A 57,671-nucleotide genomic window follows, 5' to 3' on the forward strand; every position below is an offset into this window, starting at 1 on the left:
GCGTTCGGGCCGACGGTTCGGGTCAACACCCTGATGGCTGGGCCTTTCCTCACCGACGTCAGCAAGGCATGGAACCTCGATCAGGCCAACCGAAACCCGTTCGAACAGCTCTCACTCAAGCGCGCCGGCGATCCATCCGAAATCGTCGGCGCCGCACTGTTTCTGGCGTCCGACGCATCCAGTTTCACCACCGGCTCCATCCTGCGGGCCGACGGCGGCATCCTCTGACCGGCCCTCAGCAGAAGGAGATTCGTTATGGCGTGGGACTTTTCCACCGAACCAGAGTTCGAGAAGAAGCTGGAATGGGTGCGCCAATTCGTCCGCGACGAGGTGGAGCCGCTGGAGGTGCTGTTCCCCGGTTGCGAGTTCCTGCCGCTGGACGATGAACGCCGCCGCATCGTCGACCCGCTCAAGCAGCAGGTCCGCGACCGGGGCCTGTGGGCACCGCATCTAGGACCCGAACTGGGCGGGCAGGGCTTCGGCGCGGTGAAACTGACGCTTATCAACGAGATCCTGGGCCGTAGCCCTTGGGCGCCAATCGTATTCGGAACCCAAGCCCCCGACACCGGCAATGCCGAGATCATCGCCCGGTTCGGCACCCAGCAACAGAAGGACCGCTACCTGGACGGGCTGCTGTCCGGTGAGATCTTCTCCTGCTTCTCGATGACCGAGCCGCAGGGTGGAGCCGATCCGCGGGTCTTCACCACCCGGGCCGTGCGCGACGGTGACGACTGGGTGATCAGCGGTCGGAAGTTCTTCTCCTCCAACGCCGCCGTCGCATCGTTCTTCATCGTCGTGGCGATCACCGATCCTGACGTGCCGGTGCACCACGGCGCTTCGACCTTCCTGGTCCCGGCCGGGACACCCGGCCTGACGATCGAAGCCAACCACCACCTGGTTGGGGCGGATCCCCACGAGCCGGGACACTCGCTGGTGCGCTACGACGACGTGCGGGTGGGTCCCGACGCACTGCTGGGCGACGCCGGCCAGGGGTTCTTGATCCTGCAGACGCGGTTGGCGGGCGGCAGGCTGCACCACGCGATGCGCTCGCTCGGGGTGGCGCAGCGGGCAGTCGAGATGATGTCGCGGCGCGTGAAAAGCCGCTTCACTCAAGGCGGTTTGCTGGCCGAGAAGCAGATGGTGCAGGAGTTCATCGCCGACTCCTACACCGAGTTGACACCATTTCGGCTGACCGTACTGCACGCCGCGTGGCTGATCGACAACGGTAACGAACGCGCCGCTCGTGCCGAGATAGCAACCTGCAAGATCTTGGCATCTCAGGTACTCAAATCCATTGGCATGCGCGCGATCCAGGTCCACGGGGCGCTCGGGCTCAGCGACCAGCTACCACTGGTCAACACGCTGCTGGGGGGTATCGCGCTGGGACTGGCCGACGGACCGACCGAGGCTCACAAGGTGAACCTGGCCCGGATGCTGCTCAAGGGCTACCAGGCCGAGGAAGGTGAGTGGCCCAGCGAGATGCTGGACGTTCGCCGCGAGGCGGCCCGCGAGAAGTATGCCGGATTGATCGATCGCGTTCCGGCGCTTCCCGATTCGCCATGAACAGCAGGGTCGCCGCGGCCGTCGAGCGGGCCCTCGATGACCGGCAGCGCGGTGCGACCGAGGAGGTGGAGCGCATCCTGGCCGCCGCGGTGCGGGTGATGGAGCGGGTAGCCCCCGAGCCGCCGCGGGTCAGCGACATCGTGGTCGAGGCCGGCTCGTCGAACAAGGCGTTCTACCGATACTTCGCCGGCAAGGACGATCTGATCCTGGCCGTGATGGAGCGCGGGGTCGGGATTGTGGTGTCTTACCTCGAACATCAGATGGCCAAGGAAACCCGGCCGCGGGACAAGATCGCCCGCTGGGTCGAGGGTGCGCTCGCTCAGGTCGCTGACCCTCATCTGATCAGCATGAGTCGCGCGGCGGCCGGACAGTTGTCGAATTGGCATGCCGCCGAACAGGAAATGATGCGGCCGCTGCGGGGACTGCTGGTCGACCCGGTGACCGCGCTGGGCAGCGCCGACGTCGAGCGCGACGTCGAGGCCGTCTACGGTTGCACGGTGGCAATGATGCGACGTTACGTGGGGTCGGGTGACCGGCCGGGGCCGGACGACATCGGGCATCTAGTCCGGTTCTGTCTGCTCGGTCTGGGAGTCAGCTGATGCGCGCGATCGTCTGCAATGCCTACGGGCCCCCCGAGGATCTCGCGCTCACCGAGGTGGCCGACCCGGTGCCGACGCCTGGACAGGTGCTGGTGCGGGTGCACGCCGCGGCCGTCAACTTTCCCGATGTGTTGTTCGTCGCCGGCAAGTACCAGGTGAAGATCCCGCCGCCGTTCATACCCGGCAACGAGATCGCCGGAGAGGTGGTAGCGGTCGCCCAAGGCGCGGCGTTCGACGTGGGCCAGCGGGTGTTTGGCACCACGTTCGGCGCGTTTGCCGAGCTCGCACTGCTCGACGCGTCCGTCGGCGAGCTGATCCCCGACGGCGTCGACTTCGGTTCTGCGGCAGCATTCGGCGTGACCTACCGGACGGCCTATCACGCGCTGCGCTCGGTGGCCGAAGTAAAGGCCGGTGACTGGGTTGTGGTGCTCGGAGCGGCTGGCGGGGTGGGCCTGGCCGCGGTAGACCTGGCCGTCGCAATGGGTGCGAAGGTACTGGCGGCGGCGTCCAGTCCAGAGAAGCTGCAACTGTGCCGGGAGCGTGGCGCGCACGCCACCGTCGACTACGACCGCGAGGACCTGAAGCTGCGCATCCGGGAACTCACCGGCGACAGCGCCCGGGTGGTCCTGGACCCCGTCGGCGGCGGCTACGCCGAACCGGCGCTGCGCGGGCTGGCCCGCGGCGGCATGTTCGTCACCCTCGGCTACGCGGCCGGGTCCATCCCGGCTATCCCGCTGAACCTGGTCATGCTCAAAGACGTCACCATCCGCGGCATGGAGATCCGCACCTTCATGAGCGATTACCCCGACGAATGCGCACGCGACCTCGCCGAGCTGTCGCAGATGTTCGCCGCGGGCAAGATCCGGCCGTATATCGGCGCCCGCTTCCCGCTAGCCGAAACGCCTGCGGCACTGCGCTATGTAGCCGACCGCAAAGTCCTCGGCAAGGTCATCATCGACGTCCCGTAGTTGCGCGAGCAGACGCAAAAGCACCGTGGAGCGCACGCTCCCACGTGCTTTTGCGTCTGCTCGCGCTCAGGGGGTGACGATGTTGAAGCTGGGGTTGGGTGCGTCGAGCACACCCAACAGTGCTTGCAATGCGCTCTGGTCGCCGGACAGCTCGAGCCCCGGTGAGTTGAAGTCACCGAGCGCCACGAGCAAGAGCCGAAACTTGTTGGCCAGCTTGACCGTAACGGTGGCGGTGGCCGGATCGGCTGGGACACGGCGGTGTATCAGCACACCGTTGCGCAAGGCCAGGCGGTAGTTGGCGTCCATATCCTCGAACGTGACGTCGACGCTGATGTCAAGATCCCAGCTGCGCGGCCCGTTCACCCGGATGGCCAGGCCATCGAAAACCTGCTCGGGCGTCAACTGCGCCAGCAATGTCGGCGACGTGACCTGCGTGGCCGTCCCGAAGTTTCCCGACCGCAATTCGGTGGCCCCGCCGAGGAAGAAGTTGCGCCAAGTCGCGTTCTCGGCGCCGTAGCCCAGCTGTTCCAACGTGTCGGCGTACAGCTCGCGCGCCCCCGCGTGGTGCTCGTCGGTAAATATCGCGTGATCGAGTAGCGTTGCTGCCCAACGGTAATCACCTTCATCGAAGGCGGCCCGGGCGAGTTCGACCACCCGGTCGACGCCGCCGATGGCAGCAACATAGCGTGGCCCCAGCACTTCAGGGGGGTGCGGCCACAACCGGCCTGGATTGCCGTCGAACCAGCCCATGTAGCGCTGATAGACCGCCTTGACGTTGTGGCTGACCGAGCCGTAGTAGCCGCGGGCGTGCCAGGCCTGCTCTAAAGCCGTTGGCATCTGGAACATTTCGGCGATCTCGACGCCGGTGTAGCCCTGGTTCAGCAGCCGCAACGTCTGGTCGTGTAGATACGCGTAGAGATCTCGCTGCAGCGACAAGAATTCCACGATGCGCTCGCGTCCCCACGTTGGCCAGTGATGAGACGTGAACACCACATCGGAGCGGTCGACGAACGTGTCGATCGCCTCGGTCAGGTAACCGGCCCAGGCATGCGGATCCCGCACCAGCGCACCGCGCAGCGTCAGCAGATTGTGCAGGTTGTGGGTGGCGTTCTCGGCCATGCACAGCGCACGGAATTGCGGGAAATAGAAATGCATTTCGGCGGGCGCCTCGGTGCCCGGCGCCATCTGGAACTCGATCTGCACACCGTCGATCACGTGCGTCTCCCCCGTCGCCCGGATGTCGACCGTGGGGACGATCAGGGCCACCTCGCCGGTCGAGGCGACCTGACCGAGACCGCACCCCACCTGTCCTTGCGGGCCGCGGTCCAGCAGCGCACCGTACATGTAGCTGGCGCGGCGTGTCATCGCCGGGCCCGCGTAGACATTCTCCTGCACGGCGTGCGCTGTGAATCCCTCCGGAGCCAGGATGGCGACCTTGCCGGCGTCGACGTCGGCCTGCGAAGTGACACCGAGAACGCCGCCGAAGTGATCGACGTGGCTGTGGGTGTAGATCACCGCGACCACCGGACGTTCACCGCCGCGGTGGGTCCGGTACAACTGCAGCGCCGCGGCGGCGGTCTCGGTGGACACCAGTGGGTCGATGACGATTACCCCAGTGTCGCCCTCTACGAAGCTGATGTTGGAGATGTCGAATCCGCGGACCTGGTAGATACCCGGCACCACCTCATAGAGGCCCTGCTTGGCCGCCAGCGTGGACTGTCGCCACAGGCTGGGGTGTACCGACGTGGGCGCCGGCCCGGTGAGAAATGAGTAGGCGTCGTTGTCCCACACCACCCGGCCGTCGGCCGCCTTGATCACGCATGGGGACAGGGCGGCAATGAAGCCGCGGTCGGCGTCGTCGAAATCCCGGGTGTCGTGCACCGGCAGCGAATAATTTGCGTGTGCTGACTCGATGGCGGCGGAAGGTGATTTGTGGTCCACCGCCAATACCTTGCCACCATCGCGGTCCGTCGAGTTAAGGAACTATCGAGGAATTTTGCGCGGTCTCTAGACCCCGGGTCCGGTTCAACCGCATACTGCCGGGGCGGTCCTCAATGGTGACGGATCGTTACCTCGGGCAAAGGAGCACAGGTGAAGCGTGGACTGACGGTTGCGGCGGCCGCGGCGGCCATTCTGGCGGCAAGTCTTTCGGGCTGTTCGAGCAACAACAAGCCGGCAAGCAGCGGCTCCTCCAGCGCCGCCCCGGGCGGAGGCGGCAACGCCTCGTCGAAGGTTCTCATCGAAGGCCAGGATCAGCACGTCAGCGGAACGACCGTGTGCACCACCGTCGGCGGCACCGTCAACATCGCGATCGGCGGGCAGGCGACCGGGATTGGCGCCGTGCTGTCCGACGGCAGTCCGCCCGAGGTGAAGTCCGTTGCGCTCGGCAACGTCAACGGTGTCACCCTCGCCTACGCCCCGGGAACTCCCGACGCCAAGGCCGAGGCGACCAAGAACGGCAGCAGCTACAAGATCAGCGGAACAGCCACCGGTGCGGACATGGCCAACCCGACGGCGATCGTCAAGAAGTCGTTCGAGATCGACGTCTCCTGCCCCTGAGCTAGTTCGGCGACGGTGCGGTTGCCGAGCCGTTAACGGGCAACCGCACCGCAAACTCGGTACTACCGGGTGAGCTGTGCACTGTGATCTTCCCGTTGTGGGCGCGGACGACAGCGGACACAATCGCCAGGCCCAGCCCGGTACTGCCGCCTTTGCGAGACCGCGAGGTGTCGCCGCGCACGAACCGCTCGAACACCTCTGACTGCTGAGCCTGCGGAATGCCGGGACCGTTGTCGACGACCTGCAGCAGCGCGTGCGTCGGCTCAGCGGTCAACCGGGTGGTGACCACGGTGCCTGCGCCGGTGTGCACCCGGGCGTTGGCCAGCAGGTTGGCCATCACCTGGCGCAGTCGGGCCTCGTCTCCGACGACCACCACCGGCTCGGGTGGCAGATCGAGCTCCCACTCGTGGTCGGGTCCCGCGATATGCGCGTCGCTGACCGCGTCGACGGCGAGCCGGGACAGATCCACCGGTTCCCGCTCCAGCGGACGCCCGGAGTCCAGTCGGGCCAGCAGCAACAAGTCCTCCACGAGCCGGGTGATGCGCTCGGTCTCCGAGGCCACCCGGCTCATGGCATGCGCCACCGCCTCTCGATCGTCGCCGTCCTTGCCCATGCGCTGGGCGAGTTCGGTGTAGCCGCGGATCGCGGCCAGCGGGGTCCGCAGTTCGTGACTGGCGTCTGCGACGAACTGGCGGACCCGGGTCTCGCTGGCCTGACGCGTCGACAGCGCCGCGGCGATGTGGTCGAGCATCCGGTTGAGGGCCGAACCCAGCTGCCCCACTTCGGTATTGGGGTTGGCGTCGGATTCGGAGACGCGCACCGGCAGTTCCACCTCACCGCGGTCCAGCGGCAGCTCGACGACCTTCGTCGCGGTCTGCGCAACTCGGCCCAGTGGGGCCAGCGCACGCCGGATGATCACCACGCCGGCGGTGGTCGCGGCGGCCAGTGCGATCAGGGTGACGATGCCGAAGATGACCAGCATGCGCAGCATGGTGGCGTCGATGTTCGACATCGACAGGCCGGTGACAATCAGATCTTCGCGGTTGCGGCTCGGGGCGGCCATCACCCGGTAGCGCCCCAGCCCGTCGAGGTCCAAGGTCACCGGCGACCGGCTACCCGCGATCCGCTCCAGCTGCTGCTGGGCGGTCGGGGTCAGTGCGGCCCGGGATCCGCTGCCGGTCAGGTAACCGGCGTCGACGGTCTTGCCGTCAGTGACCACAGCCGCGACCATGCCGGCCGGCTGGCCCGGCGCGTCCAGAAACCTCGGACCCGGTCCGCTCTTCACCGTGCGCGATTCGTGACGACGAGGCGGGTCGGGATACATCAGCGACGAGCGGTACGACGTTCCGCTCAGTTGGCTGTCGAGTTGCGCCAGCAGGTGGTGGCGCAGCGACAATTCGGTTGCCCCGGTGATCCCGACGCAGACGATCGCCAGCACAGCAACCTGCCCAACCAGGAGCCGCAGGCGCAGCGACCAGACTCCCGGCCTCCTAGCGCGCCGGCTTGAGGACATAGCCTGCGCCGCGCAGCGTGTGGATCATGGGTTCGCGTCCATTGTCGATTTTCTTGCGCAGGTAGGAGATGTAGAGCTCGACGATGTTGGAGCGGCCACCGAAGTCGTAACTCCACACGCGGTCCAGGATCTGCGCCTTGCTCAGCACCCTCTTGGCGTTGCGCATCATGAATCGCAACAACTCGAACTCGGTCGACGTCAACGAGATTGGTTCGCCGGCACGGGTCACCTCGTGGCTGTCCTCGTCCAGGACGAGGTCGCCGACGACGAGCTGGGCACCGCTGTCGACGGTTGTCACCCCGGTGCGCCGCAGCAATGCGCGCAGCCGCAGCACCACCTCTTCGATGCTGAAGGGTTTGGTGACGTAATCATCTCCGCCGGCGGTCAATCCGGCGATGCGGTCTTCCACCGCATCCTTGGCCGTCAACAGCAACACCGGCAGGCGCGGATTCTCCTGCCGGAGCTTGTGCAGTACATCCAGACCGCTCATGTCGGGCAACATCACATCGAGAACAACGACGTCGGGTCGTTCGGCGCGCGCGGTGGCAATCGCCGACGAGCCGTCACCTGCGGTGGCGATATTCCAGCCCTCGTAACGCAGGGCCATCGACACCATTTCCGCGAGGACAGGTTCATCATCGACCACCAGCACGGTGACCGGCTGGCCATCCGCGCGGCACATCACTACCCGCTCGACCGAGGTTTTGGGAGACGCCACTCGTCCAGTATCCGGGTATTCCCTTAGGCCGAGGCTATGGCGTTGCTGTGTGGCTGCTATGAAACGGTCGCGTGACCGCTCTGCGATCACGCGACCTTTCCCCCGCGAGTCGAGGCGGGTCGATTAGTACCAGTAGCGCCGGCCGGCGACCGGGCGACCGATGGATCCCATTGCCCACATCACCGCGCCGACGACGAGGAGCACTACTCCGAGCACCGTCAACAAGTGGACGCCGAAAACAAATCCGAGGATTAGCAGGACGGCACCAACGAGAATCATTGTAGTTTCCTTTACCTAGCAGGGATGAGATCGATTGAATGCATTGCGCTGGGTTGCGGCAGACGTGGTGCGTGGCAGTCCTTAACTTTCGGGTTCACGCCCATGTAATTAAGCGGTCCGGCGATAACCGTCACCGCAACGGTTCCCAGTGAGGCACAACTGGTTTCCTCACCTTTGAAATAGTCGCGCTGCCAGGCTGCGAGGATCCCTATGAGCAGCCACACCAGCACAATTGTGCCCAGAATTCCGCGACCGCGAACCATAGTTGCCTCCGATGTCCCGATGCAATTCCCGTGCCGAGAGCTTTGCCCGTTGCACTCGTGCCTAAACCTGAAATGCGCGTAGAATCTGCGATGCCAACCGCAACAGTCGGTCCGTGGCACGCGCTTTCGACTTGCCTACGGTTGTCACTGATCGGGGCCGGTTCCCTTCCGTTTCGCCCCCTCCGCCGCTGCTGAAGCCGATCAGGCTCGATAGCATGGTGCGACAACCATTGCGGCAAAGGAGGATAACGGCACCGTGACCGACACGCTGTTCGCGGATATCTCGGAATATCAAGTGCCGGTGGATGACTCGTATCCGTATCAGGTGCTATCCATTCGCGTGAGCGACGGGTCCTATGTCGACCACAACTTCGCACGCAACTACGCCTGGATGCGCATCGCCTTGGATACCGGCCAGCTGACCTTCGGAGTCGTGTACACCTACGTGCGGCCGAATTGGCAGGCGAACGTCGATACCGTGCGTTCGACGATCGACGCACAGGGTGGATTGCATCCACGGATAGCGTTGATGCTCGACGTCGAATCCGGTGGCAACCCCCCGGGCGACGGCTCCAGCTGGATCAACCAGGTGTACTGGAACCTGGCGGACTACGCCGGGTCGCCGGGGCGAATCATCGGTTACGCCAACGCCTATGACTTTCTCAACATGTGGCGGCTGCGGCCGGCTGGGCTGCGGGTGGTGGCAGCCGGCTACGGTTCCAACCCCAACCTGCCCGGCCAGGTGGCCCACCAGTACACCGACGGTTCGGGCTACAGCCCCAACCTGCCGCAGGGTGCGCCGCCGTTCGGCCGGTGCGACATGAATTCCGCCGACGGGCTCACACCGCAACAATTCGCCGCCGCCTGCGGCATCACCATGAACGGAGGACCGCTGATGGCACTCAGCGACGAGGAACAGGCCGAGTTGTTGACCAAGGTGCGAGACATCTGGGATCAACTGCGCGGCCCCGACGGAGCGGGCTGGCCACAGCTCGGCCAGAACAGTCAGGGTCAGAACCTGACGCCGGTCGACGCGATCGCGGCCATCAAGAAGGACGTCGAGCAGTCGAAGTCCAGCTGAGCGCGCAGCTACGCGGGTCCGTCAGGGCTTGGGCCGCTGCGCGGAAACGAAAAGCGTTGGTGGCAAGGAGTTTTTCCGTTCACCACCCGACTCGCGACCATACCGGCTCAGCAGTTCTGCGAACGTCTGCGCCGACACCTGCCAGCCCCGATCACGCAACCAGTCGTCGACCGGAGTGCGCTCCTCGGCGTACCAGAGATCGTCGGGGTCCTCGACCTCGACATTGGCGAGCCGAGCGGCGACCGCGCGCATCCGTCGCATGTCCTCGCGCTGCCGTCGTACCAGGTCGGGATCTAGGAAGCCCTCACCGGGAACGTTCGTGGCCAGCCAGCTGCCCGGCGGGCTGAGCGCGTCGATACGTTCGAACAACAAATCCTGGCCCTGTGCGGGCAGGTAGCGCACTAAGCCCTCGGCTGACCAGGCAGTCGGTTGTGAAGCATCAAAACCCGCTTCCTGCAGCACTTTTGGCCAGTCTTTCCGTAGGTCAACGGGAATGCTCACTAGCCGCGACGTCGGCTCTGCGCCGTGACGGCGCAAGGTGGTGGTCTTGAAGTCCAGGACGCGGGGCTGGTCCAGTTCGTAGACGACGGTGCCGTCGGGCCAGGGTAGCCGCCAGGCCCGAGAGTCCAGCCCCGATGCCAGGATCACTACCTGCCGAACGCCCGCGTCGGCCGCGCCGAGGAAGAACTCGTCGAAGAACGCGGTCCGCGTCGCCATGAAGTCGACCATCAACCGCACCCGCGCAACCACTTCCGGATCCACGTCGACGGCGCCGGACAGCAATGCGGGGTTGGCGTAGATGCTCCACACGCCCTCCCCCGCCGCATCCAGGAACACCCGCGCGAACGGGTCTTTGATCAGTGGGTCGTCGCTCTCGGTCTCCACAGCGCGCGCGGCAGCCACACCCAAAGCGGTGGCGCCGACACTTTCGGTGATGTCCCAGGAATCGTTGTCGGTACGCGGCATGCCGCCATTCTTCCAGCCGACCTGTGCGGCAAACGCCCTTCAAGAGTCCCCTACGCTTTTTGCCAGACGGTAGACAGGTTGCAAAGGAGCAGCATGACTCGCAGGCCGCAGAAAGTGTTCGCCGAGCTACCCGATGCCGACTGGGATCCGCAGAACCTGATCATTCGGGCCAAATCATGACCTCGGTTGATCTCGATGCGGTGGCGCGCTGGATGTCCACGCGGGGCCTTGGCGAGGGCCCGTTGCAGGATGTCACCTCGATCACCGGCGGCACGCAGAACATCATGCTGCGCTTTACCCGGTCCGGCCGGTCCTACGTGCTGCGGCGCGGACCGCGGCATCTGCGCACCCGCAGCAACAGCGTGATCCTGCGCGAGACCAGGGCGCTGGCCGCGCTGGCCGACTCCGATGTGCCACATCCACATCTGATCGCAACCTGTGACGACACCAGCGTGCTGGGCGACGCGGTGTTCTACCTGATGGAGCCGATCGACGGCTTCAACGCCGGCGAAGGTCTGCCACCATTGCATGCCGGGAATCCCGAGGTGCGGCACGGGATGGGTCTGTCGATGGCCGACGCGCTGGCCAAACTGGGCGCGGTCGACCACGCCGCGGTCGGGCTCGCCGACTACGGCAAACCCGAGGGGTTTCTGGAACGCCAAGTCCCACGCTGGCTTTCGGAGCTGGCGTCCTACCAAGAGTACGACGGCTACCCGGGACCGGACATCCCCGGCATCGACGAGGTCGCGGGCTGGCTGGAGCGCAACCGGCCGAGCAGCTGGAAGCCCGGAATCATGCACGGCGACTACCACGCAGCCAACGTGATGTTCTCCCGTACCGGCCCGGAAGTGGTCGCTATCTGTGACTGGGAGATGTCCACCATCGGCGACCCGCTGCTGGACCTGGGCTGGCTGCTGGCGACTTGGCGCCAGGACGACGGATCCTCGGTCTTCAGCCACGCCCTGGGCGGCACCGATGGGCTGGCCAGCACCGACGAACTGCTGGCGCGCTATGCGCGGAACACCACCCGGGACCTGTCTCAGATCGACTGGTACACCGTGCTGGCCTGCTTCAAGCTCGGTATCGTGATCGAGGGCACGCTGGCGAGGGCCTGCGCGGGAAAGGCCGAGCGGGAAGTCGGCGACCAGCTACACGCTGCCACAGTGCACCTGTTCGAGCGGGCGCTGCGACTGATCGAGACGCATTAACCGTAGGTCGCTGGGTGCTGCAACAATCGGCTGATGCGCTCCGAACGTTCACCCCACGAGCCGAAACCCGGTGTCACGCGCGAAGACCTGGCACGCTACGCCGACGAGGACCTGATGCGCGAGGTGCAGGACGAAGCGCGACTGCGTGACGAGGCACCACCGCATCATCGGTGATTGCCGAGTGCGGCTGGAAGCTGCCGAGCGCGCCCGAAGGGATTCGAACCCCTAACCTTCTGATCCGTAGTCAGATGCTCTATCCGTTGAGCTACGGGCGCCGGTCTTAAGTTGTCCTGCTGGTGTTGCGTGGCGGAGGCGAGAGGATTTGAACCTCCGGTCCCCTTTGAGGGGGACAACTCATTAGCAGTGAGCCCCATTCGGCCGCTCTGGCACGCCTCCTTGGCCTCCCTGAGGGTACCCGACCGCGGAACCCGGAACCGCCGGAGGCATAGCGTACACAGCCGCGACATATGCTGTCGAAGTGACCGCCCGCCTGCGGCCCGCGCTGGCCGGGCTTCCCGTGTACGTGCCGGGCAAGACGGTGCCCGGCGCCATCAAACTGGCCAGCAACGAAACGGTGTTCGGCCCGCTGCCCAGCGTCCGAGCGGCCATCGAGAACGCCACCGAGCTGATCAACCGCTACCCGGACAACGGGTGCGTACAACTCAAGGCGGCGCTGGCCCGCCACCTCGGTCCCGACTTCGCACCCGAGCACGTCGCGGTGGGTTGCGGATCGGTCAGCCTCTGCCAGCAGCTGGTGCAGATCACCGCGGCGGCCGGCGACGAGGTGATCTTCGGGTGGCGCAGCTTCGAGCTGTACCCGCCGCAGGTCCTGGTTGCCGGCGCCACCCCAATCCAGATCCCGCTGACTGACCACACCTTCGATCTCGACGCGATGTTGGCCGCGGTCACCGACCGCACCCGGCTGATCTTCGTCTGCAATCCCAACAACCCGACGTCGACCGTGGTCGATCCGGACGCCCTGGCCCGCTTCGTCCAGGCCGTCCCGCCGCACATTCTGATCGTCATCGACGAGGCGTACGTCGAGTACATCCGCGACGGCATGGCACCCGCCAGCCTCGGGCTGGTCCGCGTGCACGACAACGTTGTCGTGCTACGCACCTTCTCCAAGGCCTACGGACTGGCGGGACTGCGGGTCGGCTACGCCGTCGGTCATCCCGCCGTTATCACCGCCCTGGACCAGGTCTACGTGCCGTTCACCGCGACGAGCGTCTCCCAGGCCGCGGCCATCGCCTCACTTGAGGCCGCGGACGAACTTCTAGCCCGCACCGACGTCGTGGTGGCCGAGCGCGCCCGCGTCAGTGCGGCATTGCGCGACGCCGGGTTCACTCTGCCGTCGTCGCAGGCAAACTTCGTCTGGTTGCCGCTCGGCGCCCGCACCCAGGACTTCGTCGAGCAGGCGGCCAACGCGCTGATCATCGTGCGTCCCTACGGCACCGACGGTGTGCGTGTCACCGTGACTGCCGCCGCCGAGGAAAATGACGCCCTGCTGCGGTTTGCTCGCGGCTGGATTCGAGGAGGATGCAGATGAGTGCGGCGCGAAAGCAGTTCGAGGCCTTCAAGGAGCGCACCGACACGATCCCGGACGCCGAGCTTGACGACTTCTGGGCGACGCTGGAACCCGCAACCGTCGACGGCATGCTCGGCGAGTGGAAGGGCGGCGAGTTTGTCACCGGTCACAAGATGAACGGCCAGCTGGAGAAGTCGCGCTGGTACGGCAAGACGTCCAAGTCAGCCTCCGACGTACAACCACTGGTGTGCCTGGACGATGCCGGCAACAAGTTCTCCAACGTCGCGATGGGCAAGGGCGAAGCGAGTCTGTGGCTGGAGGAATTCCGCGGCGAGGTCACCGCCACCATGGTCTACGACGGTCAGCCGGTGCACGACCACTTCAAGAAGGTCGACGACGCCGCGGTCATGGGCATCATGAACGGCAAGGGCGTTGTGCATGACGGCAAGTACTTCTACTTCTATCTCGAGCGCGCCTAGGGGCTGAGCGGGTCGCGTTACCGGGCCGGGTTGCGGCCAGTGAAGGCGACCAACCGAGCCAGGGCGCTCGCATCGTCGGGGACGTCGACGGGATCGTCGAAACCGGCCGCGCCGCGTTGTTCGGGCTTGATCACCCGCTGCGAAAGCTCCAGCACGTACTCCGACAGCGAATCGGGGGCATCGACGCCGTGGCCCACCGCGGTCGCGTAATCCCAGGCGTGGACCAAAAACTCGATCGAGAAGACCGACGCCGCAACCCTGGCTGGCATCGAGTTGGGGCCCAGCGCAACCTCGCCCTCCAATCCGTGCTTATGCCATGCATCCAAAGCCGGCCGCGCGGCGCCAATCACCAGGTGCTCCACCGAATCGGTGTCCTGGGGCACCGCGATCTGCGCGCCGACCATGCCCCCCAACGTGGTGATCGAGTTGAGCAGATGCGTGGTCAGCGCCTTGACGTCGTACTCCGCGCACGGCGTCTGCTTGGACTTGTCGTCGCGGCCGATGGGATGCAGTACCTGCCGCAGCACAGCGAGGGTGGCTTCGGCGCTGGCCAGCTCGTCGGTGGGCGGAGAATCCGGTCCGGGTCGCAAGTCTGAGGGCATACTCGCCACGCTACGGTCTGACCTATGGGCGCAACATACGAATCCGTCACGGTCGAGATCAAGGACCGCGTCGCGCAAGTGACGCTGATCGGCCCGGGTAAGGGCAACGCGATGGGGCCCGCGTTCTGGGCGGAGATGCCGGACGTGTTCGCCACGCTGGACGCCGACCGTGAGGTGCGCGCCATCGTCATCGCCGGATCGGGCAGGAACTTCAGCTACGGCCTGGACCTGCCCGCCATGGGCGGCACCTTCGCGCCGCTGATGGCCGACGGAGCGCTGGCCCGCCCGCGCACCGACTTCCACACCGAGCTGCGACGAATGCAGGGGGCGATCAGCGCGGTCGCGGACTGCCGCACCCCAACTATCGCCGCTGTGCAGGGCTGGTGCATCGGCGGCGGTGTCGACCTGATCTCCGCGGTCGACATCCGCTACGCCAGCGCCGACGCGAAGTTCTCCGTCCGTGAGGTCCGCCTGGCGATCGTCGCCGACGTCGGCAGCCTGGCCCGGCTACCGTTGATCCTCAACGACGGGCACCTGCGCGAACTCGCCCTGACCGGCAAGGACATTGACGCCGCCCGCGCCGAGAAGATTGGCCTGGTCAACGACGTGTACGACGATGCGGAGGCCACCCTGGCCGCCGCTCACGCCACCGCGGCCGAGATCGCAGCCAACCCACCGTTGGCCGTCTACGGCGTCAAGGACGTTCTCGACCAGCAACGCATCGCGGCGGTATCGGAAAGCCTGCGCTACGTCGCCGCGTGGAACTCGGCGTTCCTGCCGTCCAAGGACCTGTCCGAAGGCATCGCGGCCACCTTCGAGAAGCGCCCACCGCGCTTCACTGGCGAGTAGCACTCACCCACAGGGCCGCCGCGAGCCAACACGTCGAGATCGCCAGGGCCGCGAACTCGAGCCATCCGACCGTCGCGCCGGCATGGTGACGCGTGTCGATGAGGTGGCTGACCGTATGCAGCGCCCAGTGCACCGTCGCGAAGGCCAGCGCCGGTACCCGCCAGGACGGCCAGCGCAGGGCGGCCAGCAGCAGTAATCCCAACGGCAACTCGAACGAGGCGTTGTCGAGGATGTAGTGAGTGTTGCGAACGCCGAACGCGCCGAGGGTATCGAAGAACGTCCCCGGTGCCAGGATCATGAACAGCCCGAGACCTACCGAGTAAAAGCCGAAAACCAGCAGGATCAACTCGATATAGCGTGTTCGCATTACCCCACGCTAGAACGTTGCCGGACCGTCTCGCGGTCGCGCCACGTACCCTCGCCTTGATGACTCCCGACGGCAAAATCCGCGTTCCCGACGACCTGAACGCCGTGACGGCGACCGGCGAAGAAGACCACTCCGACGTCGACCGCGCCGCCATCGAGCGGATCTGGCAGGCCGCCCGGCACTGGTATCGCGGCGGCATGCACCCCGCCATCCAGCTGTGCATCCGCCGCAACGGCAAGGTCGTACTCAACCGCGCGATCGGGCACGGCTGGGGCAACGCGCCGACCGATGAACCCGATGCAGAGAAGGTCCCGGTCACTACCGACACACCGTTCTGCGTGTACTCGGCGGCTAAGGGAATTACCGCAACCGTGGTGCACATGCTCGTCGAACGCGGTGTTTTCGCCCTCGACGACCGAGTCTGCGAATACATCCCCAGCTACACCAGCCATGGCAAGGACCGGACCACCATCCGGCACGTGCTCACCCACAGCGCGGGCGTCCCGTTCCCCACCGGACCCAAGCCCGACCTGCGCCGAGCCGACGACCACGAGTACGCGCAGGAACAGCTAGGCAAACTGCGGCCGCTGTATCGGCCGGGCCTGGTGCACATCTATCACGCGCTGACCTGGGGCCCGCTCATGCGCGAGATTGTCTACGCGGCCGCCGGCAAAGACATTCGTGAAATCCTGGCGACCGAGATCCTGGATCCGCTGAACTTCCGCTGGACCAATTTCGGCGTGGCCCCGCAGGACATCCCGTTGGTCGCGCCCAGCCATCCGACCGGCCGGCCGTTGCCGCCGGTGATCGCGGCGATCTTCCGCAAAGCAATCGGCGGCACCGTGCACGAGATCATCCCGTACACCAACACCCCCGCGTTCCTGTCGACGGTGGTGCCGTCGTCCAACACCATCTCCACCGCCGACGAGTTATCGCGCTTTGCCGAAATCTGGCGCCGGGGCGGCGAACTCGACGGCGTGCGCGTCATGAGCCCGGAACGCATGTACGGCGCGGTGCAGGAATCTCGACGGCTGCGGCCGGACTTCGCGGTGGGGCTGCAACCGGCCCGTTGGGGCACCGGTTACATGTTGGGCACCAAACGGTTCGGTCCGTTCGGGCGCAACGCGCCCGCCGCGTTCGGCAACCTGGGCCTGGCCAACATCGCGATCTGGGCGGACCCGCAGCGGGGTCTGGCCGCGGGTTTGATCAGTAGCGGCAAACCCGGCCGGGACCCGGAACTCAAGCGCTACACCGCCTTGATGGACACCATCGCCGCCGAGATGCCGATGTAGCGAACGTGCCCGGGGTACCGAAAGGGCTTCCCTCACGCACCGAGCAGCGCAGAATTGGCGAACCAGCCTGTCGATAGCTCGGTTGTCAGGTCAGCGGTGAACATTGGGGGCGGGCCACCCGCCCCGGGATGAATTGCCCGAACTGGGTATTGGCGTGTTCGTCACCCTTTGAGGTGCCGACAGCGCCCACGGTATGCCCCGGGGTGGCGAGCTGACCCGCTCGTCTCCGTCGTGATGACATCACCTCCTTCTGCGCAACGCCATCTGCTGAATGCCATCCGCTGAATGCGGCCACCCGTTAGTTCCGGCGAGCTGCCGCAGGCCCGGAGGGCTGCGCTGCACGGCATCGATTCGATGTGCCGGTCCCCGCCGCGGTCTGACCGCTAAGCGGCAAGACCGACCAGCACGCCGGGACGCATCCAGGGTGCATCCGGTCGCTCGTGGTACCGGTGGCCGGCAGAGCAGGCTTCGCTCCGCTGCGCACAGGATGGCATCGACCTCGGCGATCAGCGCGATCACGGCCGGGTCATTCGCGATCGGCACAGGCTGCTGCGCTGGCGCCGCGACGGTTGCGCACAGTGTTCCCGGCGCCGTCCATGCTGAGCACTGCGGCATCACTGACCCACCTTCTGTCAGGATTCGGACTGGCTACTCAGGCGCTAAGCGCGTGCTGTTTCTGGTTGCGGCTGACCGTGATCTTGCGGGGCTTGGCCTTCTCCGCAACAGGGATGCGCAACCGCAGCACACCTGCGTCGTATGAGGCCTCGATGCGCTCGGTGTCGAGATTGTCGCCGAGCACTAACTGCCGGGAGAACACCCCTCGCGGCCGTTCGGTGGCCAGCATCTCCTGGCTGGAATCCACGTCTGGCCGTTCAGCCCGAACGGTCACCACGTTGCGCTCAATATCCAGATCCAGCGAGTCGGGGTTGATACCCGGCAAGTCGAACTCGACGACGAACCGCTCACCCTCGCGCCAAGCGTCCATCGGCATCACCGCCGGCCGCGCCGCGGTGCCCGGAACCTGCTGAGTGAAGCGATCGAGATCGCGGAACGGATCGCTACGCACCAACATGGTCGCCACCTCCAACACTCCAATCAAATTCGTCGCGGATAGGAAATCTGTGCCAAGTGACACACTTTTTATATAGCGCGACAGTGAGCATCTGGCAAGTGATTGGAGGGAGATTTTTGGCAATCTCAGGCAATGCGGGCAGGCACTCATAAGACCCGCGGCTGCGGTGGCGGAGGGATTTGAACCCCCGGACGGTTTTAGCCGTCTCTCGCTTTCAAGGCGAGTGCATTAGGCCGCTCTGCCACGCCACCGCCGATAAGGGTAGCGGGCGAGGCCAGACTCCAAGGCGCGCAGACCGGGTAGCGTGGCCTTCATGCGCGCCATCGTCGCCGAATCCGCCGAACGACTGGTCTGGCAGAACGTGCCCGACGCATCACCAGGCCCCGGCGAGGTACTTATCAAAGTGGCTGCCGCCGGCGTCAACCGCGCCGACGTGCTGCAGGCGGCGGGCAAGTACCCACCCCCGCCGGGAGCCAGCGAGATTATCGGCATGGAGGTCAGCGGCACCATCACCGAAGTCGGCGCCGATGTCACCAAATGGACTGTCGGACAAGAGGTTTGCGCACTCCTAGCCGGAGGCGGCTACGCGGAGTACGTCGCCGTTCCAGCCGGACAGGTGCTGCCAATTCCCTCACCCATCGGCCTCGTCGACGCCGCCGGGATCCCCGAGGTGGCCTGCACAGTGTGGTCGAACCTGGTGATGACCGCCCACCTCAGCCCAGGCCAGCTGGTGCTACTGCAAGGCGGTGGCAGCGGGATCGGCACCCATGGCATCCAGGTGGCCCGCGCCCTCGGCGCGCGCGTGGCCGTCACCGCCGGCTCGGCGGAGAAGCTGGACTTCTGCAGAGAGCTCGGCGCCCAGATCACGATCAACTACAAAGACGAGGACTTCGTAGCGCGCCTCGCCAAGGAGACTGAAGGCGCCGGCGCCAATGTGATTCTCGACATCATGGGGGCGGCCTACCTGGACCGCAATATCGATGCGCTGGCTATCGACGGACAGTTGATCGTTATTGGCATGCAGGGCGGCGTCAAGGCCGAACTCAACCTGGGCAAGCTGCTAGCCAAGCGGGCGCGGGTGATTGGCACCACGCTACGCGGCCGGCCGGTGGACGGGCCGAACAGCAAGAGTGCGGTCGCCGACGCGGTGACCACATCGGTTTGGCCGATGTTTGCCAGCGGGGCCGTCCGACCGATCGTCGGCGCCCGACTGCCCATCCAACAGGTCGCGGAGGCTCATCAGCTGCTGGTTTCGGGTGGGGTCACCGGAAAGATCGTGCTGACCGTCTGAGCTTCTCGGCGAATGTGGCGCCGCGGCGAGATCGAGCCGTCGCAAATCGCTGCCCAGTTAGGTTCGAAAGACCAATTCAGCCCAGCGAGGCCAGCGCTCGCACCAACTGGTCGACCTCGGCCATCGTCGAGTAGTGCGCCAACCCGACCGTCACCGCGCCCCCGATGTCGTTGACGCCCAGCACGTCGAGCACCCGCGAACCGGCGTTGGCAATCGCTAGAATCCCGTTGTCCGCCAACCGCTGCACCACCCGGTCGGCCGGCACTTCGTTGACCGCGAAGCTGATTACCGGAATCCGCGCCTCCGGGCGGCCGAGCAGGATCACCAACGGTAGCGACCGCAGCGAGGACATCAGGTAGTCGTAGATCCGGTTCAGGTACGCCGACGCCGAATGCATCGACACCGACAAGCGTTCCCGCCGGCTGCCACGTGCGGACTCGTCCAGCGACGCCAAGTACTCCACGCTGGCCACCACGCCGCCCAGCAGACCGAATTGGTGTACACCCAACTCCAGGCGGGCCGGACCCGTCGCGTAAGGATTGGTCGACACCGAGCCGAAGGTGTTCATCAGCGCCGGGTCGCGGAACACCATCGCGCCGATCGGCGGGCCGCCCCACGCCACCGCGTTCATCGTCACCACGTCGGCGTCGGTCTCCTTGAGATCGAACAACCGGTACGGCGCCGCGGCGGAATGGTCGACCACCACCAAGCCGCCGACGTCGTGCACAAGTTTGGTCATCGCGCGCAGGTCGGTGACGGCACCCAACGTTCCCGACGCCGACGTCACCGCGACCAGCCGGGTGGACTTGCCGATCAGACTCTCCCACTGCCAGGTCGGCAGCTCCCCGGTCTCAATGTCGACCTCGGCCCACTTGACCTTCGCGCCGTACAGGTGCGCCGCGCGCAGCCACGGCGCGATGTTGGCCTCGTCGTCCAGCCGGCTGACTACCACCTCGTAGCCCAGGCCGGCACGCGCGGACGAAGCCTCGGCCAGTGACGACAGCAGCACCGCCCGGTCAGAGCCCAGCACCACGCCGCTGGGGTCGGCATTGACCAGGTCAGCCACCGCCTCGCGAGCCGCCTCCAGCACCGCGGCGCTGCGCCGAGCCGACGGGTGCGCGCCGACCATGCTGGCCCCGGACCGGCGGAACGCCGTCGACACGGTGGTCGCCACGGAATCGGGGATCAGCATGCCGGCCGGTGCATCGAAGTGCACCCATCCGTCACCAAGCGATGGGTGCAGTCCACGCACCCGGGCGACGTCGTAGGCCATGCCAGCCACCTTAAAACTCTCGAGAGCACTCGCCGTTTTGTAGACGGGTAGACGGTAGCGGGTGCGCCAGAGACGTTCTAGCCGTTACGGCCTCCCGAGCGAGGGGCACCCGGGCAGCCATACTAGTCGAGTGAGCTTGTGCTTCGGAACGCTGATCGCATTGGTCCTGCTGATCGCACCGGGTGCCATCGTCGCACGTATCGCGCAGTTGAGGTGGCCGATCGCGATCGCGGTCGGCCCGCCGCTGACGTACGGCGTCGTGGCCCTGGCGATCATCCCCTACGGCGCGCTCGGCATCCCCTGGAACGGCTGGACGGCGCTGGCCGCACTGGCTGTGGTGTGCGTGTTGGCGACGGGCTTGACCCTGCTGCTCGCCAGGTTCCGCGATCCGCAGGCCGAGGCACTCGGTGTGAGCCCGGGCCCCGGGCTGCTGGTGGCCGCCGGTGTGTTGTTGGGTGCCGTGCTGATCGGTTGGGCCGCGTTCGCGGGCCTGCAGCACTGGCAGACCATCCCGAGCACCTGGGATGCGGTCTGGCACGCCAACGAGGTGCGCTGGATTCTGGACACCGGGCAAGCGTCGTCCACCCACATGGGTGAGCTGCGCAACGTCGAAACCCACGCACTGCTCTACTACCCGTCGGTGTTTCACGCGCTGATTGCCGTTTTCTGCCAGCTCACCGGTGCAGCGGCCACCACCGGCTACACGCTTTCCTCCGTCGCGGTCGCGGTCTGGCTGTTCCCGGTCAGCGCGGCTGTGCTGGCCTGGCGCGCGCTGCGCACCCACACCAGCGAGTGGCGCACCGCGGCAGTTTCGGCCACCGCCGCGGCGCTGTCGGCGTCGTTCACCGCGGTGCCATACGTGGAGTTCGACACCGCCGCGATGCCCAACCTGGCCGCGTACGGGGTCGCCATACCCACCATGGCGCTGATCACGTCCACGGTGCGCCATCGGGATCGCATCCCGGTCGCGGTGCTGGCACTGATCGGCGTGTTCTCCGTACACATCACCGGCGGCATCATCGCGGTGGTGCTGGTGTCGGCCTGGTGGCTGTTCGAGGCGCTCTGGCACCCCGCACGCGGACGACTGGCCGACTTCGTGACGTTGTTCAGCGTGGCCCTAACGTCCGGGCTGATCCTGCTACCCCAGTTCCTGTGCGTCACCCAACAGGAAGACATCATCGCCGGGCATTCCTTCTTGACCTACCTCAGCAAGAAACGCGGCCTGTTCGACGCTGTCTTCCAGCATTCCAGACATCTCAACGACTTCCCGGTGCAGTACGGTCTGATCTTCCTGGCCGCCGTCGGCGGATTCATCATGCTGATCAAAAAGGTCTGGTGGCCGTTGGCGGTGTGGCTGCTGTTCGTGGTGGTCAACGTCGACGCGGGGACGCCGTTTGGCGGCCCGATCGGCGCGGTCGCCGGCCTCTTCGGCGAGTTCTTCTACAAGGATCCGCGCCGGATCGCCGCGGCCACCACACCGCTGCTGAACCTGATGGCGGCGGTAGCCCTGGTGGTAATCGTCGGCGCGGTGGTAGGGCTGGCGAAGCGGCTGACCCAGCAGCGCCGCCCCATGCCGACGCGCTTCTGGGCAGCCGCCAGCGCGGCGCTGCTGGTCGCAGTCGTCCTGGGCAGCGCGTGGCACTACTTCCCCCGACACCGGTTCCTGTTCGGCGATAAGTACGACCAGGTGATGGTCAACCAGCAGGACCTGGACGCCATGGCGTACCTGGCTAAGCTGCCCGGTGCCCGCGACACGTTGATCGGCGACTCCAACGTCGACGGCACGGCCTGGATGTATGCGGTGGCCGGGTTGCACCCACTGTGGACGCACTACGACTACCCGGTGCAAATGGGTCCGGGCTACCACCGCTACATCTTCTGGGCGTTCGCTCGCAGGGGCGACAGCGATCCGCGGGTTCCCGCGGCGATCAAAGCGCTGAACATCCGCTACGTGCTGGCCAGCGGCCCGACGGTGCGCGGGTTCAAGATCCCCGACGGGCTAGTCTCACTGGACAAGTCGCCGTACTGGACGATGATCTACGACAATGGCGGCGCTCAGATTTACGAGTGGCACGGCTACGCGCCGGCGCGCTCGTAGGAAATGTGCACAAGGACGGTGATGGGGTTGAGTGACCGACATGACGAGCCCGATGTTGACGATGTCGAGGTTATCGGCGGCGTCGATCCGCGCCTCATGGCGATCCGGCAAGCCGAGGACGACGACTCCGACGAACAGTCGCTGACCGATCTGGTCGAGCAGCCGGCCAAGGTCATGCGAATCGGCACCATGATCAAACAGCTGCTCGAAGAGGTCCGCGCCGCGCCACTCGACGACGCCAGCCGCACCCGGCTGCGGGACATCCACGCCAAGAGCATCAGCGAACTCGAAGACGGTCTGGCACCAGAGCTGCGCGAAGAACTGGAGCGGTTGACGCTGCCGTTCAACGAGGAAACACCCCCGTCGGACGCCGAGCTGCGTATTGCGCAGGCCCAATTGGTCGGTTGGCTGGAAGGGCTATTCCACGGCATTCAGACGGCGCTGTTCGCCCAGCAGATGGCTGCGCGCGCGCAGCTTGAGCAGATGCGTCAGGGCGCCCTGCCGCCCGGGATGGGCAAACCCGGCCACGGCGGCCACAGCACCGGACAGTATCTGTAAGCCGTGTCCAGCGGTCCGCATATCGAAACACGCGACGCGTGGGTGGAGTTTCCTATCTTCGACGCCAAGTCACGGTCGTTGAAGAAGGCCTTCCTGGGTAAGGCGGGCGGCTCTATCGGCCGCAACGCCTCCAATGTCGTGGTCATCGAGGCGCTGCGCGACATCACTATGTCGCTGGAACTCGGTGACCGGGTCGGCCTGGTCGGGCACAACGGCGCCGGGAAATCGACACTGCTGCGGCTGCTTTCGGGCATCTACGAGCCGACCCGCGGCTGGGCGAAGGTGACCGGGCGGGTGGCGCCGGTCTTCGATCTGGGGATCGGGATGGACCCGGAGATCTCTGGCTACGAGAACATCATCATCCGTGGACTGTTCCTCGGGCAGACCCGCAAGCAGATGCTGGCCAAGGTCGACGAGATCGCCGAATTCACCGAATTGGGCGATTACCTGTCGATGCCGCTGCGCACCTATTCGACCGGCATGCGGGTGCGGCTGGCGATGGGAGTGGTGACCAGCATCGACCCGGAGATCCTGCTGCTCGACGAGGGTATCGGCGCGGTGGACGCCGAGTTCCTCAAGAAAGCTCAGTCCAGACTGCAGAGTCTGGTGGAGCGATCCGGAATCCTGGTATTCGCAAGTCATTCCAACGAATTCCTGGCCCGGCTGTGCAAGACCGCGATGTGGATCGACCACGGCGTCATCAAGCAACGCGGTGAAATCGAGGAGGTGGTGCGCGCCTACGAAGGCGAGGACGCCGCCCGGCACGTGCGCGAGGTACTGGCCGAGACACGCCGCGATGATCTGACTCAAAGAGCTTCTGGCGGTGAGTGATTCCGTTTTCGCCGTCGTGGTAACGCACCGGCGCCCCGAGGAACTCGCACGCTCTCTGGAGGTCTTGTGCAGTCAGACCCGCCAGCCGGACAAGCTGATCGTCATCGACAACGACGACTCCGGCGACAGCCGGGTGCACTACCTGGTGGCCGGGCAGGAAATCCCGCAGATCTACCTCAACTCACGCCGGAACCTCGGCGGTGCAGGCGGTTTCGCGTTGGGAATGCTGTTGGCGCTGGCCCATGGTGCCGACTGGATATGGCTGGCCGACGACGACGGACACGCGCAAGGCACCGACGTGCTCAAGACGCTGATGGCTTGCGCCGACAAGTACGATCTGGCCGAAGTGTCGCCGATGGTATGCAACATCGACGAGCCTGACCTGCTGGCGTTTCCGCTTCGTCGCGGCCTGGTATGGCGCAGGCGCGCAAGCGAATTGCGCACCGAACCCGGGCAGGACCTACTGCCTGGTATCGCATCGCTGTTCAACGGTGCCTTGTTCCGGGCGTCGACGCTGGAAGCGATCGGTGTGCCGGATCTTCGGTTGTTCATTCGCGGCGACGAGGTGGAGCTGCACCGCCGACTGGTGCGGTCCGGGCTGCCGTTCGGCACCTGCCTGGACGCGGTCTACCTACACCCTTGTGGCAGCTCGGAATTCAAGCCGATTCTCGGCGGTCACATGCACACCCAGTATCCCGACGATCCGAAAAAGCGGTTCTACACCTACCGTAACCGCGGCTACGTGCTGTCCCAGCCCGGGCTGCGCAAGCTATTGCCGCAGGAGTGGGTGCGGTTCGCCTGGTTCTTCCTGGTGACCCGCCGCGACCCTAAGGGCCTGATGGAGTGGGTGCGGCTTCGCCGGCTGGGACGACGGGAGCAGTTCGGACAGCCGGGAGGTTCGGCATGACATTCTTCGACGCCGCTGCACAATCCAAGACCTTCGGCCGCGCCCGCAGCGACCTGGTTGACGGCTTCCACCGCCGCGAATTGTGGCTGCATCTGGGTTGGCAGGACATCAAACAGCGGTACCGGCGTTCGGTGCTGGGCCCGTTCTGGATCACCATCGCCACCGGTACCACCGCGGTGGCCATGGGCGGGCTGTACTCCAAGCTGTTCCACCTCGACCTGTCGGTGCACCTGCCCTACGTCACGCTCGGGTTGATCATCTGGAACCTGATCAACGCCGCAATCCTGGAGGGTGCCGACGTCTTCGTCGCCAACGAGGGTCTGATCAAGCAACTACCTACGCCGCTCAGCGTGCACGTGTACCGACTGGTGTGGCGGCAGATGATCCTGTTCGCGCACAACATCGTGATCTATATCGTCGTCGCGATTATCTTTCCCAAGCCCTGGTCGTGGGCGGACCTATCGGTGTTTCCGGCGCTGGCGTTGATCATGCTCAACTGCGTGTGGGTGTCGCTGTGCTTCGGCATCCTGGCGACCCGGTACCGCGACATCGGCCCACTGCTGAATTCGGTTGTGCAACTGCTGTTCTTCATGACACCGATCATCTGGAACGACAGCACACTGCGGCAGCAGGGCGCGGGCGGCTGGTCGAAGATCGTCGAACTCAACCCGCTGCTGCATTACCTCGACATCGTGCGGGCGCCGCTGCTGGGCGCGCATCAGGAGTTGCGGCACTGGGCGGTGGTGCTGGTGCTGACCGTCATCGGCTGGGCACTGGCGGCGTTGGCGATGCGGCAATACCGGGCCCGGGTGCCGTACTGGGTCTAACCGTCACCAGGCCAGGATCAGGCTCCGCCCCACCGTGGCTGGGTCGGGTTCGGTGTCGGTGCATGCCGCGCGGCTACGTGGACCGCATGCACACCCGGTTTGCCGGATAACTGCGCCAACAGGCTTTCCAGGTTCGCCTTGTCGGTATGCCAGTGCTGCACAGACTCCGGTTCCGCCGACAGCTCAGCGAGCACGCGGGTGAGTTTCTCCGAAGTCTTGTCCCCTTTCTCCTTGTCTTCCTCCTGGTCGCCGCGCTGGCCGTCTTCGTCGTCGGCTGAATCGGGGCATTTCGGTGCCGCATCCTTTTTCATCGAGTTTCGGGTGGCGGCCGCACCCACTGCGCCACCGGCCGCGGCAGCCAGCCCCATCCGCCCCAGCAGGCCGCCGTAGTCCGCTACCGCCAGCGGAGCACTACCCGCACTGGTTCCCTGCAGGACGGCAGCGGCTAGCCTGACCTCCGGAGTCGCCGCCGCCCAACTCGGCGGCACCGATAGCGCCCCGGCGGTACCCGCACGCCCCAGCTCCGCCGACACCGTCGACACTGCGACAGGCGCCGACGCCACCGGCGGGTAGGGCACACCGGGAAGGATGGGAACCGGGACCTGCCCGGTACTGAAACCTCGGGTCAACAACGAATACCCCAGAGTGCTGCTGACCAGAGCATTTCTCGACGGCAGGGATGCCGAAGCGGGGAACTCGTAGAACTCCAGTCCCTTTTCGATCGGAGACAGCGAGCCGAACGGATTGACCACGTCGCGCAGCAGGATGGATTCCCAAGAAGAGAGCGACGACGATTGAGCGGGTGCCGCCAGGCTTTGCAGCGACGAAGGTATCGCGGTCATCGATGCTGTCTGCGTGCTCGCGGCAGTCGATTGCGCGGCCGACGCATCGGTGGTCTGCGGCGGCGGAGCGAACGGATTCAACCGAGTGGCGGCCGCCGACTGTCCGGCATAGCTGTACATCGCGGACGCGTCCTGTGCCCACATGTCGGCGTATCGCGCTTCGGTGGCTGCGATTGCGGGCATGTTCTGCCCGAGAACGTTCGTTGCCACCAGCGCCGCGAGTTCGGCGCGGTTGACCTCGATCACCATCGGAGGAACCGTTGCGGCATAAGCTGTCTCGTAGGCGGCCGCCGCTGCGCCGGCCTGCTCGGCGGACAGCTCCGCCTGCACCGCGGTGTCGGACAGCCATTCCACATACTGACCAACCGCGGCCGACATCGCCTCGGATGACGGGCCACGCCAGTTCGCGGTCATAGCCGAGATGACCGCGGAGTAGGAATCCGCCGTCGACCGCAGTTGGGCGGCCAACGCTTCCCAAGCCGCCTTGGATGCCAGCATGGACTCGGCCCCTGGGCCCGCGTACATGCGGCCCGAGTTGACTTCTGGCGGCAATATCCCGTAATCCATTGTCGCCCCGCTAGCGCGCTTGGGTCAGGTCGGGAAGTTCGGTCGCCCTGCGGTACTCGGTTCTGGTGGCCTGTATCCGGTCTCGGTGCGGCAGCGAGTGGCCTGCTTTGCGTCGTAATAACATTCAGTCCTCCGGGATGACGATGATGGTGGCCGTGGTGGCCGAGGCTCCGGGGACCACCCCGAAACCTGGGCTGATGGGATGCGCTGTGGTACCGGCCGGGCCGGCAACGGACCGCCCCAGTAGGCCCGACAGCGCCATATCGCTGAGCAGCCCGCCCTGGCTTTCGGCGGCCGCGGCTGCGGGTGCACCGTCAAGTCCGGTTCCTGGCAGTGCGGCAGCGACCGTCCTGATCGCCGGTGCTGCGGCTGTCCAGCCCTGGGGCACCGATAGATGACCGACCAAGTCGGCCTGACCTGTCGCCGCCGATACCGCCGCGCTCATCCGGATCGCCTGCGCTGCGGGCGAAGTGGCGGCACCGGCTATCAAACCCTGCTGACCGAGGGCTTGAGCGTAGGCCGTCTGCATGTTGAAGTTGTTGAACGGCGCAAGGAAACACTGAATGGCTAAGTCGTAGAAGGCCCCCAATGGGTCGTAGAGCTTGGTTGGAGTAAAGGGCCCGATAGTGAGGTTGAGAAAGCTTGACGCCAGCGTCTCGAATATCTCCGCCGGAGTGAACGACAAACCGGTAGCGGTCGCGGCGGGACTCGCGACGCCTGCCAACGGCTGCGAGGCGGCCTGCGAAACCGATGAAGTCAAGGCCGGGGAGGCGGCGGCATTGGCATTTGCCACCGCGGCAGTCTGCCCCGCCGCCCCGCCGGGATTCGAGGTGTTCGGCGGCGAGCTGAATGGGGTCAGTTGCGTTGCGCTCGCCGACGCACCGGTGTAGCCGAGCATCGCCGCGGCATCCTGGGCCCACATTTCGACGTACGCGGCTTCGGTGGCGGCGATCGCCGCGCTGTTCTGACCCAAGAAATTGGTTGCAATCAGCGCCATCAGCAGCGTACGGTTCGCAGCCACCACCGTGGGCGGAACCGTTGCTGCAAAGGCGGTCTCGTATGCCGCCGCAGCCAACTTGGCCTGGGCGGCGGTTTGCTCGGCCTGGGCCGCCGTATCACTCAGCCATACCGTGAACGACTGCGCGGCAGCCGCCATCGCGGTCGATGACGAGCCGCGCCACCGGGGGCCAAGCTCTGAGACCGTCGAGGAATAGCCCGCCGCCGCGGACCGCAATTCTGCGGCCAAGGCTTCCCATGCGGTCGCGGTAGCGAGCATCGGCCCGGACCCTGGACCCGTATACATGCGCCCGGAATTGACCTCGGGCGGCAGCAGCGCGAAATCGAACAATCCCTGACTCCTCGATGAGCAGTGCTCTCCCCGACCCGATTCGCGGACATGATCACACGCTCTCCTGGGAGATTGAGACGAACGGCGGCGAGGAAACCGCGCCCGGATCAAGGCGCTCGCGGGCCCGCGCGGCCCCGAAGGTACGGCACAATGTGCCTTAACCACGTTGTCGCTCAAAGTGTTCGGGCACCGGACGGGGGATCAGGGGCACCGCACGATGCGAATGAATCCACCGATCCGCGGCTGTACTGGTACTTGACTATCGGTTGAAACGTCCAGGATTCTTTCAGGATTCGCTAAGCCGCTTCACGATCAGAACCGAAGCAGGCTCTACAACCATTAACTGTGTGCGGCACCATGGACCTGGGTGCGACGCCACGGACCATTCTGCCCTGACAACCGCCACACCCTTCAACGTCGTGGTCGTGAGCCGAAACGCGAGGAGTGCAGCAATTGCCCGGTAACCGGATCGCCGCTGTAGCGGGTAACTGGCGCACCAGCGCATGAACCAATCCCGCCCCGACAAGGTCGACGCCAGCATGCTCAGCGGCGTGTCGGAGACAGCACTGATGACCCTCAACGGACGCGCCTTCCAGGCCGGCCATCCAGATCCGATCATCGACGATCCGATGGCTACCAGGCTCGTCCAGTCCATCGATTTCGATTTCGCGAAATTCGGGCGCCACGGCCAGGAGATGGCATTGCGGTCACTGGCGGTCGACAAATGCGCGCTGGCCTACCTCACCAAGCATCCTCAGGCCACCGTCGTGGCACTGGCCGAAGGTTTCCAGACCAGCTTCTGGCGGCTGGACGCGGCATTGCCCGATGCCCAGTTCCATTGGGTGTCAATCGACCTGCCACCAGTGATCGAGTTGCGACGACGGCTGCTGCCGCACTCGCCCAGGATCACCGAGATAGCGCAATCGGCCCTGGACTTCAGTTGGACAAACGACATTGACACGCGCGAGGGCGTGTTCGTCACCGCCGAGGGCTTGCTGATGTATCTGCAGCCGTCCGAGGCGCTGGGCCTCATCGCTGCCTGCGCGAAGCGCTTCGCCGGCGGTCAGATGTTCTTCGACGTGCCACCGACCATTGTCAAGAGGGTGGCACGCAAAGGGCTGTGCTCGTCCAGGCATTACCGGGTGCCGCCGATGCCATTCAGCCTCTCGCCGGGTCAATTGGCCAACCTGGCCGGCACCGTCCCAGGTATCCGTGCGGTGCACGACGTGCCGATGCCCAAGGGGCGAGGCTGGTTTTTCGGGACGATGTATCCCGCGCTGTGGCAGTGTCCGCCGATTCGGCCATTTCGGGGCGCCTACACCCTGCTTGAATTCGGCTGACGGGTTCGGCGGCACGCTCGGTGCCGAGATTTCGGCTCGGTCAGCCGGAAAAGACAGACTATTGTCCATCTTGCGCAAACGCCGAACACGCTGTCGCCCAGGGGCGTTACGCTCCGCCCACATTCTTGCGAGGTTGGCAAGTAGGGCGAATAGGAGAGCTAGATCGTGTACCGATCGGCCCGGCGGCAGGTGTTCGCCGACGACTTCGAGACCTGTCCGGTCGCGCCGGTGTTCGCAGTCGTCCGACTCGACCAGCCGCGACCAAAGCGTCAGCTTCAGTCAAATTCGAGCGGCCACCGCGATCACGCGTTGAGCACCGCGACCGACGACGTTGTGTCGGCCGAATTCTCTCGCGACCGGCGACAGCGACGTTGCCTACCGGCCGTCCCGCTTCAAAAGCGTTGGCCAACAACATAACCAGAGGGATCACCAGGATTCCGGCGTGCAGTTGGCGCTTAGTAGAAAGGTACGATCGACGGTGCGGGATGTCTACATCACAGCGTTTGGGGCGGCGCTTCCAAACAGTCCGGTGGATAACGAGTCGATGGAGCGGGTGATCGGCTATGTCGGCGGTCAGCCATCACCACTGCGAACCAGAATTTTGGATAGCAACGGAATCAAATCGCGCTACTACGCGATCGACCCGGTTACCCGGGAGTTCACCCATTCGAATGCCGAACTGACTGCAGAGGCGATCCGCAATCTTGAACAAGACGGCGTGGATATCGAGAGCATGCAGGCCTTGGCGTGCGGCACGTCGACGCCCGATCAGTTGATGCCCGGCCACGCGCTGATGACCCAGGGCCTGCTCGGCGTCTCCGACATTCCGGCAGTAACCACCACCGGCCTGTGCCTTGCCGGGCTCACCGCGTGGGAATTCGCCTGGCTCAGTGTGGCCAGTGGCCGGTACAACAACGCGGTCGCGAGCGCATCGGAGATCTACTCGGCAGTGATGGCCGCCGAAACGTTTTCCCGGGAAGCCGAACAGACGACCATAGACCCGGAGATCGGCCTGGCCATCGCCTTCGAACGTGACTTCTTGCGCTGGATGTTGTCGGACGGTGCCGGCGCGATCTGGCTATCCTCCGAGCCGCGTACCGACGAACTCAGTCTGCGCATCGACTGGCTGGAGACCATCTCCTACGCCGGCGAGATGCCCCTGTGCATGCATCGCGGATTGAAGGTCAACGACGACGGCAGCACAACGGGCTGGCCGCAGCTGCCGTTCGACACCGCGCTCAACGACGGAGTGTTCTCTCTACAGCAGAACGTGCGCCTGCTCAATAAGAACATCGTTCATTACACATTGGAGAAGCCATTGGCGAAGCTGATGGTCAAGTACGGTCTGAGCGCGGACAAGATCGACTACGTGCTGCCGCACTACTCCTCGATGTACTTCCATGATCGAACGGTGGCCGGCCTAAAGCGGATCGGTCTGGACGTCGATGAGAGCAAGTGGTTCACCAACTTGACTTACAAGGGCAACACCGGTTCGGCATCGATCCTGTTGATGCTCGAGGAGCTGTACCACTCAGGCCGCCTGAAGGAAGGCGACCGGATCGTGTGCGCGGTCCCGGAAAGCGGCCGGTTCTCGACGGGCTTCGCGCACCTAACGGTGGTGTAGCCATGCACGCGGATCAGACTCAGGGGCTGGCCGACTGGTTGCTGAGCAAGATCAGCGGATACCTCAATGTGGCGCCGGAGACCATCGACTTCGATGTACCGCTGGCGGACTTCGGCATCGACTCGGCGATGAGTATGTCGCTGTGCGCCGACCTGCAGTGCGAGCGCGGCATGCTGGTCGACACCACCATCGTCTACGACTACCCGACCATCAACGCGATAGCCGCTCACCTGTCCGGCCTTGGTGAACCGTGACGCCCATCGCCGTCGTTGGCATCGACTGTCGCTTCCCCGGCGCGCCTGACAAAGACGCGTACTGGCGCCTGCTGACCGACGCGGCGGTGACCGACGTCGTTGTTCCCCCGCAGCGCTGGGACATCGAAACCTACTACCACCCTGGCGGAGTGCCGGGTTCGATGAACACCCGGCGGGCGCATTTCGTCGATGATGTCGACGCATTCGATCACGAGTTCTTCGGTATCACGCCAATCGAAGCCAGGGTCCTCGATCCGCAACAGCGGTTGTTGTTACAGACCTCCTACCGCGCACTCGAAGATGCCGGCATCGACCCCAAGTCATTGGCCGGCAGCGCCACTGGGGTCTTCGTCGGTGTGATGTCCAGCGAGTGGAGCAGCTGCCAAATGCTCGATCTGGAGCAGATATCGGCCTTTCACGGCTCGGGCAGCGGCTATTTCATGCTGGCCAATCGGATCAACTACCACCTGAATCTGGTGGGACCGAGCATGGCGATCGATACGGCGTGTTCGTCGTCACTGGTAGCGGTGCACCAGGGATGTGCGGCGCTGCGCAGCTCAGAGATAGACATTGCCGTGGTCGCTGGATCGAATCTGCTACTGACGCCCGCACTCTCGGTGTTCTACACGCAGGCCGGACTGTCGGCTTCCGATGGGAGATGCAAGCCATTCTGCCAGGACGCCGACGGTATCGGCCGCGGCGAGGGGGTCGGCGTGGTGGTGCTGCGCCGATTAGAGGACGCGCTCGCCGCGGGACAACAAATCTATGCCGTGGTGCGCGGCTCTGCGGTCAACCATGACGGGCGCAGCAACGGCATCACGGCTCCCAACCGCGTGTCACAGGCGACGCTGATGCGAAAGACCCTGGCCGCTGCCGAGATCGACGCCCACCGGCTGAACTTCGTCGAAGCACATGGCACCGGAACGGTGCTGGGCGACATGATCGAAGCCAACGCGCTCGGCGACCTACACCGGCAGCGAGACGGCGAACCCTGCCTGCTGGGGTCGGTTAAGGGAAACATTGGCCACACCGAGGGCGCCGCCGGCATAGCGTCATTCATCAAAGCGTGCCTGGCCCTTCACCACCGGGTGTTGCCGCCGACCGTGGTCACCGGACAAGCGAATCCGGGGCTTCGGCTCGAGTCGCAGGGCTTGGCGCTGGCCGACTCGGCATGCGACCTGCCCGCCATCGGCGCGCTGGGCGGTGTCAGTTCCTTTGGCCTGGGCGGCAGCAACGCCCACGTGGTGTTGGAGTCCGCAACGCCCATCCCGACGTCTGGCGGGATGACGGGTGTGCTGACTTTGTCGGCGCCGAACGAACGCGGTCTGCGCCGCAATGCCGCCGTATTCGCCAATGGGATGGCCGCGATTGCCGAGGACCGCGTTGCGGCGTGGTGTCGTGCGAGCAACGCGGTGAAGCGTTCGCACCGGCATCGGCTGGTGCTGGCCGGCGACCGTGACTCGTTGGTGGCGGGATTGACCGAATTCGTGACCACAGAGCGCAGCACGTTCACGTCAGCGGCGGTGCCGCGCAAGGGACCTGCCGAGATCGCCCTGTTGTGTTCCGGGCAGGGTACCCAGTACCCCGGCATGACGCTGCGGCTCTACCAGGAGCACCCCGCCTACCGCGAGCAGCTCGACGCCATTTGCGCGGTGCTCGACCAGCATCTACGAATTCCGTTGCTCCCCAGCATCTTCGAGGACGGCGCGGACCTGGACGACACCAGAATCGCCCAGCCGGCATTGTTCGCTGTCTCATACGCGTTGGGAATGACGCTACTGCTCAACGGTATTCGTCCAGCATTTGGGATCGGCCATAGTATTGGTGAGTTCGCGATCGCATGCCTAGCTGGGGTATTCGGGGTTGCCGACGCGGCCCGGATGGTAGTAATCCGCGGCGAGCTCATGGGCTCGCTGCCACCCGGTGGCGGGATGATTGCGGTTGACCTGACACCGGCCCAGGCGCAGTCACTGGTCGATACGGAACCAGAGTGCGCCCTGGCCGCGGTGAACGGCCCGCGGTCGGTGGTAATTTCAGGTCCGACGTGCTCCCTGGGCATTCTGGCCGATGCCGTGCGCGAACAGGGTGGACGGGCACGCGATCTGAATGTGTCACACGCCTTCCACTCGCCGTTGATGAATCCCATCGTCGAGCGATTTCGCCGCGAGGTCTCGGGTCTACGGCCCGACGAGTCGCGGTTCCCGTTGTTCTCCACGCTCACCGGAGAACTCGTCGAGGGCCGGGCCATGGACGCCGACTACTGGTCGCGCCAAATTTGCTCGCCGGTAAAGTTTTCCGCGGCCTGCGATGCGGCAACGCGCACGATCAGGGCTCGCTTCATCGCTGAGGCCGGACCCCGCACTACCCTGCTCGCTTTGGCACGCCAGTCCGGGGTGCCGACACAGACGGATTCGCTGGCGCTGTGCTCCGGTTCTGGATCTCAGGGCCGCGAGCTGCTGGAGGTGGGTGCAACTCTATTGCGTGAGGGCTATCCGGTCGACTTGTCGCCCATTTACGGTGATCCGGCCGGCGCCTCGGAGCGAATTCCGCCCTATACCTTCGACGATGGTTCCCGCTTTTGGTCCGACGGCTACATCGCGGCGGCGCCCGAACCACACCGACCACGGCCGCAGATACCCGCATCGACCGATCTGGCAGCCGAAGTATTGACGCTGATCGCCGAAGTCGGCGGTTTTCCAGTCGGCGAGATTACGCGATCAATGCGGCTCAACGAGGAACTCGGTTACGACTCTTTGCTGCAGCTGCGCCTGTTTGAGCAAATACGCAGGCGCTACCCGCAATTGACACTGAACAACATCGCCGAAGTGCCGTCGGGCATCGGCAACGTCGGCGAGTTAGTCGATGTGGTGGTGGACCGCCTCGGGTTGGCAGGCGCCAGATGACACCCGTCGAACTCGTCTGCTTTCCGCACGCCGGCGGCGGCGCGACTTCATTCAACCTGCTGCGTCGGGACCTGTCGTCGGCCGGTGCGAACATCAACATAACCGCGGTAGAACTGCCCGGACATGGGGTGCGCTGCCGCGAGCAACGATTCGTCGACGCGTACGCTTGCGCGCGGTCACTGGTCGACGAGCTTGCCGTGCCGTTGAGCAGGCCACACGTTCTGCTGGGCCACAGCATGGGTGCTCTACTGGCGTATCTGGTTGCGCAGCAGCGTATTGACCAGGGTCTGCGGCCGCCCGCGGCGGTCATCGTGGTCGCCGCGCAGGCGCCGCACCTGAACAGCCAGTTTGAGGACATCGACGCCACCCATGACCAAGATCTGGCCACCGATTTGGTGGCCTACGGCGGCCTGCCTGCCGAAGTGCTGGCCCGACCTGAATGGCTGGACGTATTGATGCCCGTCATTCGCGACGATCTACGCATGTGTAGGTCTTATCGTCAATCCGGCGAACCGCCGCTTCCCTGCGCGTTGCACATCTTCGGCGCTCAGTGTGATCCATTGGTGCCGTTCGACGCGCTGGACGCCTGGTCGGATTATTCGATGTTGCCGCAGCCGATCCGGCTGTTCGCCGGTAATCACTTCCTGTTCCGCCCGTCCAACCCCGAGTTGGTGCAGGCCATCAGCCACATCACCGAGACAGCGTTAAGTATAGGAGAATTGGTGCGTTGAGCGGTTTGGTCGACAGCATTCTCGCGGCTACCCGATCTTCCTCGGGGGCGCTGACGGTCGGCACCGTCGCCAACCCGCACAGGATCCCTTGGCCACAGGTCCATGCCACGGCCGCCGGGATGTCGAACACGTTGGCCGGCAGGGGAATCGGCCGTGGAGACACGGTTGCCATATTGGCCGGCGACGCGGCGGACGTCGCACCGCTCGCACAGGCCCTCTGGATGCGCGGCGCTGCGCTGACCATGCTGCAGCAGCCGACCCCGCGGATCGACCTCGGCGTCTGGATCGCAGACACGCTGCGGGCACTGGAGATGCTGCGGGTCTCGGGTGTCGTCGTCGGTGCACCCTTCGAGATGGCGGCGGGGCCATTAGCCGAGCAAGGTTTGCCCGTATGGAGCGCGGATTCCCTTCGCGGAGAAGGCCCGATCGCATTGCTGCAGGCCGACGAGACGGATATCGCGATGCGGCAGTTGACGTCCGGTTCCACCGGAGTGCCGAAGGCAGTCGAGATCAGCCACCGCAACCTGGCCGCCAACATCGATGCCACCGGGCGCGCGACCGGCGCCACGAGCGACAGCATCGCTGCCGGGTGGCTACCGCTGTGTCACGACATGGGGATGATTGGATTTATCTGCATGCCAATGGTATTCGGCGCAGAAGCAGTGGTGATGCGGACAGAAGAGTTTCTGCGGCGGCCGATCATGTGGGCCGAGATGATCAGCAAATTCCGGGCGACTATCACCGCGGGCCCCAACTTTGCCTACTCGGTGCTGGCCCGGATGCTCGAGGGCGCCGATCCGCAGATAATCACGCTGTCATCGCTGCAGGTCGCGATCAATGGAGCCGAACCCATCGATCACCGCGACCTGGAGCGCTTCCAATCCGTCGGTGCCCGGTTCGGCCTAGGCACCGGCGTGGTTACCCCTTTCTATGGTCTGGCCGAGGCGACCGTGACGGTATCCGCAGGCGTGTTCGGTGTACCACCCGTCGTCGACTATGTGTCGAGGCCACGTATGGCCTCGGCCAACGTGGCGCAACCCGTCGCGGCCGAGGCACCCGACAGTCAACCGGTGGTCTGTGTGGGTCGCCCGGTGCACGACATGCGAGTCCGTATCACTGGAGACCGCAAGATTCTGGACAGTAGGAAGATCGGCGCCATCGAAGTCTCCGGACCATCGGTCGCGCGCAGTTACCTGACGACCGAAGGCACCGTGGCGCTGGCAGACGAAGACGGCTGGTTCGACACCGGTGACCTCGGCTACCTCGACGAGCAGGATCGCCTCTACATCTGCGGACGCTCCAAAGACCTGATCGTGCTGGCCGGCCGCAACCTCTACCCGCACGACATCGAGCGCGCCGCGGCCGGCGTCGAAGGGGTTCGCAAGGGCTGCGTGGTTGCCCTGCGGGTCGGTACCGCCGAACGTGAAGGATTTGCCGTCCTCGCCGAGGTATACGACCACTACGACGAACAGCAACGCACCCAGCTGCGGCGGGACATCGCTGCCCGCGTTAGCAGCCACATCGGCCACATGCCCCGCGAGGTACGGCTCCTCGCGCCGGGAAGTCTGCCCAAGACCACCTCGGGCAAGCTGCGCCGTAACCACGCACGCACCCTGCTGGGCTAACCACCGGAAGGCCCACCGAATCAGGTTCGCGGTGGCAGTCAGCCGCAAAAGGACGCGGATTATCCGCTTACCGCAAATCTCGAACACGTTGTCGCTGAACTGGATACGATCCAGCCCTAGGCGTTGCGGGGTGGGCGAGCAGGTCGAATAGGAGATCCAGTTGTCGTACATCGTGGCTGTCCCCGAAGCACTGACCGCGGCCGCCGCGAACGTCGCCGACATTGGCTCGGCGGTGTGGGCCGCCAACGCGGCCGCCGTCGCGCCCACCTCCTCGGTGCTGGCCGCGGCCGCCGATGAAGTGTCCGAGCAGATTGCCGCGCTCTTCGGCGCGCATGCCCGTAGCTATCAAGCGGTCAGCGCCCAGGCCTCGGAATTTCATCAGCAGTTCCTGCAAACGTTGAATGCCGCGGGCACCTCGTATGCCACCGCGGAGGCCGCCAATGCCGCCCCATTGCAAGCCGCCGGCGACGCGGTGCTCGGCGTGATCAACGCGCCAACTCAGGCGCTGCTAGGCCGGCCGTTGATCGGCAACGGCGCCGACGGCAGTTCCCCGGGACAGGCCGGCGGCGCGGGCGGTCTATTGATCGGCAACGGCGGAAACGGCGCGGCCGGGGCAACTGGCCAGGCCGGCGGCACGGGCGGTTCGGCCGGTCTGTTGGGCCACGGCGGTGCCGGCGGTACCGGAGGCTCGGGCGCGGTCGGGGGCAACGGCGGCAACGGTGGCCTGCTTTACGGCAACGGTGGCGCGGGTGGGACCGGCGGACTTGGTGCCGCGGGTGGAACCGGTGGGAGCGCATTGCTCTTGGGCCACGGCGGCACCGGCGGCTCCGGCGGTGCCGGGGCGGCGGGCGGAGCCGGCGGCAACGCCTACTTGCTGGGCAGCGGCGGCCACGGCGGTGCGGGCGGTAACGCCACCGCCGGTGTCAACGGCGGGCTGGCCGGGCGTGGGGGCGACGGTGGCGCGGCGGGCCTCTGGGGTGACGGAGGATCCGGGGGGCGCGGCGGTGAAGGGTTGACCGGGGCGGATGGGCAGAATCCGACCCCAAGCGGAGCCACCGCGGCAACCGGCGCCGCGGGCACCGCAAGCAATGTCGTCGGAAACGACAATGCCGAGGCCACCGGCACCTCGGGTGGCACCGGAGGCACGGGTGGGCCGGGCTGGGCCGGCGGAACTGGTGGATCCGGCGGTAGTGCAACGGCCACAACAACCGACACAGCTGGTGGGAACAGCATCACCGCAACGGGCGGTAACGGCGGCGCCGGCGGTGCTGCGGGCGCCGGTGCCGCCGGCGGTGCCGGCGGCGCCGGCGGTGCTGCGTCGGCAACCGGCAAGGGCGGCTTAGGCCATCCCGAGGACTACACCGTGGCCACCGGCGGCAAGGGCGGCGACGGGGCTTCCGGCGGTGCCGGGGGTGGCGCAGGCGGGGCCGGCGGAGCCGGCGGCAATGCGGTCGCCGGCACTACGGATGACTCCCCCTCGGCATTCGGCGGCCACGGCGGCAACGGTGGTAATGGCGGCATCGGCACCGCGGGTGGAACCGGGGGCGCGGGCGGCGCCGGCGGCAACGGCGGGCGTGCCGGCCTGTTGTTCGGTGACGGCGGCGCCGGCGGCGCCGGCGGAACCGGCGGAACCGGCGGAACCGGCGCTATCGGCGGAACCGGCGGCAATGGGGGCAACGGTGGCACCAGCAACACCGCTAACGCCGGGGCCGGCGACGGCGGCGACGCGGGTGCGGGCGGCACCGGCGGAACCGGCGGAACCGGCGGAACCGGAGGCGCCGGTGGGGCCGGCGGTAGCAGCGGACTGCTGTCCGGCCACGGCGGCATCGGGGGCGATGGCGGAGCGGCCGGAAACGGCGGTGACGGGGGCTCCGGTGGCACCGGCGGGCACGGCGGCAAGTCGGGCGGCACCGGCGGCCTCGCGGGCGCGTCCGGTGATGGCGGTGACGGCGGTACCGGTGGGGCTGCCGGCACCGCAGGCAGTGCCGGCAACGGAGGAACGGGCGGCGTGTTCGGCTCGGCCGGCACCGTTGGGGCAGTCGGCGGCGCAGGATCCCAGGGCAATCAGGGCGGGGACGGCGCTCCCGGTTAGTTGGGACGGCCCGGTCCCGACCACGTAAAGGATCCGCCAAGAATTCGTTGAGAATCCGTCAAGGGCCTCGCCGGAGGCTGTGCCGGTGCATACATCGACGAGGTTCTCCGCGCCACGCCGTGACGACGATATCGCAGGGATCGCGCTCGCGGCCGTCCTGCAATTTCCCGTCGACCGCGTGCGCGAGCCACAGACCGAGCTCGAGCTCGTCCGACCGATCCCGTTCCACGCGTTGTGCGAGTGGCACCTGATCCCATTTCACGGCGCGGTGCATATCGGCTACCTGCCGGGTTGTCTGCCCGGCGAAAAGCCGGTCAAGCAAGCCGAATTCGCGCGCATCGTGAAAGCCTGCTCGACGGGGATCCAGACCCAGCAGCGGATGACCACCCGGATCGGTCTGTGGCTGCACCACCAGCTCGCCCCACGAGGGGTGGGCGTGCTGGTGGAGGGCGGCTACGCCTGCGAGACCGCCTGCGCGCCAGCCCACTCCAGTGCGCATCCGGCAGGACCCACCAGCACGCTGGCGTTCTACGGTTCGTTGCGGCACAGCGTCGAGCGGCAACGTGAGTTTCTCACCCGAACCAGCCAGGAACTCAACAGGATCGGTGTCCAGTGAACACGGCCGCAATATGACCACGAGGACCGCACCGCCGACTTCGCCCCTGCCGCAGCGATGACTCGACGCCGGGCACCTCGAAGGCGCATCATGCGATCGTGAGCGCCTCGGTCATCGGATGCGTGGGGACCGTGATCGTGCCGACTCGCGGCGTGGACGGTGCCGGCGAGGTCTTGCTGCGGGTGCGCGGAACCAAAGAGGCTTTTCTGGCCCGCTCCGACCAGCCACTAGCCAAGGGAACGAAGGTGCTGGTGGTGCAAACCCTCGGTCCCCGATCCGTCGTCGTCGAGCCCTGGCACGACCCGACGCACTTCTAATTGGAACGAAAACACAAGGAGTACAACAATGCTCGGTTACAGGGTGCCCGCTCCGGACGAGGCGATGCTGATCTCCGGAGGCAAGGCCAAGGGCAACGCGCCCTTCCGCGTCGTCACCGGCCACGGCGCCTTCGTGGTGCCGTTCTTCCGCAAAGCCGCGTTCCTCACGCTGGCCATGTGCGAAGCCGAAGTGGCCGAGAAGTGCGTCACCCAGCAGGGCATCACCCTCAATGTCCGGGCTGTCATCGCGTTCAAGGTCGGCAACGATCCCGAGAGCATCATCGCCGCCGCGCAACGATTCCTGTCCGAACAAGATCAGATGCAGGTGCTCACCGGGCGGATCTTCGCCGGCCACCTGCGCTCGATCATCGGTTCGATGACGGTGGAGCAGATCATCCGGGAACGCCAAAAGCTGGCCACCGAGGTGTTGGACGGGTCCAAGGAAGAGATGGCCCGCATCGGGTTGAGCGTCGATGCGCTGCAGATCCAGTCCATCGACGACGACGGGCTGGGCTACATCAAGGCAATGTCGGCACCGCACAACGCCGCCGTCCAGCAACAGGCGCAGATCGCCCAAGCCCAGGCCGACCAGAAGGCCGCCGAAGCCGAGCAGGAATCGCAGCGCAAACAGGCCGAATTCGCTAGGGAGACCGCGATAGTCAAGGCGCAGTACAAGGCCGAGGTCGACAAGGCGCAGGCGGAGGCCGCGCAGGCGGGTCCGCTGGCCGAGGCGGAGGCGCAGCGCGAGGTGTTGGCCATGCGCACCGAATTAGCGGAGCGCGCCGCCGAACTGCGCCAGCAGGAGCTGGTCGCCGAAGTGGTCAAGCCGGCCGAGGCCGAAGCCGAACGGGTTCGGATCCTGGCGGTAGCCGACGCCGAGAAGATGCGGATCCAGGCCGAGGCGGCGGCGTCGCACAACCGCGTAGCGCTGGATCGGATGATCATCGACCAGTTGCCCGAGATCGTGGACAAGGCCGCGCGCGGCCTGGCGGGCTCCAACCTGACGGTGCTCAACGGCGCGGAGGGCATCAGCCAGGTGACCAGCGGGCTGGTGTCACAGGGCCTGGCCATCTTCGACGCAGTGCGCAACGGGCTCGGTCAGTACGACGAGGACGCGGGTGAGGTGGTCCCGCTCGACGGCAAAGACAGCAGCTGAATCGCTTTGAGGTCGTTTAGCCCGGGTAAACGGGGCCGGAATACCCGTGACGACCGCGTTCGTTGTGGTGTATCACTGTAAGCCACGAATCCGGATCGATACCCCAGGGCGAAAGGTCGCGCAGGTGAGCAAGGAAGCCCAGTCAACGGACCCGGCGGCTGCCGCCCGCGAGAACCTCGCTGCCGAGCTCGATCGGCTAAAACAGCGGTACGACCGGCTAGAGGTCGAGGTCAAGAATGACCGCGGCATGGTCGGTGATCACGGTGATGCCGCCGAAGCCATCCAGCGCGCCGACGAACTGGCCGTACTCGGCGACCGCATCAACGAGCTCGACCGCCGGTTGAAGGCCGGCCCATCCAGCTCGGACGCCTCCGGGGAACTGCCCGGCGGCACCGAAGTGACGCTGCGATTCGCCGACGGCGAGGTGGTCACCATGCACGTCATTTCCATCGTCGAGGAGACACCCGTCGGCCATGAGGCCGAGACGCTCACCGCCCGCAGCCCGCTGGGTCAGGCGCTGGCCGGACACCAGGCCGGTGACACCGTGACCTACTCGACGCCGCAAGGACCGACACAGGTCGAGCTGATCTCGGTGAAGCTGCCCAGCTGACGATGATCCCGCCCGAGCCCGATGCCGCGCCCGTCGACGAGGATCAGCATCAGCACCTGCATCTGACCACTCAGGCGCTGCGCTTTTTGATCACCGGCATCTTTGCGGCCATGGTGGACTTCAGCGTGTATGTCGCGCTCTATAAGGGTGCGGGCCTGCAGGTAGACCTGTCGAAGTTCATCAGCGTCGTCATCGGCACCATCACCGCCTACCTGATCAACCGGCGGTGGACCTTTAGGGCGGCGCCCAGCCGGGCCCGGTTCGCCGCCGTGATGGCGCTTTACGGGGTCACCTTCGCCGTTCAGGTGGGTCTGAACCATCTGTGCCTGGCGCTGCTGCACTACCGCAGCTGGGCCATCCCCGTCGCATTCGTGATCGCGCAGGGTGTGGCGACGGTGATCAATTTCATCGTGCAGCGAACCGTGATCTTCCGCGTCCGCTGAGCCTGGCCGCACGCGCGGTACCCTCTTTGACGATGTTCAGCGCTGATATACCGACCACACCGCAGCGACTCATGGGTTTCGGCAGGACCGCCCCGTCGGTAGCTCAGGTGTTGTCCACCCCGGACGTCGAGGTCATCACCAAGGCGGTGGCCCAGGCAGCCGACTCCCCTGGCCGTGGCGTGATCGCGCGCGGTCTGGGCCGCTCGTACGGCGACAACGCCCAGAACGGCGGCGGCCTGGTGATCGACATGACGCCGCTGAACAAGATCCACTCAATCAGCGCCGAGACCCGTCTGGCCGACGTCGACAGCGGGGTGAGCCTCGACCAGCTGATGAAGGCGGCACTCCCGTTCGGGCTGTGGGTACCGGTGCTGCCCGGGACGCGCCAGGTCACCGTTGGCGGGGCGATCGGCTGTGACATCCACGGCAAGAACCACCACAGCGCCGGCAGCTTCGGCAACCATGTGCGGTCGATGGATTTGCTGCTGGCCGACGGTTCAGTGCGCACCATCACCCCCGACGGCGACGACACCGAACTGTTCTGGGCCACCGTCGGGGGCAACGGGCTGACCGGCATCATCCTGCGCGCCACCATCGCGATGACGCCCACCGAGACGGCCTATTTCATTGCCGACGGCCTGGCCACCCACGACCTCGATGAGACCGTCGCCGTGCACCTCGATGGCAGCGAGGACAAGTACACGTACTCCAGTGCCTGGTTCGATCTGATCAGTCCGCCACCGAAACTCGGACGCGCCTCGGTCAGCCGGGGTAGCCTGGCGCGACTCGACCAACTGCCCGACAAGCTCGCCAAAAACCCGCTCAAATTCGATGCGCCGCAACTCTTGAAGGTGCCCAACGCATTTCCCGTCAGCGCGATGAACAAGTTGTCGTTCATGGCGATCGGCGAGGTGTACTACCGGCTAGGCGGCAACTACACCGGCAAGATCCAGAATCTGTCGCAGTTTTACCACATGCTCGACCTGGTCAGCGGCTGGAATTATTCTTACGGGCCAGCAGGTTTCGCCCAACATCAGTTCCTGGTCCCGCCCGATGCGATGGACGAATTCAAAGCCATCATCCGGTGGATCCAGACCCGAGGCCACTACTCGGCCCTCAACGTGTTCAAACTATTCGGTCCGGGAAACGTTGCGCCGCTGAGTTTCCCGATGGCCGGCTGGAATGTCGCGATGGACTTCCCGGTCAAGCCCGGAGTCAACGAGTTCCTCAATGAGCTTGACCAGCGGGTACTGCAATTCGGTGGCCGCGTCTACACCGCCAAGGACTCTCGGGTGAGTGCCGAGACTTTTCACGCCATGTATCCGCGCATCGACGAGTGGATCGCCTTGCGACGCAAGGTTGATCCGAACGGGGTGTTCGCCTCCGACATGGCCCGACGTTTGGAGCTGCTCTAGATGGTGCTGGACGCTGTCGGTAATCCTCAGTCGATCCTGTTGCTCGGAGGCACTTCCGAGATCGGGCTGGCCATCTGCGAACGGTACCTGCAGAACGCGCACGCCCGAATCGTGCTGGCCGACATACCGGACCATCCGCGCAAGGCCGACGCCACCGCCGCGATGACAGCGGCGGGCGCCAAATCAGTCGAGTGGATCGACTTCGACGCCACCTCAAGCGGCAACCACCCTGCGGTCATCGATGCGGCCTTCAGCGGCGGTGACATTGATGTGGCCATCGTCGCGTTCGGTCTGCTCGGGGACGCCGAAGAGCTCTGGCAGAACCAGCGCAAGGCGGTGCAGATTGCCGAAATCAATTACACTGCGGCGGTTTCAGTGGGCGTACTGCTGGGCGAGAAGATGCGCGCGCAGGGTTTCGGCCAGATCATCGCGATGAGCAGCGCGGCCGGTGAACGGGTGCGCCGGTCCAACTTCGTCTACGGCTCCACCAAGGCCGGGCTGGACGGCTTTTACCTCGGGCTCGGGGAAGCGCTGCGCGAGTTCGGGGTTCACGTATTGGTGATCCGGCCGGGCCAGGTTCGCACGTCGACGACGATCGCGCATTGGCAGGCCACCGGCGCCAAGGAAGCTCCGCTGACCGTCGACAAGGAGTACGTAGCAAACCTCGCGGTGACCGCGGCCGCCAAAGGTAAGGAATTGGTTTGGGCACCAGCAGCATTCCGCTACGTGATGATGGTGTTGCGACACGTTCCGCGGAAGATCTTCCGCAGACTGCCCATCTGAGCATGCGCAACGCGCTGGCCACCCTTGGCCAGATGATCGCGGCGGCTCTGGTAGCCGTCGTGGTAGCGGCGGTGTCGCTGAGCGCGATCTCACGGGTTCAATGGCCGGCCTACCCATCGTCCAATCAGTTGCACGCACTGACCACCGTGGGCCAGGTGGGTTGCCTGGCCGGACTGCTGGCCGTCGGGCTGGTATGGCGGCACGGACGCTTTAGGCGGCTGGCCCAACTGGGCGGGCTGGTGTTCGTCTGCGCGTTCACCGTCGTGACGCTAGGCATGCCGCTGGGGGCCACCAAGCTGTACTTGTTCGGCATCTCCGTGGACCAGCAGTTCCGCACCGAATACTTGACCCGCCTGACCGACAGCCCCGCGCTGCGCGACATGACCTATCAGGGCCTGCCGCCGTTCTACCCACCGGGCTGGTTCTGGATCGGCGGGCGCGCCGCCGCCGTCACCGGGACCCCGGCCTGGGAAATGTTCAAGCCGTGGGCGATCACCTCGATCACCGTGGCGGTGGCCGTGGCGCTGGTGCTGTGGTGGCGCATGATCCGGTTCGAGTACGCGCTGCTGGTCACCACCGCGACGGCCGCGGTGATGCTGGCCTACAGCTCACCGGAGCCCTATGCCGCAATGATCACGGTGCTGCTGCCGCCCGTGTTCGTGCTGACGTGGTCGGGTCTGCGCGCCGGCACACGGTTCGCCGCTCCATCTGATGTCGCCGCTCCATCTGATGTCGTCGCTTCATCTGATGTCGAGCGCCACGCTGCGACACCCGACGAGAAAGCGGGTGGGGGTGCAGCGGGTTGGGCGGCGATCGTCGGCGCCGGGCTTTTTCTGGGCTTCGCGGCAAATTGGTACACGCTGTTGTTCGGCTTCAGTGCGTTCACGGTGGCGTTGATGGCCCTAGGGGTGGCCGCGGCGCGCGGGCGGACATATGGGATCAAGGCCGCACTCGATCCACTGTACCGGCTCGCCACCATCGCCGTCATCGCGGCGGCGATCGCATCCACCACCTGGCTGCCCTACCTGCTGAGGACCCTGACCGCCCCGATCAGCAATTCCGGTAGCGCTTTCCACTACCTACCCGCCGACGGCGCTGCGCTGACCTTCCCGATGCTGCAGTTCTCGCTGCTGGGTGCGATCTGCCTGGTGGGCACGCTTTGGCTGGTGATCCGGGCGCGTTCCTCGGTGCGGGCCGGCGGGCTGGCCGTCGCCGTGACCGCGGTCTATCTGTGGTCGCTGCTGTCGATGCTGACCACGCTGGCACGGACCACCTTGTTGTCGTTCCGGCTGCAGCCCACGCTCAGCGTGCTGCTGGTGGCGGCCGGCGTCTTCGGCTTCGTTGAAGGCGTTCAGGCGCTCTCCAAACGCAGCCGGGTCGTGCTCCCGGTGGCCGCCGCGATCGGGCTGACCGGGGCCATCGCCTTCAGCCAGGACATTCCCGACGTGCTGCGACCCGATCTCACGATCGCCTACACCGACACCGGTGGTGACGGGCAACGCGGCGACCGGCGCCCGCCCGCTTCGGAGAAGTACTACCCGGCCGTCGACGCCGTCATCCAGAAAGTGACCGGCAAGCCCCGTGACCAGACCGTCGTGCTCACCGCCGACTACAGCTTCCTGTCGTTCTACCCTTACTGGGGTTTCCAGGGCTTGACGTCGCACTACGCGAACCCACTGGCCCAGTTCGACAAGCGAGCCGCACAGATCGAGAGCTGGGCCCAGCTCAAGACGGCCGACGAGTTGATCCACTCGCTGGACAACCTGCCCTGGCCGCCGCCGACCGTCTTCCTGATGCGCCGCGGTGCGAATAACACCTATACCCTGCGGCTGGCCGAGGACGTATACCCGAACCAGCCGAACGTCCGGCGCTACACCGTGGACCTCAAGGCCGCCCTGTTCGCCGACTCGCGGTTCTCGGTTGAGACCATCGGCCCGTTCGTGGTGGCCATCCGCAAGCCGGGTCCCTGATGGCGACCGAAGCCTCGCCTCACGCCGTCAACGAATTACCATCTACCTCCGTGAGCGACGAGGGAGCGAACTACCGGCTCGCCCGGGTCGTCGCCGTCGTCGCCGGTCTGCTGGGGACCGTTCTTGCGCTGGCGACCCCGCTGCTGCCGGTCCGGCAGACGACTGCCCAACTCAACTGGCCACAGAACGGCGTCTTCGGCAGCGTCGAGGCCCCCCTGATCTCCTACGTGGCGACCGACCTGAACATCAGCGTGCCCTGCCAGGCCGCCGCCGGGCTGGCCGGACCGCAGAACGCCGCCAAGACGGTGTTGCTGTCGACGGTGCCCAAGCAGGCCCCGAAGGCCATTGACCGCGGACTGCTGTTGCAGCGGGTCAACGAAGACCTGGTGCTGATCGTGCGCAACGTGCCGGTGGTCACCGCGCCGATGAACGAGGTGCTGGGGCCGTCCTGCCAGCGCCTGACGTTCACCGCGCACGCCGACCGGGTCACCGGGGAGTTCGTCGGCCTGAAACAGGGACCCACCACCGAGCACCCCGGCGAACCGCTGCGCGGCGAGAAAAGCGGCTACGACTTCCGTCCCCAGATCGTGGGCGTGTTCACAGATCTGTCCGGGCCGGCGCCGCCGGGCCTGAGCTTCTCCGCGACCGTCGACAGCCGCTACAGCAGCAGCCCCACCACGCTGAAGATGGCCGCGATGATCCTCGGGGTGGTGCTGACGGCCGCCTCGCTGATTGCGCTGTACGTTCTGGACAGCGCCGACGGCACCCGACACCGGCGCTTCCTGCCGTCGCGCTGGTGGTCTGTCGGGGGGCTGGACGCGCTGGTCATCGCGGTGCTGACGTGGTGGCACTTCGTCGGCGCCAACACCTCCGACGACGGCTACATCCTGACCATGGCCCGGGTGTCCGAGCATGCCGGGTACATGGCCAACTACTACCGCTGGTTCGGCACCCCCGAGGCACCGTTCGGCTGGTACTACGACCTGCTGGCGCTGTGGGCGCATGTCAGCACGGCCAGCATCTGGATGCGGTTGCCCACCCTGGCGATGGCACTGACCTGCTGGTGGGTGATCAGCCGGGAGGTAATCCCGCGGCTGGGCTACGCGGTCAAGAAGAGCCGGGCCGCGGCATGGACGGCGGCAGGAATGTTCCTCGCGGTCTGGCTGCCGCTGGACAACGGCCTGCGTCCCGAGCCGATCATCGCCCTGGGCATCCTGCTGACCTGGTGCTCGGTCGAGCGCGCAGTGGCGACCAGCCGGCTGTTGCCGGTCGCGATGGCTTGCATCATCGGCGCGTTAACGCTGTTCTCCGGGCCAACCGGCATCGCCTCGATCGGCGCGCTGCTGGTCGCGATCGGCCCGCTGCGCACCATCCTGCACCGGCGCTCCAAACGGTTCGGCATCTTGCCGCTGGTCTCACCAATCCTGGCCGCTGCCACCGTCACCGCGATCTTGATCTTCCGCGACCAAACGCTGGCGGGCGAGGCACAGGCCAGCCTGCTCAAGCAGGCCGTCGGCCCCAGCCTGAAGTGGTTCGACGAGCACATCCGCTACGAGCGGCTGTTCATGCCCAGCCCGGACGGGTCGGTGGCGCGCCGCTTCGCAGTGCTGGCGCTGCTGCTGGCGTTAGCGGTCGCGGTCGCGATGTCGTTGCGCAAAGGGCGGATTCCGGGTACCGCGGCCGGTCCGAGCCGCCGCATCATCGGCATCACCATCATTTCGTTCCTGGCGATGATGTTCACCCCGACCAAGTGGACCCACCACTTCGGGGTGTTCGCCGGGCTGGCCGGCTCGCTGGGCGCGCTGGCTGCAGTCGCGGTGACGGGAACGGCGATGCGCTCCCGGCGCAACCGCACCGTGTTCGCCGCCGCGGTGATCTTCGTGATGGCGATGTCCTTCGCCAGTGTCAACGGTTGGTGGTACGTATCGAATTTCGGTGTGCCATGGTCGAATTCGTTCCCCAAGTGGCGCTGGTCGCTGACCACGGCGCTGCTCGAACTCACCGTCGTGGTGCTGCTGATCGCGGCATGGTTCCATTTCGTCGCCAGCAACGACGACGGCCCCCCGAAGACGCGTTTCGGCGCCCGGGCCTCCCGAATCGTGCAGTCGCCGTTGGCGATCGCCACCTGGCTGCTGGTGTTACTGGAGGTTGCGTCGCTGACGCAGGCGATGATCTCCCAATACCCGGCGTGGTCGGTTGGCCGGTCCAACTTGCAGGCGCTCACCGGCAAGACGTGCGGCCTGGCCGAGGATGTGCTCGTCGAACTGGACCCCGACGCCGGCATGCTGGCGCCGGTGTCCGCCCCGGTAGGTGAAGCCCTGGGCGCGGGACTGTCGGAAGCGTTCACGCCCAACGGGATTCCCGCCGACGTGTCCGCCGACCCGGTAATGGAGCGTCCCGGTGACCGCAGCTTCGTCAACGACGACGGGATGATCACCGGCACCGAGGCCGGCACCGAAGGCGGCACCACCGCCGCGCCCGGCATCAACGGTTCGCGCGCCCGGTTGCCGTTCAACTTGGATCCGGCCCAGGTCCCGGTGCTGGGTAGTTGGCGATCGGGCATTCAGGTTCCCGCCATGCTGCGGTCCGGCTGGTACCGGTTGCCCCCCAAAGACGAGCGGAAGAAGACGCCGCTATTGGTGGTCACCGCTGCCGGCCGGTTCGACACCCGGGAGGTCCAGGTGCAATGGGCTACCGACGACGAGGCTGCTGCCGGAAAGCACAGTGGCTCAATGGCATTCGCCGATGTCGGGGCGTCCCCGGCCTGGCGCAACCTGCGGGTGGCGCTGTCCGCGATCCCAGACTCGGCGAGCCAGATCCGGCTGGTGGCCGACGACAACGACCTGGCCCCGCAGCACTGGATCGGACTGACGCCACCGCGGATTCCCAAACTGCGGACCCTGCAGGACGTGGTGGGCTCCAAAGACCCGGTGTTCCTGGACTGGCTGGTCGGGCTGGCGTTCCCCTGCCAGCGACCGTTCGGCCACCAGAACGGCGTCGTCGAGCCACCCAAGTGGCGCATCCTGCCGGACCGCTTCGGCGCCGAGGCGAACTCACCAGTGATGGATAACCTCGGCGGCGGCCCGCTGGGCATCACGGAGTTGCTGGTGCACGCGACGACGGTAGCCAGCTACCTGAAGGACGACTGGTCTCGGGACTGGGGTGCGTTGCAACGATTCACGCCCTACTATCCCGACGCTGTTCCGGCGCGCCTTGAGCTGGGCACGGTGACCCGCAGCGGCCTGTGGAATCCCGCGCCGCTGCGCAAGAGCTGACGCGCCGGCTGCGAGTCCGGCACAAAGGCGGACAGCGACGCGCCGGGGAAGTATCGTCTTGAGCTTGTTGGAACCCAATTCTGGTTTCGTGTGGAGGCGCGGTGAGCATCAACCCGTTCGACGACGACAATGGCAGCTTTTATGTCTTGGTCAACGATGAGGAGCAGCACAGCCTGTGGCCGACGTTTGCCGATGTTCCGGGGGGCTGGCGGGTGGTCTACGGCGAAGCAGATCGCGGTGCGTGCCTGGAATACATAGAACAGAACTGGCCCGACATCCGGCCGAAGAGCCTGCGCGACAGATTGGCTAAGGCTCAGAGCTCCGATCAGTGACCTCGGGCCGCCGCAAGGGCTGAGTGAGGGCACGAGTCCATCTCGTCCTCGTGGCCGCTACGCGGCCCCGCATCCTCAACGGACTCGAGCAGGATCGTCCATCTCGTCCTCGTGGCCGCTACGCGGCCCCGCATCCTCAACGGACTCGAGCAGGATCGTCCATCTCGTCCTCGTGGCCGCTACGCGGCCCCGCATCCTCAACGGACTTAGCCCCGTCGCCTACGATCGAGCCTCGTGTCCCCCGACGGTAATGTGCGATCCCACCGGATCGCCCGCCTCCTAGCCGTCGTATCCGGCGTCGTCGGCCTGCTGTTGTGCCTGCTGGTCCCGCTGCTCCCGGTGCGGCAGACCACCGCAACCATCCTGTGGCCGCAAGGCGCCACCGCAGACGGAAACATCAGCCAGGTGACCGCCCCGCTGGTGTCGGGCGCGCCGCGGTCCCTAGACATCTCGCTGCCCTGCGCGGCGATCGCCACCCTGCCGGCCGACGGCGGCCTGGTGCTGTCCACCTTGCCCGCCGACGGGTTCGAGACCGGCAAGCACGGCCTGTTCGTCAGAGCGAATAAGGAATCCGTCGTCGTCGCATTCCGCGACACGGTCGCCGCGGTAGCACCCCGTGCCGCGATCGCAGCCGGCGCCTGCCAACGACTGCACGTCTGGGCCGACGCCGGCGGCGCGGGAGCGGACTTCGACGGCATCCCCAACGCCGCCGGAAGGCTGTCGCCTGAGAAGAAACCCCAGGTAGGGGGTTTCTTCACCGACCTGAAGGTGCGCGCCCAGCCCGGGCTGTCGGCGCGCGTCGACGTCGACACCCGATTCATCCTCGCGCCGACCACCCTCAAGACGCTCGCGATAGGCCTGGGTGTGCTGGCGGTCCTGGTGGCTGTCGGCGCGCTGGGCGCGCTGGACCGCCTCAGCCGTGGCGACCAGGTGCGCGACTGGCGATCGCCCGTCGCCTGGCTCGCCCGCTACCGCCCACGCGTGCACCGCTCCAGGGTCTGGCGGGTCGGCCTGGCCACCTGGCTAGCTGACGCAGGGGTGCTCGCGACCCTGCTCGGGTGGCACCTCATCGGCGCCATCTCCTCCGACGACGGCTACAACCTGACCATCGCGCGGGTAGCACCCAAGGCCGGATATGTCGCCAACTACTACCGCTACTTCGGCACTACCGACGCACCGTTCGACTGGTACCTGAGTGTCTTGTCCAAGATGGCCTCCGTCAGCACGGCCGGGGTGTGGATGCGTCTCCCCGCCACGCTGGCTGGCGTCGCATGCTGGCTGATCATTAGCCGCTGCGTGCTGCGCCGTCTCGGCCCGGGCAGAGGCGGCCTGTCCGGCAACCGGGTTGCGGTGTGGACGGCAGGCGCGGTGTTCGTCGCCGCCTGGCTGCCGTTCAACAACGGTCTACGCCCCGAGCCGCTGATCGCGCTGGGCGTGCTCGCCACCTGGATGATGGTGGAACGCTCGATCGCCCTGGCCAGGCTGGCCGCCGCCGCGGTCGCCATCATCATTGCGGTATTTACCGTGACGCTGGCGCCGCAGGGCTTGATCGCGGTCGCGCCGCTGCTGACCGGCGCCCGTGCCATCGCCCAGACGATCCGGCGCCGGCGTCCCACCGACGGACTGCTCGCGCCACTGGCCGTGCTGGCGGCGTCGGCGTCGCTGATCTTCGTGGTGGTGTTCCGTTCGCAGACGCTCGCGACCGTGGCCGAATCCGCGCGCATCAAGTACACCGTCGGCCCGACCATCGCCTGGTACCAGGACTTCCTGCGCTACTACTTCCTCACCGTGGAGAGCAACGCCGACGGCTCCATGTCGCGCCGGTTCGCCGCGCTGATCCTGTTGCTGTGCATGTTCGGCATGTTGTTCGTGCTGCTGCGCCGCGGCCGGGTGCCCGGACTAGCCACCGGGCCGGCATGGCGGTTGGTCGGCACGACGGCGATCGGCCTGTTGCTGCTGCACTTCACCCCGACCAAGTGGGCCATCCAGTTCGGCATCTTCGCCGGGTTGGCCGGCGCGCTCGGAGCAGTCACCGCCTTCTCCGTGTCCCGGATCGGCCTGCACAGCCGACGCAACCTGGCGCTCTACGTCACCGCGCTGCTGTTCGTGCTGGCCTGGGCCACCTCGGGCATCAACGGCTGGTTTTACGTCGGCAACTACGGCGTCCCCTGGTACGACATCCAGCCCGTCGTCGCCAGTCACCCGGTGACGTCGATGTTCCTGACGTTGTCGATCCTCACCGGCTTGCTGGCCGCTTGGTATCACTTCCGGATGGACTACGCCGGCCACACCGAGGTCAAGAACAACCGGCGCAACCGAGTCCTGGCGTCGACTCCGCTGCTGGTGGTGGCGGTGATCATGGTGCTGGGTGAGGTCGGCTCGATGGCCAAAGGCGCGGTGTTCCGCTACCCGCTGTACACCACCGGCAAGGCCAACCTGCGGGCCATCGAGTCCGGACTCTCACCCACCAGTTGCGCCATGGCCGACGACGTGCTGGCCGAACCGGACTCCAATGCCGGGATGCTGCAACCGGTTCCGGGTCAGCAGTTCGGTCCGGACGGGCCGCTCGGCGGCGTCAACCCGGTCGGCTTCAAGCCCGAGGGTGTTGGCGAGAACCTGCAGTCCGACCCCGTCGTCAGCAAGCCCGGCGTGGTCAACTCCGACGCCTCCCCCAACAAACCCAACGCCGCCATCACCGACTCCGCCGGCACCGCCGGGGGCAAGGGTCCGGTCGGCGTCAACGGCTCGCACGCGGCACTGCCGTTCGGGCTCAACCCGGCAACCACGCCGGTGATGGGCAGCTACGGCGAGAACAACCTGGCCGCACGCGCCACCTCGGCCTGGTACCAGTTGCCGCCGCGGCGCCCGGACCGGCCGCTGGTCGTGGTCTCGGCGGCCGGCGCCATTTGGTCCTACAAGGAAGACGGCGACTTCATGTACGGCCAATCCCTGAAACTGCAGTGGGGCGTGGCCAAGCCCGACGGCAACATCGCGCCACTGGGCGAGGTCTTCCCGATCGACCTAGGCCCGCAGCCGGCCTGGCGTAACCTGCGGTTCCCGTTCCTGTGGGCCCCGCCGGAGGCCAACGTGGCCCGCATCGTCGCATACGACCCGAACCTGAGCTCTGAGCAGTGGTTCGCCTTCACCCCGCCGCGGGTGCCGGAGCTGGAGCCGTTGCAGCAGCTGATCGGGTCGCAGGACCCGGTGCTGATGGACATCGCGACCGCCGCGAACTTCCCGTGCCAGCGGCCGTTCACCGAGCACCTGGGCATCGCCGAACTGCCGCAGTACCGCATCCTGCCCGACCACAAACAGACGGCGGTGTCGTCGAACCTATGGCAGTCGGCGAACGCCGGCGGGCCGTTCATGTTCACCCAGGCCCTCCTCTGGACCTCGACGATCTCGACGTACCTCAGTGGCGACTGGTACCGCGACTGGGGATCGGTGGAGCAGTACCACCGGCTGGTGCCGGCCGACAAGGCGCCGGAAGCCACCGTTGAGCAGGGAGTGGTGACCGTACCCGGCTGGAGCCGGCCCGGACCGATCAGGGCGCTGCCATGACCGTCACCGTGCCGGAACCGACGCTGGCCGACCGGAACCTCAAGGCGACCCGCTGGGTAGCCACTATCGCCGGGCTGATCGGATTCGTGTTGTCGGTCGCCACGCCGCTGCTGCCCGTCGTGCAGACCACCGCGATGCTGAACTGGCCGCAGAACGGCCAGCTGAACAGTGTGACCTCGCCGCTGATCTCGCTGACGCCGGTGGACTTCAAAGCGTCGGTGCCGTGCACCATCGAACGGGACATGCCCGCCGAAGGCGGCGTGATCCTGGGCACCGCGCCCAAGCAGGGTAAGGATGCCAACCTCAACGCGCTGTTCGTCGTCGTCAGCGCCAAGCGCGTGGACGTCACCGACCGTAACGTGGTGATCCTGTCGGTGCCGCGCGACCTGATGCGGTCGCCGGATTGCGAACGCATCGACATCACCTCCACCCACGCCGGGACATTCGCCGAGTTCGTCGGGCTCAAGGACCCGCGCGGCGCCCCGCTGCGCAGCGGCTTCCCCGACCCCAACCTGCGCCCGCAAATCGTCGGGGTATTTACCGACCTCACCGGCCCGGCGCCGCCGCAACTCAAGCTCTCGGCGACGGTGGACACCCGCTTCTCCACCACCCCCACCACCCTGAAACTGCTGGCCATGGTCGGCGCGCTAGTGTCCACGGTCGTCGCGTTGATCGCGCTGTGGCGCCTCGACCAGCTCGACGGTCACCGGATGCGCCGCTGGATCCCGGCCAACTGGCGAAAATTCACCCTGCTCGACGGCGTGGTGATCTTCGCGTTCCTGCTTTGGCACGTGATCGGGGCCAATTCGTCGGACGACGGCTACATCCTGGGCATGGCGCGGGTGGCCGACCACGCCGGCTACATGTCCAACTACTTCCGCTGGTTCGGCAGCCCCGAGGACCCGTTCGGCTGGTACTACAACCTGCTGGCGCTGATGACCCACGTCAGCGACGCGAGCATCTGGATGCGGCTGCCCGACCTGTTCGCCGGTCTGGTGTGCTGGCTGCTGCTGTCGCGCGAGGTGCTGCCAAGGTTGGGCCCAGCGGTTACCGCCAGCAAACCCGCCAACTGGGCGGCGGCCATGGTGCTATTGACCGCGTGGATGCCGTTCAACAATGGCCTGCGGCCCGAAGGCATCATCGCGCTCGGTTCGCTGGTCACCTACGTACTGATCGAGCGGTCGATGCGGTACAGCCGACTGACGCCGGCCGCGCTGGCCATCATCACCGCGGCGTTCACCCTGGGCGTGCAGCCGACCGGCCTGATCGCGGTGGCGGCGTTGGTGGCCGGTGGTCGTCCAATCCTGCGGATCCTGGCCAAACGCCGTCGCATGGTGGGCGGCACATTGCCGTTGCTCTCGCCGATGCTGGCCGCGGGCACCATCATCCTGACTGTCGTGTTCGCCGACCAGACGCTGTCAACGGTGTTGGAAGCCACCCGGGTCCGCAGCAAGATCGGCCCGAGCCAAGCCTGGTACACCGAGAACCTGCGCTACTACTACTTGATCCTGCCCACCGTTGACGGTTCGCTCTCGCGCCGGTTCGGCTTCTTGATCACCGCGCTGTGCTTGTTCACGGCGGTGTTTATCATGTTGCGGCGCAAGCGAGTTCCCGGTGTGGCACGCGGCCCGGCGTGGCGGCTGATGGGTGTCATATTCGGCACCATGTTCTTCCTGATGTTCACCCCCACCAAGTGGGTGCATCACTTCGGGTTGTTCGCTGCGGTGGGGGCGGCGATGGCCGCTTTGACGACGGTGCTGGTATCTCCGGCGGTGTTGCGCTGGTCGCGCAACCGGATGGCGTTCCTAGCGGCGGTGTTCTTCCTGCTGGCGCTTTGCTTCGCCACCACCAACGGCTGGTGGTATGTGTCCAGCTACGGGGTGCCGTTCAACAGCACCATGCCCAAGATCGCCGGGATGACAGTCAGCACAATGTTTTTCGTGCTGTTCGCGCTGGCCGCGGTATATGCGGCGTGGCTGCACTTCGCGCCGCGGGGCAGCGGTGAGGGCAGAATCACCACCTTGCTCACCACTGCGCCGGTCTCATTGGCCGCCGGGTTCATGGCGCTGGTCTTCATCGCCTCAATGGGGATCGGCATCGTGCGGCAGTACCCCACCTACTCCAACGGCTGGTCGAATCTGCGCGCGTTCACCGGAGGTTGCGGCCTGGCCGACGACGTCCTGGTCGAGCCGGACCCCAACGACGGCTTCATGACTCCGTTGCCCGGCGACTACGGTCCGCTGGGCCCGCTGGGCGGGTCCAACCCGGTCGGCTTCTCCCCAAACGGGGTACCGGAGCACACCGTGGCCGAGGCGATGGTGATGAAACCCAACCAGCCCGGCACCGACTACGACTGGGATGCTCCGACAAAGCTGAAGGCGCCCGGCATCAACGGATCGACGGTGCCGCTGCCGTACCAACTCGATCCGAAGCGAGTGCCGCTGGCCGGCACCTACACCACCGGCGCCCAGCAGCAGAGCCGGCTGGCGTCGGCCTGGTACACGCTGCCCAAGCCCGACCAGGCTTCGCTGGCGAGCCATCCGCTGGTGGTAATCACCGCAGCCGGCAAGATCACCGGCAACAGCGTGCTGCACCACTTCACCAGCGGCCAGACCGTGGTGCTCGAGTACGCCCGCCAAGGTGCCGGCCCGCTGGTGCCCGCCGGGCGGTTAATCCCCGACGACCTCTACGGCGAGCAGCCCAAAGCGTGGCGAAACCTGCGGTTCGCTCGCGACAAGATGCCGGCCGACGCCGTCGCGGTGCGGGTGGTTGCCGAGGACCTGTCCCTGACGCCGGAGGACTGGATCGCGATCACCCCGCCGCGGGTCCCCGAATTGCGATCGCTGCAGGAGTACGTCGGCTCCACCCAGCCGGTGCTGCTGGACTGGGCCGTCGGCCTGGCCTTCCCCTGCCAGCGACCGATGCTGCACACCAACGGCGTCACCGAGATCCCGCGGTTCCGCATTACGCCCGACTACAACGCCAAGAAACTGGACACCGACACGTGGGAGGACGGTGTCAACGGCGGCCTGCTCGGCATCACCGACCTGCTGCTGCGCGCGCATGTGATGGCCACGTATCTGTCGCGCGACTGGGCGCGGGACTGGGGTTCGCTGCGCCAATTCGACACGCTGGTCGACGCTCCGCCCGCGCGGCTAGACCTGGGCGAGGCGACGCGCAGCGGGCTGTGGTCACCGGGCCAGATCCGCATCAAGCCTTAGGCTCCTCAGCTGCTGGCCGGCTTCAAGACTCAACGCGGCGCCGGCAGCGGCGTCGACTGGATGACAACCGCTCCCCCGCCGTCCAGCCCCTGCAACTGGCAATACCCGTCTGGCTTGGCGCGCAACGGGATTAGAGTGTTGTAGCCGGCCCAGTCGACGGTAGCCACCTCCGTCATCGCGTTGCTCAGTGTGCCGTGCAGCAGCCGCCACCGGGTTACCGCGGTGGCACCGTTCCAGATGGCACGGACACCGCCGTCGGTGAACAGCAGCTGTGGCGGCAGCACCGGGTCGCCCGTCCATTCGTCGAGGAACGCTCGATAGGTACCGTCGGCCAAGGTGGCGTCGTAGAGCATGTCGCCGTCGGCCGCGAATTCGGTGATGTGCCCCGCGGTTCCCCAGCCGGAGAAGATGTTGCCGCCGGCCAGCTGTTGCAGGTTGCCCATGGCGCCTGCGCTGAGGTTGCCAGGGTGTGGCTGCGCACGAATCAGAGTGGCCTTGCGCGCGGCGAAGTCCAGGTGGATCCACTTCAGACGGGTCGGCACCGATCCACCACCGGGCTGGGCGCGGCTGCCCTCGAAGTGGTTGTCGAACACCGTCAGCGTGTTCGGGTCCGGCATCTCGGCGTCGTGCTGAAAGGCAAACTCGACACCTTCGCCCATCTCGAAGGAGGAGTGTTTGCCGCCGAGCTGCCAGTTGATGGCGCCGCTGCGCGGGTCGATGTTGAATACCGTGGACACTGCCCGCAGGCTGATCAGCAGGTTGCCCGACGGGTCCAGCGCGATTGAATTCATGTGGTACGGGTCGAACGCCTCGCCCGCCGTGTACTTTTCCGGCGAGTCCGCGACCGGCACATGACTGAGCGCATCCCACTGGAACAACGTCTTGCGTGTCGCCACGTCCACCACCGTGGCGATGCAGTTGAACACCCGGCCGTCTTTGGGGCCGCCGACTGCGG

At 66.1% G+C, this 57,671-nt stretch carries 50 protein-coding genes and 3 tRNA genes (2 of these 53 only partly in view); 37 read left to right on the plus strand and 16 right to left on the minus strand.

The window, feature by feature from the left end; genetic code table 11:
* The 4 genes in view from H0P51_RS27160 to H0P51_RS27175 are tightly spaced (at most 27 nt apart) and all read left to right on the plus strand, a layout consistent with a single transcriptional unit that may run on beyond the window.
* Positions 1–228, plus strand: partial view of an SDR family NAD(P)-dependent oxidoreductase gene (locus H0P51_RS27160; RefSeq protein WP_180915863.1) — the final stretch only. The gene continues 537 nt to the left of window position 1, outside the view; only the last 228 of its 765 coding nucleotides appear in the window; the start codon falls outside the window, past its left edge; the stop codon is at positions 226–228.
* 27 nt (positions 229–255) lie between these two features.
* Positions 256–1,563, plus strand: coding sequence for an acyl-CoA dehydrogenase family protein (locus H0P51_RS27165; protein ID WP_180915864.1), 1,308 nt, complete (start codon positions 256–258; stop codon positions 1,561–1,563).
* Positions 1,560–2,162 (plus strand): TetR/AcrR family transcriptional regulator, encoded by a 603-nt coding sequence (locus H0P51_RS27170; protein ID WP_180915865.1) that lies wholly within the window; start codon positions 1,560–1,562, stop codon positions 2,160–2,162. Before H0P51_RS27165 ends, H0P51_RS27170 begins: the two co-directional genes overlap by 4 nt.
* Positions 2,162–3,130, plus strand: a complete 969-nt coding sequence (locus H0P51_RS27175; RefSeq protein WP_180915866.1) for an NADPH:quinone oxidoreductase family protein — start codon at positions 2,162–2,164, stop codon at positions 3,128–3,130. Before H0P51_RS27170 ends, H0P51_RS27175 begins: the two co-directional genes overlap by 1 nt.
* A 66-nt stretch (positions 3,131–3,196) precedes the next feature.
* Here H0P51_RS27175 and H0P51_RS27180 read toward each other — a convergent pair whose 3' ends face one another.
* On the minus strand, positions 3,197–5,071 hold the full coding sequence (locus tag H0P51_RS27180) for an alkyl/aryl-sulfatase (RefSeq protein WP_425488937.1): 1,875 nt from the start codon (positions 5,069–5,071) through the stop codon (positions 3,197–3,199).
* 150 nt (positions 5,072–5,221) lie between these two features.
* Between H0P51_RS27180 and H0P51_RS27185 the strand changes: the two genes are divergently transcribed.
* The gene (locus tag H0P51_RS27185; protein ID WP_180915868.1) at positions 5,222–5,689 is read left to right on the plus strand and encodes a lipoprotein LpqH; all 468 of its coding nucleotides are present in this window, start codon (positions 5,222–5,224) and stop codon (positions 5,687–5,689) included.
* A gap of 1 nt (position 5,690) precedes the next feature.
* On the opposite strand, the gene H0P51_RS27190 is transcribed toward H0P51_RS27185, so the two are convergent.
* From H0P51_RS27190 to H0P51_RS28765, 4 genes are all read right to left on the minus strand, one after another.
* Positions 5,691–7,202: a sensor histidine kinase gene (locus tag H0P51_RS27190; RefSeq protein WP_180915869.1), complete on the minus strand. Its 1,512-nt coding sequence runs from the start codon at positions 7,200–7,202 to the stop codon at positions 5,691–5,693.
* Entirely contained in the window at positions 7,180–7,884 is a 705-nt protein-coding gene (gene tcrX / locus H0P51_RS27195; RefSeq protein WP_180919259.1) for a two-component system response regulator TcrX, read from the minus strand. The genes H0P51_RS27190 and tcrX overlap by 23 nt, the downstream gene beginning before the upstream one ends.
* A gap of 159 nt (positions 7,885–8,043) precedes the next feature.
* Complete coding sequence (locus H0P51_RS27200) at positions 8,044–8,199, minus strand: DUF6131 family protein (protein ID WP_180915870.1); 156 nt, start codon at positions 8,197–8,199, stop codon at positions 8,044–8,046.
* An 11-nt stretch (positions 8,200–8,210) separates the two neighbouring features.
* Positions 8,211–8,462, minus strand: a complete 252-nt coding sequence (locus H0P51_RS28765) for a hypothetical protein (RefSeq protein WP_246398244.1) — start codon at positions 8,460–8,462, stop codon at positions 8,211–8,213.
* Between the two features lie 256 nt (positions 8,463–8,718).
* On the opposite strand from H0P51_RS28765, the gene H0P51_RS27205 reads away from it, so the two are divergent.
* Positions 8,719–9,543, plus strand: a complete 825-nt coding sequence (locus H0P51_RS27205; RefSeq protein WP_180915871.1) for a hypothetical protein — start codon at positions 8,719–8,721, stop codon at positions 9,541–9,543.
* A gap of 21 nt (positions 9,544–9,564) precedes the next feature.
* Here H0P51_RS27205 and H0P51_RS27210 read toward each other — a convergent pair whose 3' ends face one another.
* Positions 9,565–10,509: a class I SAM-dependent methyltransferase gene (locus tag H0P51_RS27210; RefSeq protein ID WP_180915872.1), complete on the minus strand. Its 945-nt coding sequence runs from the start codon at positions 10,507–10,509 to the stop codon at positions 9,565–9,567.
* A gap of 176 nt (positions 10,510–10,685) precedes the next feature.
* Here H0P51_RS27210 and H0P51_RS27215 point away from each other — a divergent pair, with 176 nt between their 5' ends.
* Complete coding sequence (locus H0P51_RS27215) at positions 10,686–11,717, plus strand: phosphotransferase family protein (RefSeq protein WP_180915873.1); 1,032 nt, start codon at positions 10,686–10,688, stop codon at positions 11,715–11,717.
* Between the two features lie 33 nt (positions 11,718–11,750).
* Positions 11,751–11,891, plus strand: coding sequence for a hypothetical protein (locus H0P51_RS27220; protein WP_180915874.1), 141 nt, complete (start codon positions 11,751–11,753; stop codon positions 11,889–11,891).
* 28 nt (positions 11,892–11,919) lie between these two features.
* Here the strand turns inward: H0P51_RS27220 and H0P51_RS27225 are convergent.
* Together H0P51_RS27225 and H0P51_RS27230 are read right to left on the minus strand one after the other, a co-directional pair.
* Positions 11,920–11,992: transfer RNA gene (locus H0P51_RS27225), tRNA-Arg, on the minus strand.
* Positions 11,993–12,021: 29 nt separating this feature from the next.
* Positions 12,022–12,113, minus strand: a tRNA-Ser gene (locus H0P51_RS27230).
* Positions 12,114–12,195: 82 nt separating this feature from the next.
* Between H0P51_RS27230 and H0P51_RS27235 the strand changes: the two genes are divergently transcribed.
* Complete coding sequence (locus tag H0P51_RS27235; protein ID WP_180915875.1) at positions 12,196–13,266, plus strand: pyridoxal phosphate-dependent aminotransferase; 1,071 nt, start codon at positions 12,196–12,198, stop codon at positions 13,264–13,266.
* A complete protein-coding gene (locus H0P51_RS27240; protein ID WP_180915876.1) occupies positions 13,263–13,724 on the plus strand; it encodes a DUF4334 domain-containing protein in 462 nt (153 codons plus the stop codon). Before H0P51_RS27235 ends, H0P51_RS27240 begins: the two co-directional genes overlap by 4 nt.
* 17 nt (positions 13,725–13,741) lie before the next feature.
* Here the strand turns inward: H0P51_RS27240 and H0P51_RS27245 are convergent, their stop codons facing one another.
* Entirely contained in the window at positions 13,742–14,326 is a 585-nt protein-coding gene (locus tag H0P51_RS27245; RefSeq protein ID WP_180915877.1) for a TIGR03086 family metal-binding protein, read from the minus strand.
* Between the two features lie 24 nt (positions 14,327–14,350).
* Here H0P51_RS27245 and H0P51_RS27250 point away from each other — a divergent pair, with 24 nt between their 5' ends.
* Positions 14,351–15,175: a crotonase/enoyl-CoA hydratase family protein gene (locus tag H0P51_RS27250; protein WP_180915878.1), complete on the plus strand. Its 825-nt coding sequence runs from the start codon at positions 14,351–14,353 to the stop codon at positions 15,173–15,175.
* Here H0P51_RS27250 and H0P51_RS27255 read toward each other — a convergent pair.
* The gene (locus H0P51_RS27255; protein WP_180915879.1) at positions 15,162–15,542 is read right to left on the minus strand and encodes a hypothetical protein; all 381 of its coding nucleotides are present in this window, start codon (positions 15,540–15,542) and stop codon (positions 15,162–15,164) included. The two genes, H0P51_RS27250 and H0P51_RS27255, sit on opposite strands and share 14 nt — an antisense overlap.
* Before the next feature lie 56 nt (positions 15,543–15,598).
* Here H0P51_RS27255 and lipE point away from each other — a divergent pair, with 56 nt between their 5' ends.
* Complete coding sequence (lipE, locus tag H0P51_RS27260) at positions 15,599–16,834, plus strand: lipase LipE (protein WP_180919260.1); 1,236 nt, start codon at positions 15,599–15,601, stop codon at positions 16,832–16,834.
* A gap of 652 nt (positions 16,835–17,486) precedes the next feature.
* On the opposite strand, the gene H0P51_RS27265 is transcribed toward lipE, so the two are convergent.
* Together H0P51_RS27265 and H0P51_RS27270 are read right to left on the minus strand one after the other, a co-directional pair.
* A complete protein-coding gene (locus tag H0P51_RS27265; RefSeq protein ID WP_180915880.1) occupies positions 17,487–17,906 on the minus strand; it encodes an Hsp20/alpha crystallin family protein in 420 nt (139 codons plus the stop codon).
* 164 nt (positions 17,907–18,070) lie between these two features.
* A tRNA-Ser gene (locus H0P51_RS27270) sits at positions 18,071–18,157 on the minus strand.
* A 62-nt stretch (positions 18,158–18,219) separates the two neighbouring features.
* On the opposite strand from H0P51_RS27270, the gene H0P51_RS27275 reads away from it, so the two are divergent.
* Positions 18,220–19,197 carry an NAD(P)H-quinone oxidoreductase gene (locus tag H0P51_RS27275; protein ID WP_180915881.1) on the plus strand — a complete coding sequence of 326 codons (978 nt, stop codon included), beginning with the start codon at positions 18,220–18,222 and terminating at the stop codon, positions 19,195–19,197.
* 76 nt (positions 19,198–19,273) lie between these two features.
* Here H0P51_RS27275 and H0P51_RS27280 read toward each other — a convergent pair whose 3' ends face one another.
* Positions 19,274–20,470, minus strand: coding sequence for a cysteine desulfurase-like protein (locus H0P51_RS27280; RefSeq protein ID WP_180915882.1), 1,197 nt, complete (start codon positions 20,468–20,470; stop codon positions 19,274–19,276).
* Positions 20,471–20,600: 130 nt separating this feature from the next.
* Here H0P51_RS27280 and H0P51_RS27285 point away from each other — a divergent pair, with 130 nt between their 5' ends.
* From H0P51_RS27285 to wzm, 5 genes are read left to right on the plus strand one after another with little or no spacing between them, the layout of a single operon-like run.
* Complete coding sequence (locus H0P51_RS27285) at positions 20,601–22,568, plus strand: DUF6541 family protein (RefSeq protein ID WP_180915883.1); 1,968 nt, start codon at positions 20,601–20,603, stop codon at positions 22,566–22,568.
* 3 nt (positions 22,569–22,571) lie between these two features.
* On the plus strand, positions 22,572–23,126 hold the full coding sequence (locus tag H0P51_RS27290) for a bacterial proteasome activator family protein (protein WP_180915884.1): 555 nt from the start codon (positions 22,572–22,574) through the stop codon (positions 23,124–23,126).
* A 3-nt stretch (positions 23,127–23,129) separates the two neighbouring features.
* On the plus strand, positions 23,130–23,957 hold the full coding sequence (wzt, locus tag H0P51_RS27295; RefSeq protein ID WP_180915885.1) for a galactan export ABC transporter ATP-binding subunit Wzt/RfbE: 828 nt from the start codon (positions 23,130–23,132) through the stop codon (positions 23,955–23,957).
* Positions 23,950–24,864 (plus strand): galactofuranosyltransferase GlfT1, encoded by a 915-nt coding sequence (gene glfT1, locus H0P51_RS27300; protein WP_180915886.1) that lies wholly within the window; start codon positions 23,950–23,952, stop codon positions 24,862–24,864. The genes wzt and glfT1 overlap by 8 nt, the downstream gene beginning before the upstream one ends.
* On the plus strand, positions 24,861–25,691 hold the full coding sequence (gene wzm / locus H0P51_RS27305) for a galactan export ABC transporter permease subunit Wzm/RfbD (protein WP_180915887.1): 831 nt from the start codon (positions 24,861–24,863) through the stop codon (positions 25,689–25,691). The genes glfT1 and wzm overlap by 4 nt, the downstream gene beginning before the upstream one ends.
* A 17-nt stretch (positions 25,692–25,708) precedes the next feature.
* On the opposite strand, the gene H0P51_RS27310 is transcribed toward wzm, so the two are convergent.
* Both H0P51_RS27310 and H0P51_RS27315 read right to left on the minus strand, forming a co-directional pair.
* On the minus strand, positions 25,709–27,100 hold the full coding sequence (locus H0P51_RS27310; protein ID WP_180915888.1) for a PPE family protein: 1,392 nt from the start codon (positions 27,098–27,100) through the stop codon (positions 25,709–25,711).
* A gap of 124 nt (positions 27,101–27,224) precedes the next feature.
* Entirely contained in the window at positions 27,225–28,403 is a 1,179-nt protein-coding gene (locus tag H0P51_RS27315) for a PPE family protein (RefSeq protein WP_180919261.1), read from the minus strand.
* Positions 28,404–28,951: 548 nt separating this feature from the next.
* Here H0P51_RS27315 and H0P51_RS27320 point away from each other — a divergent pair.
* From H0P51_RS27320 to embB, 19 genes are all read left to right on the plus strand, one after another.
* Positions 28,952–29,788 (plus strand): class I SAM-dependent methyltransferase, encoded by an 837-nt coding sequence (locus H0P51_RS27320; RefSeq protein ID WP_180915889.1) that lies wholly within the window; start codon positions 28,952–28,954, stop codon positions 29,786–29,788.
* A gap of 529 nt (positions 29,789–30,317) precedes the next feature.
* Entirely contained in the window at positions 30,318–31,412 is a 1,095-nt protein-coding gene (locus H0P51_RS27325) for a StlD/DarB family beta-ketosynthase (protein ID WP_246398247.1), read from the plus strand.
* 2 nt (positions 31,413–31,414) lie between these two features.
* Positions 31,415–31,666 (plus strand): acyl carrier protein, encoded by a 252-nt coding sequence (locus H0P51_RS27330; protein ID WP_180915891.1) that lies wholly within the window; start codon positions 31,415–31,417, stop codon positions 31,664–31,666.
* Positions 31,663–34,569 carry a type I polyketide synthase gene (locus tag H0P51_RS27335; RefSeq protein WP_180915892.1) on the plus strand — a complete coding sequence of 969 codons (2,907 nt, stop codon included), beginning with the start codon at positions 31,663–31,665 and terminating at the stop codon, positions 34,567–34,569. The genes H0P51_RS27330 and H0P51_RS27335 overlap by 4 nt, the downstream gene beginning before the upstream one ends.
* Positions 34,566–35,300 carry a thioesterase II family protein gene (locus H0P51_RS27340; RefSeq protein WP_180915893.1) on the plus strand — a complete coding sequence of 245 codons (735 nt, stop codon included), beginning with the start codon at positions 34,566–34,568 and terminating at the stop codon, positions 35,298–35,300. Before H0P51_RS27335 ends, H0P51_RS27340 begins: the two co-directional genes overlap by 4 nt.
* A complete protein-coding gene (locus H0P51_RS27345; protein WP_246398249.1) occupies positions 35,297–36,925 on the plus strand; it encodes a fatty acyl-AMP ligase in 1,629 nt (542 codons plus the stop codon). Before H0P51_RS27340 ends, H0P51_RS27345 begins: the two co-directional genes overlap by 4 nt.
* A gap of 160 nt (positions 36,926–37,085) precedes the next feature.
* Positions 37,086–39,017: a PE family protein gene (locus H0P51_RS27350; protein ID WP_180915894.1), complete on the plus strand. Its 1,932-nt coding sequence runs from the start codon at positions 37,086–37,088 to the stop codon at positions 39,015–39,017.
* Between the two features lie 85 nt (positions 39,018–39,102).
* Positions 39,103–39,633 (plus strand): GTP cyclohydrolase I, encoded by a 531-nt coding sequence (locus tag H0P51_RS27355; RefSeq protein ID WP_180915895.1) that lies wholly within the window; start codon positions 39,103–39,105, stop codon positions 39,631–39,633.
* 98 nt (positions 39,634–39,731) lie between these two features.
* On the plus strand, positions 39,732–39,950 hold the full coding sequence (locus H0P51_RS27360; protein ID WP_246398251.1) for a hypothetical protein: 219 nt from the start codon (positions 39,732–39,734) through the stop codon (positions 39,948–39,950).
* Positions 39,951–39,978: 28 nt separating this feature from the next.
* Positions 39,979–41,106: an SPFH domain-containing protein gene (locus tag H0P51_RS27365; RefSeq protein ID WP_180915896.1), complete on the plus strand. Its 1,128-nt coding sequence runs from the start codon at positions 39,979–39,981 to the stop codon at positions 41,104–41,106.
* Between the two features lie 124 nt (positions 41,107–41,230).
* Entirely contained in the window at positions 41,231–41,716 is a 486-nt protein-coding gene (locus tag H0P51_RS27370) for a GreA/GreB family elongation factor (RefSeq protein ID WP_180915897.1), read from the plus strand.
* A 77-nt stretch (positions 41,717–41,793) separates the two neighbouring features.
* The gene (locus H0P51_RS27375; RefSeq protein ID WP_180919264.1) at positions 41,794–42,159 is read left to right on the plus strand and encodes a GtrA family protein; all 366 of its coding nucleotides are present in this window, start codon (positions 41,794–41,796) and stop codon (positions 42,157–42,159) included.
* Between the two features lie 32 nt (positions 42,160–42,191).
* Positions 42,192–43,574, plus strand: coding sequence for a decaprenylphosphoryl-beta-D-ribose oxidase (gene dprE1 / locus H0P51_RS27380; RefSeq protein ID WP_180915898.1), 1,383 nt, complete (start codon positions 42,192–42,194; stop codon positions 43,572–43,574).
* Positions 43,575–44,357 carry a decaprenylphospho-beta-D-erythro-pentofuranosid-2-ulose 2-reductase gene (dprE2, locus tag H0P51_RS27385; protein ID WP_180915899.1) on the plus strand — a complete coding sequence of 261 codons (783 nt, stop codon included), beginning with the start codon at positions 43,575–43,577 and terminating at the stop codon, positions 44,355–44,357.
* A gap of 2 nt (positions 44,358–44,359) precedes the next feature.
* Positions 44,360–46,327 carry a galactan 5-O-arabinofuranosyltransferase gene (locus H0P51_RS27390; protein ID WP_180915900.1) on the plus strand — a complete coding sequence of 656 codons (1,968 nt, stop codon included), beginning with the start codon at positions 44,360–44,362 and terminating at the stop codon, positions 46,325–46,327.
* The gene (locus tag H0P51_RS27395; RefSeq protein ID WP_180915901.1) at positions 46,327–49,602 is read left to right on the plus strand and encodes an arabinosyltransferase domain-containing protein; all 3,276 of its coding nucleotides are present in this window, start codon (positions 46,327–46,329) and stop codon (positions 49,600–49,602) included. The genes H0P51_RS27390 and H0P51_RS27395 overlap by 1 nt, the downstream gene beginning before the upstream one ends.
* Positions 49,603–49,703: 101 nt before the next feature.
* Positions 49,704–49,934, plus strand: a complete 231-nt coding sequence (locus H0P51_RS27400) for an MbtH family protein (protein ID WP_180915902.1) — start codon at positions 49,704–49,706, stop codon at positions 49,932–49,934.
* A 234-nt stretch (positions 49,935–50,168) separates the two neighbouring features.
* A complete protein-coding gene (locus H0P51_RS27405; RefSeq protein WP_180915903.1) occupies positions 50,169–53,495 on the plus strand; it encodes an arabinosyltransferase domain-containing protein in 3,327 nt (1,108 codons plus the stop codon).
* Positions 53,492–56,716 carry an arabinosyltransferase EmbB gene (gene embB, locus H0P51_RS27410; protein WP_180915904.1) on the plus strand — a complete coding sequence of 1,075 codons (3,225 nt, stop codon included), beginning with the start codon at positions 53,492–53,494 and terminating at the stop codon, positions 56,714–56,716. The genes H0P51_RS27405 and embB overlap by 4 nt, the downstream gene beginning before the upstream one ends.
* Positions 56,717–56,745: 29 nt before the next feature.
* On the opposite strand, the gene H0P51_RS27415 is transcribed toward embB, so the two are convergent.
* Positions 56,746–57,671 carry the 3' portion of an arylsulfotransferase family protein gene (locus H0P51_RS27415; RefSeq protein ID WP_180915905.1) on the minus strand. The gene runs 559 nt beyond the window's last position, so only the last 926 of its 1,485 coding nucleotides appear in the window; its start codon lies beyond the right edge, outside the window; its stop codon occupies positions 56,746–56,748.

The sequence above is a fragment of the Mycobacterium vicinigordonae genome (assembly GCF_013466425.1).
GTDB lineage: Bacteria > Actinomycetota > Actinomycetes > Mycobacteriales > Mycobacteriaceae > Mycobacterium > Mycobacterium vicinigordonae.

What these genes read in the sequence shown, in the direction of transcription:
- H0P51_RS27165 (WP_180915864.1), top strand. Translation starts at nt 256, where the DNA reads ATGGCGTGGGACTTTTCCACCGAACCAGAGTTCGAGAAGAAGCTGGAA.
- H0P51_RS27170 (WP_180915865.1), top strand. Translation starts at nt 1,560, where the DNA reads ATGAACAGCAGGGTCGCCGCGGCCGTCGAGCGGGCCCTCGATGACCGG.
- H0P51_RS27175 (WP_180915866.1), top strand. Translation starts at nt 2,162, where the DNA reads ATGCGCGCGATCGTCTGCAATGCCTACGGGCCCCCCGAGGATCTCGCG.
- H0P51_RS27190 (WP_180915869.1), bottom strand. Translation starts at nt 7,202, where the DNA reads ATGTCCTCAAGCCGGCGCGCTAGGAGGCCGGGAGTCTGGTCGCTGCGC.
- tcrX (WP_180919259.1), bottom strand. Translation starts at nt 7,884, where the DNA reads ATGTGCCGCGCGGATGGCCAGCCGGTCACCGTGCTGGTGGTCGATGAT.
- H0P51_RS27200 (WP_180915870.1), bottom strand. Translation starts at nt 8,199, where the DNA reads ATGATTCTCGTTGGTGCCGTCCTGCTAATCCTCGGATTTGTTTTCGGC.
- H0P51_RS28765 (WP_246398244.1), bottom strand. Translation starts at nt 8,462, where the DNA reads ATGGTTCGCGGTCGCGGAATTCTGGGCACAATTGTGCTGGTGTGGCTG.
- H0P51_RS27210 (WP_180915872.1), bottom strand. Translation starts at nt 10,509, where the DNA reads ATGCCGCGTACCGACAACGATTCCTGGGACATCACCGAAAGTGTCGGC.
- H0P51_RS27215 (WP_180915873.1), top strand. Translation starts at nt 10,686, where the DNA reads ATGACCTCGGTTGATCTCGATGCGGTGGCGCGCTGGATGTCCACGCGG.
- H0P51_RS27220 (WP_180915874.1), top strand. Translation starts at nt 11,751, where the DNA reads ATGCGCTCCGAACGTTCACCCCACGAGCCGAAACCCGGTGTCACGCGC.
- H0P51_RS27240 (WP_180915876.1), top strand. Translation starts at nt 13,263, where the DNA reads ATGAGTGCGGCGCGAAAGCAGTTCGAGGCCTTCAAGGAGCGCACCGAC.
- H0P51_RS27245 (WP_180915877.1), bottom strand. Translation starts at nt 14,326, where the DNA reads ATGCCCTCAGACTTGCGACCCGGACCGGATTCTCCGCCCACCGACGAG.
- H0P51_RS27250 (WP_180915878.1), top strand. Translation starts at nt 14,351, where the DNA reads ATGGGCGCAACATACGAATCCGTCACGGTCGAGATCAAGGACCGCGTC.
- H0P51_RS27255 (WP_180915879.1), bottom strand. Translation starts at nt 15,542, where the DNA reads ATGCGAACACGCTATATCGAGTTGATCCTGCTGGTTTTCGGCTTTTAC.
- H0P51_RS27265 (WP_180915880.1), bottom strand. Translation starts at nt 17,906, where the DNA reads ATGTTGGTGCGTAGCGATCCGTTCCGCGATCTCGATCGCTTCACTCAG.
- H0P51_RS27275 (WP_180915881.1), top strand. Translation starts at nt 18,220, where the DNA reads ATGCGCGCCATCGTCGCCGAATCCGCCGAACGACTGGTCTGGCAGAAC.
- H0P51_RS27280 (WP_180915882.1), bottom strand. Translation starts at nt 20,470, where the DNA reads ATGGCCTACGACGTCGCCCGGGTGCGTGGACTGCACCCATCGCTTGGT.
- H0P51_RS27290 (WP_180915884.1), top strand. Translation starts at nt 22,572, where the DNA reads ATGTGCACAAGGACGGTGATGGGGTTGAGTGACCGACATGACGAGCCC.
- wzm (WP_180915887.1), top strand. Translation starts at nt 24,861, where the DNA reads ATGACATTCTTCGACGCCGCTGCACAATCCAAGACCTTCGGCCGCGCC.
- H0P51_RS27310 (WP_180915888.1), bottom strand. Translation starts at nt 27,100, where the DNA reads ATGGATTACGGGATATTGCCGCCAGAAGTCAACTCGGGCCGCATGTAC.
- H0P51_RS27315 (WP_180919261.1), bottom strand. Translation starts at nt 28,403, where the DNA reads ATGTATACGGGTCCAGGGTCCGGGCCGATGCTCGCTACCGCGACCGCA.
- H0P51_RS27320 (WP_180915889.1), top strand. Translation starts at nt 28,952, where the DNA reads ATGAACCAATCCCGCCCCGACAAGGTCGACGCCAGCATGCTCAGCGGC.
- H0P51_RS27330 (WP_180915891.1), top strand. Translation starts at nt 31,415, where the DNA reads ATGCACGCGGATCAGACTCAGGGGCTGGCCGACTGGTTGCTGAGCAAG.
- H0P51_RS27340 (WP_180915893.1), top strand. Translation starts at nt 34,566, where the DNA reads ATGACACCCGTCGAACTCGTCTGCTTTCCGCACGCCGGCGGCGGCGCG.
- H0P51_RS27365 (WP_180915896.1), top strand. Translation starts at nt 39,979, where the DNA reads ATGCTCGGTTACAGGGTGCCCGCTCCGGACGAGGCGATGCTGATCTCC.
- dprE1 (WP_180915898.1), top strand. Translation starts at nt 42,192, where the DNA reads ATGTTCAGCGCTGATATACCGACCACACCGCAGCGACTCATGGGTTTC.
- dprE2 (WP_180915899.1), top strand. Translation starts at nt 43,575, where the DNA reads ATGGTGCTGGACGCTGTCGGTAATCCTCAGTCGATCCTGTTGCTCGGA.
- H0P51_RS27390 (WP_180915900.1), top strand. Translation starts at nt 44,360, where the DNA reads ATGCGCAACGCGCTGGCCACCCTTGGCCAGATGATCGCGGCGGCTCTG.
- H0P51_RS27395 (WP_180915901.1), top strand. Translation starts at nt 46,327, where the DNA reads ATGGCGACCGAAGCCTCGCCTCACGCCGTCAACGAATTACCATCTACC.
- embB (WP_180915904.1), top strand. Translation starts at nt 53,492, where the DNA reads ATGACCGTCACCGTGCCGGAACCGACGCTGGCCGACCGGAACCTCAAG.